The sequence below is a fragment of the Rahnella sp. CG8 genome (assembly GCF_023701875.1).
Taxonomy (GTDB): Bacteria; Pseudomonadota; Gammaproteobacteria; order Enterobacterales; family Enterobacteriaceae; genus Rahnella; species Rahnella aceris.
Genome location: NZ_JABAED010000004.1, coordinates 1 through 57,671, shown reverse-complemented (window position 1 = coordinate 57,671; position 57,671 = coordinate 1). Strand labels below are relative to the sequence as shown.

The following is a 57,671-nucleotide window of genomic DNA, read 5'->3' as shown; positions in this document are numbered from 1 at the left end:
CTTGTCGTTTACGCGAAACACCACTTCATGCCTGCCGTTGCTTAACGTTTGCACTTCACGTTCGAGCATGCCGAGCATCACCGGAATATCGACTTTCTCGTGCAAATCAATATTCGCTGAGGCTTCGATTTTCGACAGCGTCAGCAGCTGCTTCACCAGCCCGTCCATCCGCCGCGTCTGTTCCTGCATGGTATCCAGCGCTTTAGTGCGGAAAGGCTCTTCCAGCTTGGCGTCTTCCATCATTTCCAGATACCCCTGCAATACCGTCAATGGGGTTCTCAGTTCATGACTGACGTTAGCGAAGAAGTTACGCCGTGCGCCTTCAAGCTGACGCATCTGGGTCACGTCGCGTGCCACCATCAGCAGTTGTCCTTCGGAATAAGGCATGACGCGAAACTCGACATAATGCTCATTATTGAGTTGTAAATTCAGCGCCCGGCTGAAATCGCGGGTCTGGATCCACAGCCGGAATTCCGGATAACGCAGCAGGTTGAAGATATGTTGCCCGTTATCTTCCGGCCAGCGGAAACCGAGCAAATCCTGCGCCAGTCCGTTACACCAGAAAATATTGCCATCTTCAGTCGTCAGCACCACGGCATCCGGCAGCGATTCGGCACCGCTGCGAAAACGTTTGATGAGCTGACCTAATTCCCGACGGCGACGCCGGTTGCGTATCTGCATCTGGTTCAGCCCGTAAAACAGCGGCTCCCAGCTCCAGCGCCCATTCGGTGGCGTAATGCTGCGGTCGAGCCACAGCCAGTGAGAGAGTTTAAGCTGGTTGTAATAATTCCAGCCCAGTGCCGCCATCAGCGACACCAGGAGGAGCCAGCCGAAATGGCCGACGAAGATACCGAGAATTAACGCTGGCAGGCAAAAGAGAAACAATTCACCCGCCAGTCGTTTCCATGACAAACGTTCTAGCACACAGATTCTCCGCTGTGAGGGCTCAATAACGCGTTGAAAAACGGTATCCGGTACCACGAACAGTCTGGATCATTCTGTCATGTCCACTGGTTTCCAGCGCCTTACGTAAACGACGAATATGCACGTCAACCGTGCGATCTTCCACATAAACGTTAGTGCCCCAGACGTTATTGAGCAACTGTTCGCGGCTGTATACACGTTCGGAATGGGTCATAAAGAAGTGTAATAACTTAAATTCGGTCGGCCCCATATCGAGCGCCTGCTCGTTGGCCATCACCCGGTGAGACGACGGATCCAGGCTTAAACCCTGCATGTCGATCACTTCTTCCACCGCCATTGGCGAGATGCGACGCATCACGGCTTTAATGCGGGCAACCAGTTCTTTCGGAGAAAACGGTTTAGTGATGTAATCATCGGCACCCACTTCAAGGCCGCGCACCCGATCTTCTTCTTCACCGCGTGCGGTCAGCATCATCACCGGAATTTCGCGGGTCAGTGCCTCACGTTTAAGATGCTTAATAAACTGAATACCGGAACCGCCAGGTAACATCCAGTCAAGCAGGATCAGTTCAGGGTAAGGTTCAACAAGCTGCCCAATCGCTGAATCAAAATCCTCAGCTTCTACGGCCTGATAGCCATTTTGTTCCAGTACAAAACACACCATTTCACGGATTGGAGCTTCGTCTTCAACCACCAATATACGTCTAGCCATCGTAGGTCCTGCCAATAGGTTAGCGATCTTTTATTTGATTGCGGGCGCCATTATGCGTCAGTTTTGTGACAGATTTATGAATGAAAAGAATGGTTCATTACAGTCAACTATGACAGATAATTTTCGGCCATCTTGCTGAAATTGGTCTGATTTATCGGGGACAGCTTCCCCTGCCGACGTTTATACTTTACCCCATTGTCGTCATCCAGGGTTCATACGGGAGTCTCATGCGCCTGATCCACACGTCAGACTGGCACCTAGGCCAGTACTTTTTCACTAAAAGCCGTGCAGCCGAACATCAGGCATTTTTGCGCTGGCTGACCGGTCAGGTGCAACAACATCAGGTCGACGCCGTGATTGTCGCGGGCGATATTTTCGACACGGGTTCCCCACCCAGTTATGCCCGCGAATTGTATAACCGCTTCGTGGTGGAATTACAGCAAACCGGCTGCCAGCTGGTGGTGCTGGCTGGTAACCACGATTCTGTCGCCACGCTCAATGAATCGCGCGAGCTCCTTTCCTGCCTGAATACGCGGGTGATTGCCACCGTCGGTGAAAACCTTTCTGAACAGATTTTAGTGCTCAGTCAGCGTGACGGGAAACCCGGCGCGATACTGTGCGCTATCCCGTTTTTACGCCCGCGTGATCTGCTCGCCAGCCAGGCGGGACAGTCCGGCAGCGACAAGCAACTGGCATTGCAGGAAGCCATCGCCGCGCATTATGACGCGCTCTGGCAGGCTGCGCAGGCCAGACGTGACGAACTGGGCATGCCGCTGCCTATTATTGCGACCGGCCATCTGACGACTGTCGGTGTCAGTACCTCTGATTCCGTGCGCGACATCTATATAGGTACGCTCGATGCGTTTCCGGCGCAGGCCTTTCCGCCGGTCGATTATGTGGCACTGGGTCATATTCACCGTGCACAATGCGTCGCCAAAACCGAACATATCCGTTACAGCGGCTCGCCGATTGCCCTGAGTTTTGACGAACTGAGCAAAGCTAAAAGTGTGTACTTACTTGATTTTGATGGTGCGACGCTCAACGCCATCGACACACTGGAAATCCCGGTTTTCCAGCCGATGCAGATAATCAAAGGCTCGCTGGTGGAGATTGAACACCAACTGGCACAGTTCGAAGGCGGTGATCCGGCCAAACCGGTGTGGCTCGATATTGAAGTCTCCACCCAGGATTATCTCAGCGACATCCAGCGACGCATTCAGGCGCTGACGGAAGATCTGCCGGTAGAAGTCGTGCTGTTACGCCGCAGCAAAGAACAGCGCATCAACAGTATTGAGCAGCAGGAAAAAGAAACCCTCAGCGAACTGAGCGTCAGCGACGTGTTTGAACGACGACTGGCGCTGGAACCGGCCCCTGACGAGCCGCGTCAGGCTCGGATGCGCACGTTGTTTGCGCAGGTGGTTGAACAGGTTACCAACGGTCAGAACGCGGAGGACAGCGCACAATGAAAATTCTCAGCCTGCGTTTAAAAAACCTGAACTCGCTGGAAGGCGAATGGAAAATTGATTTCACCGCCGAGCCGTTTGCCAGCAACGGATTATTCGCCATCACCGGCCCGACCGGCGCGGGGAAAACCACCCTGCTCGATGCCATTTGTCTGGCGCTTTATCATCAGACGCCACGGCTGAACATTACACCAAGCCAGAATGAACTGATGACCCGCCACACCGCAGAATCGCTGGCCGAAGTGGAGTTTGAAGTCAAAGGTGTGGGTTACCGCGCTTTCTGGAGCCAGCGCCGCGCCAAAAATTCCCCTGACGGAAATCTGCAGGCACCGAAAGTCGAGCTGGCGTTACTGGCCGACGGCAAAATTCTGGCGGATAAAGTGCGCGATAAACTCGATGCCATCGCCACACTGACCGGGCTGGATTTCGGTCGTTTCACCAAATCCATGATGCTGTCTCAGGGGCAATTTGCCGCATTCCTGAATGCCGATGCCAATGACCGCGCCGAACTGCTGGAAGAACTGACCGGCACCGAAATTTACGGTCTGCTTTCTCAACGCGTGTTTGAGCAACATAAAGAAGCGCGTATTGCGCTGGACGGTCTGCATCAGCGTATGGCCGGAATCGAACTGCTCAGCGAAGAACAGCGCCAGACGCTCGAAGCACAACGTGCTGAACTGAACGCGCAGGAAATCAGCCTCAGTCAGCAGGCGCAGCAGCGCCAGCAGGATCTGAACTGGCTGCAACAGTGGCAGCAGGTGCAGCAAAAACAGCAGCAGTCTCAGCAACAACTGACCGCCGCAGAGCAGGAAAATCTGGCCGCCGCGCCGCAGTTACAGCAACTGGCGCGCAGCGAACCGGCAGAAAAACTGCGTCCGTTACTCAATGATCGCCAGCGCTGTCAGGATGACGCGCAGCGCCTTCAGCAATTACTGATACAACTGACGCAGCAGCAGGAGCAGCAGATTGCACAGATGACGCCGCTGAGTCTGGCGGTGGAACAGGCGCACACTGCGCGGCAGAAACAGGCGGAAGAACAGCGCCAGATGCAAACGCTGATCGAAGAAAAAATCCTGCCACTGGATAGCGAAATCGCGCAATGGCGCAAATCGCTGGTGGAAACACAACAGGCGGTCAGCGAGTCGCAGAAACAGGCTGGTGAACATAGCGCGACGCTGCAGCAAATCACGGCGGAACGTCAGAAACTGGATGAGGAAAGCCGCCAGCATCACACCCGTCAGGCCGCGCTGACTGAAGCCCTTAACGTTGCACAACAACGTCAGGCTGAACTGGAAAAACAGTACCCGCAGGTAGTGTTACAAAAACGTCAAACCGAACTCATGCAGCTCCGGCCGGTGCGGCAGCAGCTGTTTTCACTCTCGCAAATCTTCCCGCAACTGAACCAGCGCGTGCAGCAACAGCATAAAGATTTTGCGCAGTACCAGACGGTGCTGGCCGAAGAAGAACTGCGTCTGGGCGCGATCCGTCTGCAATGTCAGAAACAACTGGAACATCTGAACGACGTCAAGGCGCTGCATAAACAGGAAATGCTGATCGTCAGCCTTGAAGCCGAACGCGCGAATTTGCAAAGCGGCAAAGCCTGTCCGCTGTGCGGCTCAACATCACATCCGGCGATTGAACATTATCAGGAGGTTAAACCTTCTGAAACCGCGCAGCGCGTCGAGAAAATGCAACTGGAATTCGATGCAGCAAAAGCCAGCGGTATCGAACTGGCGGCGAAAATTAAAGGCCTGAAAGAGCAACAAACACGGCTGCAAACTCAGCTTGAGCAGGATCAGCAACAACTGAATGCACATACCCTGAACTGGCAACAACTCAGTGCGCCGCTGAATCTGACGTTTACGCTGCATGATACCGCCGACATCACGCAATGGCTGACCGCCCGCGATGAGGAAGAGCAGCAGTCGCAGGCGCGACTGAGCCAGCACGAACAGCTGGCGCGGGCCCTGCAACAGGCCAAAGATGCCCTGAACGACGCACTGAATGCACAGCAGAAAGTGCAGCAGCAAAGCGCCTTGCTGACAGAGCGCGTTACCCGGCTGGAAGAGATGCAGGCAAAATCTCAGCAAGACCTCGTGCGGTTGCAAAAGCAACTGGCGGAAGGTGAAAAATCCCTTTCTGAGCTGAATGCCCGACGCCTCGAACTGTTCGGAGAGCGTCAGGTTGCTCAGGTTCGCGAGCACTTACATCAGCAACAACAGGCGACAGAACAAGCGCTGAGTGATGTCCAGACCGCGCTGCATAAGGCGCAGGAACTGCGCGACCAGTTGGCCGGTCAGTTGGCCAGTACGCAGCAGCAACAGTTACAGACCGCCGCACAACTGACGCTGGTGGAACAGGCGTGGCAGCAGGCATTGAGCGCCAGCGGATTTGCGGATGAAGCCGCAGTGAAACTGGCGCTGCTCGACGACGCGTTGCGCCAGCAGCTTCAGCAACGCAAAGAACATCTGCAACAACAACTGGCACAGGCGCAGGCATTACTGGCGGATGCCCGTCAGCAGCTCGAAAAACATCAGCTTGCCCGTCCTGCACATCTGAGTGAAACCGACAGTGATCTTAACGCCCTGACGGTGCAACAGGCGGAGCTGGCACAACAACTGAAAGTCCTGCAACAACGTCTGGGCGAAGTAAAGAATCAACTGGAAAGCGACAAGCAACGCCACCATGGTCAGCAGACGCTGATTGCACAGATTGCGCAGGCGCAGCGAACCTGTGATGACTGGGGTTATCTCAACCAGATGATTGGTTCCAGCGACGGCGCGAAATTCCGTAAATTCGCGCAGGGTCTGACGCTCGATCATCTGGTGTATCTGGCCAACCGCCAGCTGGAAAAATTGCACGGACGTTATCTGTTGCAGCGCAAAACCAGCGATGCGCTGGAACTGCAAGTGGTCGATACCTGGCAGGCCGATGCCGTGCGCGATACCCGCACGCTATCCGGCGGCGAAAGCTTCCTGGTCAGCCTGGCACTGGCCCTGGCGCTGTCCGATCTGGTCAGCGATAAAACCCGTATCGACTCGCTGTTCCTCGACGAAGGTTTCGGTACGCTCGATGCCGACACGCTGGATACCGCGCTGGATGCGCTCGACAGCCTGAATGCCTCGGGTAAAACCATCGGCGTGATCAGCCATGTCGAAGCAATGAAAGACCGCATTCCGGTACAAATCAAAGTCACCAAAGTGAACGGTCTGGGCGTCAGCCGCCTGAGCAGTGAATTTAAAGTCTGATCCCTCGCCACCGCCGGGCAGGTTGCTAGATAAATTGCTAGCCACATGCCCTGCGGTGGATCCTTTTTGTGAAAGCGTGCACAAAAATCGCACCAGTTCAGTGCGCGCTTTTTCCTCAACCTGCTGAATTTACGTTTATTCCCGCTGCCGGAACGAACTGGCACGCCCTGTGCTTAACGTTATGTATACAAGTTGCAGTACAAGTTGCAACGTCCTCATAACCGCTAAGGGAACCGCCAATGAAAAACATCAAACCTGAAGTTGATAAAAAACGTCGCCAGCTGATGAAATGGCTCGCCATTACCGGCGGAGTGTCCACCCTTGGCGGAATGATCCCGACGTCAGTTTTTGCAGCCGACGACGATGAAATTCGTATTGGTTACTGGCCGATTGTCGGTGGTTTGCCGCTGTATGTGGCACTGGAACAGGGCTTTTTTAAACAAGCCGGGCTGAATGTGAAAGGCGTTAAATTCGCCAGTGCCCAGCAAATTGTCGAAGGGATGATCACCGGCAGGATCCACGGCTGCGCCAACGGCACGGCAACCGGCGCGCTGGGACTCGGGGCGATCACCTCACCGGGTCTGTTCAAAATTATCTGTTCTAACCCGTCAAACCATACGCTGGTGTTAGATGAATTTCTGGTGCCGCTCAACAGCCCGGCAAAAGCTATCAGTGACCTGAAAGGCAAGAAAATCGCCTGCGGTCCGGGGATCCAGAACGTCACGATGGCAAAAATTATTCTGGAGAAAAATGGCTTCACTAATCCGTCAGTCATTGAACTGCCGGTCGGACAACACGCGCCTGCTCTGGCCGCCGGGCAAATTGACGGCGTATATACGCTCGAACCGACCGGCACTGTCGGACGCATGAAAAACCTTTCGCGCACACTCGAAACCGGCGTTATTTCTAAATACGTGCTCGGCAACGCCGACGCCCCGTGGTTCGGCGGCGCAGCGGCACTGAACGCCAGTTTTATCGCCAGCAAGCCGGAAGAAACCAAAAAGTTTATTGCCGCTTATCAGAAAGCGGTGGAATTCATTGCGGCTCACCCTGATAAAGCGCGCGAAAACGTCGCCGGTTACACCAGCATTGAACCGGCGCTGGTCAAAGAAGTGCCGCTGCCCGGCTTCGTGATGTATCCCGATTTGAAAGGCGACAACCTGCAATGGTTCCAGAAGTTTTATGACGTCTTTACGGAAAGAAAAATCTTCAGCAAGCCGGTGGATGTCGCTTCGCTGATCTATCAGGGATAAGGAGAAACAGGATGACTTCACGCTGGTCTTCAAGGTTACTGCCGCTGGTCGGCCCGGTACTGCTGTTTTTATTCTGGCAACTGGCCGTCAGCGCAAAATGGCTGAATCCCGTGCTTCTGCCCTCGCCGGTCGAGACAATCGGCTACATGTTCCAGTCATTTTCCGACGCGTCCATGCGCACCGACATCGGCGCAACCCTTTACCGCACGCTGGTGTCTTTTGCCTTTGCCGCCGTAATTGGCGTGCCGCTGGGCGTAATTTTGGGCAGCAATGAAAAGGTTTACCGCAGCCTGGAATTTCTGATCGACTTCTTCCGCTCCACGCCGTCGTCAGCGCTGATCCCGCTGTTTATGCTGATTTTCGGGATTACTGACGCCAACAAAATCGCCATTGCTGCCTTTGCCGCCGTGCTGGTCATCCTGTTCAACAGCGCATACGGCGTGATGAATGCCAAAAAAACGCGCCTGATGGCCGCCAAAGTAATGGGAATTTCCCGCTGGCATATTTTCAAAGACATCATGCTGATGGAAAGCCTGGCACAAACCTTTGTCGGCCTGCGCACCGGCGTGTCGATCGCGCTGGTGATCGTGATCGTCGCCGAAATGTTTATCGGATCAGAAACCGGACTCGGCCACCGGATCATCGATGCCCAGCAGGTGTTTAACATCAAAGATATGTACGCCTCGATCCTGATCACCGGCGCGCTGGGTTATCTGCTCAATCTGGCTTTTTTGCTGATCGAGAAAAAAACCGTCCACTGGAGTAGCAAAGCATGACGCACCCTCTCTCGCTGAACCCTGATTATAAAGGCCCGCAGTTGCCGCAATATGCCACGCGCCCGGACACCCATGTGACGATCCGCGGACTGAGCAAGGCGTTTGCCGGACAGCCGCTGTATACCGACCTGAATCTCGACTTACCGCGTGGAAAAATCGTGTCGATCTTCGGGCCGAACGGCTGCGGTAAATCGACCTTAATGAACATGATCGCCGGTCTGATCCCGGTAGATAAAGGCGACATTCTGTTCGACGGCAAAACGCTGGCGCAAACCACCATCGGCTATGTGTTTCAGAACTACCGCGACGCGCTGTTTCCATGGATGAGCGCCCGCGCCAACATCGCCTATCCGCTGATACGCCACGGCATGAGCAAAGCGGATGTGAATGCGCGGGTCGAAGAACTGACGCAGATGTTTGATATCCGTTTCGACCTGAAACGCTATCCGTATGAGCTTTCCGGCGGACAACAGCAAACCGTGTGCATCATGCGGGCGCTGGCGACGCGTCCGGAAGTGATGTTCCTCGATGAGCCTTTCTCGGCGCTGGATTTCGAGATGACGCTGTTTATCCGCGATAAATTACAGGAAGTGCAACTGGCGACCGGCGTCACTATGCTGATTGTTTCGCATGACCTGGAAGATGCGGTATTTCTGGCGGATGAGATTTTACTGCTGACGAGGCGGCCGACGCAGATTGCGGAAATCGTGCCGTTCGACCTGCCGCGCCCGCGAGGGTCGGAAATCATGAGCCACCCGGAATTTATCCGCGTGAAGGCGCACACGCTGGAAGTCTTTAAACGGGAGATGGCGCTTTAGCTGGCGGCAGTCTGCCGCCACTGACGCGGGCTGACGCCAAACCAGCGGCGGAAAGCCCGCGAAAAGGCACTGACTTCGGAATACCCTAGCAGCAACGCCATTTCGGAAATCGGCAGTTGTTGCTGTTGCAGATAATGCGTCGCCAGTTCGCAACGGACGTTATCCACCAGTTGGGTAAACGTCAGGTTCTGTTCGCGCAGGCGGCGTTGCAGCGAACTCGGCGACATACCCATTTTTTCGGCCACTTCATCAAGCACCGGCTCGCCGCGTAATAACGCCTGACGTACCCGCGATCGCACGTTGTCGGTGACCGACTGCTGCGACGGCGCATCCGCATTCAGACGGCGGATCGCATCCTGCATGACCAGCAACAGCGTCTGATCCCGTTCCGGCATCGCCCGCTGTAAATCGCGTTTGACGATCAGCAGGGAATTGTACGGCTGATCGAAATACACCGGCGCATCAAATACTTTGCAGTGTTCATGCCATTGCTGCGGACGCGGATGCTCAAAATGCACCTCACGCGGCGCCCAGTTTTTCCCCAGCCCGTGACGCAATAAATTGAGGATCATCCCCAGCGTCAGTTCCGCATCCTGCCGTCTGCACAGAATGCTGCCATGCCGCACCTGATAATCGAACCGGTAATGATCCCCCTTATCCACCAGCCGCGTCAGCGTATTGTGCTGATGAAAGGGAAAGGCATTCACTACGTTTTGCAGCGCGGTTTCTGCCGAAGAAGAACATAAACCGATGTAGCCAATCAGCCCTAATGACTGCGGTTTGAACTGTTTCCCGTAATGCAAACCGAAGTTATCACAACCTGACTGCGCCGCCGCTTCTTCCAGAACCTGACAGTAGTTGGTCAGCCCGAGACTCAGCGTAGGTTGTTGCAGCAATTCAGGATTGATGTGGCAGATGCCTAGCACACGATCAACATCTGCCCCTTTGGCCTGAATAAAATCGCTCAGGCCGCTGGCGGCTGCGGCCAGCACCCCCCGGTGGCTGTCATTGCTGCGCGTCAGCGCGTTCAGCGCATTGCTGAAACCGGCTCCGGAAGCCGTTGAAGAAAGGCCTGTCTGCATCGTCTTTTACTCCCTTTATGTCGGCAATAAAAAGTGTCGGTGATAAAAGAGAATTGCAAGTTCCGTACCAGCACCTTGCTTCACATCTCCGGGTGATAAACCAATGCAATACAATGAGATAAATTTTCGGCAGTTTTGCCAGCCGCGCCTGCGCCCTGCTACGGCGCCCGCTTTTCGTGCAGTTTCATCCGATCACAAAGGGATGATGTGCCTTCGCCAGATACTCACGGCACAGGCGCAGGCTCTCTTGTTCCCATTCATTGCCAAGGCTTTGCGCCATTTCCGTGGTGGCATGCGATCCGCGCCAGGCCAGCAACTGAATCCGCCGCTGAATAATCAGTGTCGGGATCACCGCCAGATCGGCATCGCTCACGTGACAAATACGTGCGTAACCTTCCAGCCAGTGGCGGACCCACGCCTGCGCCCGCGGATGATGTTCAACAAAACTGATCGCCGCCGCCGCATCATGCAGATACCAGCCCATACCGCAGTCATCAAAATCGATCACCCGGGTTTCACCTTTGTGCAACAGTAAATTCGTCAGGCGCAGATCGGCGTGGATCAGCCCGTAGCGCTGTGCACTCTTGCCGTAACTTTTCAGCACGCTGCCGGTGTGCGCCAGCGTCTCTTCAATCAGCGGGATCCCGGCCGCCGTCATGCCCGGCGCATCCTGCCAGCGGCCCCAGTGACCGTGCGGGCCGACCATGGTATCGCTGTCCCAGATAATACGGCGAAACCCGGCCGGATGCGGCCACTGACGGCTGTGCTGATGCAGGCGCGCAGTCACTTCCCCCAACTGAGCAAACGCCCGCGGATCCACATCCGTGGTTGGCATTTCGCCCTCAATCCAGCGAAAAATCACCACATTGCGGTTTTCAGTTTCGCTCACCGCGACAGTTTGCACAGCGGTACCATCCCTCCCTTTTACTGCCTCAGGCACCTGAATCTCGCTTTCACGCAGCGCATCCAGCCACGCCAGTTCACTCTCTATTTCATCCCGCTGGTGATAGCCACCCCGGTGAACACGCAGTGCATAACGTTCGCCGTCGGGGCAGCGCAGTAAAAAAGTGGCATTTTCCGACCGGCAGATCAGCGAAAGATGCCCTTGCAGATCAGGGGAATAGCGGCGCAATGCTTCTGTTGCCAGCAGATTCAGGCTGGTGTCATCGAGCATGTCAGATTGTTTTGCAGTCATCAGGTTCCACTCCGTACCGGTTAAATCAAATCGATATTGCGGATAGCCAGAATGGAAGGGGCGCGTTTTCGTCGCTTGACTCAGGAACAGCAAATGTTGACCGCAAAACACGCGTGACGCGCTGACGGCGAAAAGTTGACTGCAACGCACAGCAGTCAGCGCGCTGAGGTCAAGTTTTACCGCTTTCCCCGGCGCATTATCAAATCACCTTCCGCCGTCATGGCATTTTTTTGCACACCGGCAGTGACGTTGAAACCGCCTGTCAGGAGATGACTCTCATGTTGAAAACCAATGCGTTTGATGCCGCCAGCAGCGGCAATATTTCAGCCGACAATCTGGCGATGATAGAACGCCGCCGTCGTTTGCTGGGCCCGGCTTACCAGTTGTTCTACAAGAATCCAGTGCATCTGGTGCGCGGCGAAGGCGTGTGGGTGTATGACGCTGATGGCCGCCGTTATCTCGACGTCTACAACAACGTGCCTTCCGTTGGCCATTGCCATCCTCATGTGCTGGAAGCGCTGGTGCGTCAGGCATCCACGCTGAACACGCACACCCGTTATCTGCATGAAAATGTCCTGAACTTCGCCGAAAAACTGGTGGGCACCATGCCCGCTGAGCTGAGCCAGGTAATGTTCACCTGCACGGGCAGCGAATCTAACGATCTGGCGTTGCGTATCGCCGAAGATTTTACCGGCGGCACCGGCGTTATCGTCACCGAATTCAGTTATCACGGCATGACCAAAGCGATTGCCGGGCTATCGGCCTCGATGGGGCCATACGTTAAAGTGAACGGTGATGCGCGGGTGATTCCGGCACCGGTTCACCATCCGGCTAACCCGGCTGAAGTTGGCAAGCGCTTTGCCAACGACATCCGTGCCGCACTGGCGGATATGGATCGCCATGGCATCAAACCGGCGGCCCTGATGATCGACACCTTCTTCACCAGCGACGGCGGTTTCTTCGATCCGGCCGGTTTTCTGAAAGAAGCCATCGACGTTATTCACGAAGCCGGGGCGTTGTATATCGCCGACGAAGTCCAGCCGGGCTATGGCCGTTCCGGCGAACATATGTGGGGCTTCCAGCGCCACGGCGTGTTGCCAGATATCGTGACGCTCGGCAAACCGATGGGTAACGGACACCCGATGGCGGGCATCACTATTCAGCCGCACATCCTGGAACGCTTCGGCAGTGAATCTAGCTATTTCAATACCTTCGGTGGCAATACCGTGTCTTCTGCGGTCGGGCTGGCGGTGCTGGAAGTTATCGAGCAGGAAAACCTGATTGCCAGTGTCGGGCTGGCGGGTAAAGCCATTCTTGACGGCATCACCGCACTCTCTCAACGCTTCCCGGCGATTGGCAGCGTACGTGGCGCAGGGCTGTTCGTCAGCGTCGATTTCGTCAACGAAAACGGCGGGCCGGATTCCGCTACCGCGCTGGCGGTGGTCAACGCACTGCGCGAAGAAGGCGTGCTGATTGGCGCCTCCGGCCCGCATGCCAACATTTTGAAGATCCGCCCGCCGCTGGTCTTTACCGCAGAACACAGCCAGATCCTGGTCAATGCGCTGGAAAACGTTCTGAGCAAGATGTTCTGACTGAAGCGGGTTACAAACGGAAAGGGCGCAAAATCTGCGCCCTTGAAGTTGATAAACGGATAATGGCTTACAACGCGAAACGTGATTGCGGCCAAAGCCAGGCAGCGCCGCGTACGCCGCTCGAATCACCGTGTACGGCTTTGAGGATCGGCGTTTCACATTCCCCGCCAAACACCCATTGTTTAATCAGCAGCGGCACCGTCTGATACAAACGATCCACGTTACTCATGCCGCCCCCAAAAACAATCACGTCCGGGTCGAGGATATTCACCACGTTCGCCAGCGCCTTGGCCAGACGACGCTCATAACGCCCGAGCGCCTGTTCTGCAGTTTCATCGCCCTGCTCCACCAGCGCAATAATCTCTGCGCCTTTGAGCCGCTGACCGGACAAACGAAAATAGTCTTCTGCAAAACCGGTGCCGGAAACAAAGGTCTCGACGCAGCCTGATTTCCCGCAGTAACACGGGACTTCACGGGCAAACTGCATTTCTTCTTCATCCTGCCACGGCAGCGGGTTATGCCCCCATTCCCCCGCATTGCCGTTGCCGCCCGCATGCGCCGCACCGTGAAGCGCCACACCGGAACCGCAACCGGTACCGATTATCACGGCAAATACGGTGTGACGGCCCGCGCCCGCGCCGTCAGTGGCTTCTGACACCGCCAGGCAATTGGCATCGTTGGCAATATGTACTTCGCGTTTTAACAGCAGCGCCAGATCCTCATCCAGCTGTTGTCCGTTCAGCCAGACCGAGTTGGAATTTTTCACCTTACCGGTAAATGGCGACAAGGTGCCGGGGATCCCCAGCCCCACGCTGCCACGTTGACCTGTGGCTTTTTCGGCGTCCAGCACCAGCCCTTCAATCGCTTTGAGCGTACGTTCGTAGTCATTTCTCGGCGTATCGACCCGTTTGCGAAACAGCTCTTTACCTTCATCAGATAACGCAATGACTTCTATTTTTGTGCCGCCTAAATCAATGCCAATTCGCACGTGTTGCTCTCCTTTTACACTTTGCAGGGTCAGTTTTTTTGAGTTTATTCAGTTTAGAAGCCAGACGCGACTGTCACCAGAATAAGCTGTTATGCAATGTTACAGGGTGCGGCGATTTCTTAACGACGGCTGACGCTCAATTGGTTATCATGCCGCCCTGCATTCATTTATTCAGCGTACCACGAGTGCGCCGGGACAGGGATAACGCCATGTTATGGTTTAAAAATTTGTTAGTTTACCGTTTGAGCCGTGAAGTTTCGTTATCTGCTGACGAAATGGAAAAACAGCTCAGTGCTTTCACCTTTACCCCGTGCGGCAGCCAGGACATGTCGAAAACCGGCTGGGTCTCACCGATGGGTTCCCACGGCGGCGACGCGCTGACGCATGTCAACGGTGGTCAGATCCTGATCTGCGCCCGTAAAGAAGAAAAAATCCTGCCTTCTCCGGTGATTAAACAGGAGTTACAGGCCAAAATTGAGCAGCTCGAAGGTGAACAACACCGCAAGCTGAAAAAGACTGAAAAAGATTCCCTGAAAGATGAAGTGTTGCACAGCCTGATGCCGCGCGCCTTCAGCCGGTTCAGCCAGACATTCATGTGGATTGATACCGTTAACGGCCTGATCATGGTTGACGCCGCCAGCGCCAAGAAAGCCGAAGACATGCTGGCGCTGCTGCGTAAAAGCCTCGGTTCGCTGCCAGTGGTGCCACTGACCATGGAAAGCCCGATCGAACTGACGCTGACCGAATGGGTGCGTTCCGGCGATACCCCTGCCGGTTTTACGCTGCAGGACGAAGCCGAGCTGAAAGCGATTCTGGAGGAAGGCGGCGTGATCCGCTGTAAGAAACAGGTGCTGGTCAGCGATGAAATCGCCACGCATATCGAGAACGGCAAACTGGTGACTAAGCTGGCGGTTGACTGGCAGGAACGTATCGCCGTGGTGCTGGCGGACGACGGCAGCATTAAGCGCCTGAAATTCAGCGACGTCATTCGTGATCAAAACGAAGATATCGACCGCGAAGACTTCGCTGGGCGTTTCGATGCAGATTTCGTGCTGATGACCGGTGAACTGGCAGCGCTGATCCAGAACCTGATCGAGGCATTAGGCGGCGAAGCGCAACGCTAAGACCGGATGCAAAACGTAAAAAAGGCGCTCATGAGCGCCTTTTCTGTGCCTGAAGAACTTATTTAGTCAGATACTTACAGAGGTATGAGGTGGTTTCGCCGACCTGTAAGTTGAATTCACTTTTACCCGGAATGTAGAACGTCTCGCCTGGCTTAAATACCTGCCAGTCCGGCGATCCCGGGATCAACACTTTCAGTGAACCGCTGATCACCGTCATTTCTTCCGGCTTTGCGGTGCCGAAAGTATATTCACCGACGGCCATCACGCCAACACTGGCTGAACCCGTGCTTTCGCTGTCAAAACCAATCGACTTTACTTTCCCGTCAAAATACTCATTATTTTTCAACATAGATTGGCCCTTTGCGATAAATTTCAGAGCCTTCATATTAGGGGCAGAAAGCGCCTTCTGTCACTGATTATTACCGCTTTATCCGCACGAGACGACACCGCCCGCAAAGCGGTAGCGCTGATTTGATTTTACGGCCGCACAGTGCCATTGTGGGTAGCTGTTCGCCCCTCAGTCATACCTCAAACCACCAGTTCCGCCGCCAGTTTTGCCATCAGTACATTCGGTAACAGCACCGGAATATTCAGATATTTTTTCAGCACATCGAGGTGATGGCGGTTAAAGCCGATGCAATCAAGCACCACGACTTCCGCACCCTGTTCAGCCAGATGCATCGCCGCGTCCGTCAGCGCCTGATCGTCAGAAAGATAAGGGCTGGCAACAGCAAAACAGGGCGCTTTGGCTAATTTTCGCCATTTGTTCGCCTGCTCAACCACCTGTGATTCAACCGGCACCACAATCCCCGCACGGTGCTGACCGACTATTGAAGCGATCAACGGTGGAATAATGCGGTCAGGCTCCAGCAGCAGCGCATTGTTAGCATGCAGATGATGAAATTCGCCGGTGCAAAGCAGCAGAATGGTCAGGCAACCCAGGGCTTCCAGTACGTCGATTTTTTCCTGTAATCCGCTTTCCACGCGGTGCGCAGCCATCGTAACCTGCGAACCATCCAGCAGGCGGGTGACCAGTACAGCGTCGCCCTCAGCCGCCGCATAACGCTGCTCTATTTGCTCCCTGCTTAACCCGTCGAGTAAGCCCACATGGGTGACTGACCCGGCCGGCAGATGTTCCATCAGCAGCGGCATAATGTCGCTGCGTGGTGCCTGTCCGATTGTTAACGTCGCAAGGGATGTCATCATCGTGTTACTTCCGGTTTTGCAGGTGACGCAAGCTTCCGTACAGCGACAACAGGAGTTGATATTCATCGGCATCAAAGAACTGACAAGTGCCGCGGCCAAACTCTTTCGCCACTTCAACAGCAAATTTTGCCGCCAGTGCGATATCCACTTCATGACTTGCCCCGGTGCCACAGCCCGGCACAACAGATTCCGCCGTAATAGCCACACCGACCACCGGCACGGTCGTCGCCGTTGACGGTTGCAGAATACTGTTCAGATGATGCACACCGTTGCCGTAAGGCGTGATGTCCTGCGTGGTAATCGGAAAAGTGACCGCCGGTTTGCCGCTGGTCATTTCCATGATGCGCAGCAAATCTTCAGAAACACGCAGGATGTAACCCTCTTTCACCGTCGGTGAAATGGCGTAACCCTTGTGATTGATGATGCGGTTGCCTTTGGTGGTGTCGATAGACAGGATCGCGTCCACGCCGTCCACCACTTCGTTGTCGTTCATGGTCACGTCATCAATCGGCGAATCCATAAAATCGACCGGATCATGCGGACGGGTCGGTGCGTTCGGGCAAATGTGGGTAGTGATAATCACATCACCGTCGAGCACATCGCCCTTGCGCTGCATATCAGCCAGTTTAAGTGCGCTGGTGACAGCGGCAATCGCACCATCGCCATCAGAGACCAGACCGATACGCGTCGGACGCGCGCCAATCCCGCCCAGACGACCGATAATCCCAAGCGTGGGTGCCGTGCCGCCACTGCTTTTGCCCTGACTGCCCGGCACAGTGATACGCACAAAATCGGTGCCACCTTTCGGGCCGTCAGCGCGGTGTGTGCTGGCGGTAATACCCGGATAACGGGCGAACAAGTCCACAATGTCCTGACCGCTGACGTGGGCGCTGTCAATCAGTTCGAATACCGTTAATGTCTGTTGCAAACTCATCACTCAGTCCTCTTAAAACATCGCGACCGGCGTATTTCACGCAGTAGCCAAAACGGTCGCGGGTGCTGTTCATCGTGGAACAGTCAGGTGTTTAATGCTGGCTGAACATCAGCCCTGGTGTTGGTGCGGTACTCACTACTTTTTGGCACTGAAGATCGACGTGAAGAAACTGTAAAGCGCGTCACCGGCAATAAAACCTGCCGCCAGCACTTCCATTGGCGTACGCCCTTTTTCACCCCAGATCCGGATAATGATAATGCGCAGCACGATGCCGCAGACCACGGCCCATCCGGCCATCACGCTGTTGATCAGCAAACCGGTCGCCAGCAGTACGCCAAGCTGGCGTTTCGGTCCGCCAATCAGCTGAATCAATGCGCCCGGAATCGCCCAGATCAGCAGGCTGTGTGCAATGCCCGGCTGAGCACCGGCCTGAATGGTTTTGGCATAAACCCGCGCCACCGGCGGCACTAAATCCTGGGCGAAGTAACCGTAATGGGCGTACCACACCACCGGAATGGCGATGACAAATGCCAGCAATGCGGCGAATAACTGGATGCGCCGGCCGTAAAGTTCAGCCTGCAAATCTTTGCCATAACCGCGCAAAATAAATCCGGCTTTCAGATCAAAACCCATATCAGCAAATGCCGGACCGGTAGCGGCGGTAAAGCCCGTCAGGACGCATAACGCCAGCGGTGGGAAACCAATCAGAATACCGATAATTAAGGTAATCAGCGCCACGGCAAAGGCAGGGAACCAGCCGGAGTGCATCGCGGCAATCCCGACAATCAGCTCGTGAAAGAAGGCGGCAAAGGCGGCGTAAATCACGAACGCAATCAGCATGCTGACTGACATTTCACTGTACAGGCCGCCCGCCAGCGCCAACAGTGCCGCGATGGCGATATAACCGAATGCGCCCAGCCCGAGTGCTTTACGCACCTCTTTCGCCGGTTGGGTAAAGGTCGTTTTGGCGTCGGCATGTTTAGCACGCACCACCTGAATCACCTGCAGCAGCGACACCAGCCCCGCGCCGACCATCATGCCGTGAGGAATATACAGCGCGTTGAGGTCCAGCCCGGCGACCGGCTGCGCATAAGCGCGGATCAGCAAGCCAATACCAAACATGCTGAGCGCCCAGATATTGCCGATAAACGCCGTGCCGAAAGCCGCCATCGGGATTTTCAGCATCGCTCCAGCCACACCAACAACCACGCCCGCGACCAGCAGCCAGGCCTGACGCCCGCCGTTATCACCGGCTTTAATCGCTTCAGCCGCCGCAACACCGGGTGGCCACGCATTACTGGCCGGGAACACTTTGGTGTCGAACAGGCGATAAAGCAGGTAGGCATCGAGCAACATCGCTGCGGCCACACCGGTAAACATCGGCATGATCAGTTGCGGCTGGCCCATGACATAAGGAATAGCGATCGGCATCAGCAAACTGTTTGCCGCACCAAAGGTCGCAGATGAAATGACGGTTTGCGCCAGATTCTGCGTATGAACAGAACGGTAGCGGTAAAAAGCCTGCATCGGAATGCGTGCCAGTAACATGGCAAACAGCGCGCCTATAATCGAGGTATTCGGCGTAACGCCTAAAGTAGTAATCAGCTGGACACCGATGATTGCGCCTAAAACAGACAACAGAATCATCACGATGAGAGTGCCAATATCCTTTAGCGGATTCTCCTTATTATTCTTTGCAGGTTGATCTGACATAAGGCCCCTGGTGTTGAGCAAGTATTTCACATAGCAAATAATCCGGGTCCGTTATTCGTCATTATCCTGACGGCTGCTACATGGCCGTTTTAGATAAATGCCAATACTCATCACCCAATTTTTCGGCAATTTGCCGGGTTACGACAATCAGCCCTTCTTTTATTCCTTCCGGAATTTCTTTCCCCTGCGCCGGCGAAGGGAAAGATAAACATAATCCAACGGTTTCATTACGGTGCTTATTAAAAATACTGGTGGCTAAGGTACTTATTCCCAGCAACGTTTCGTTGTTGGCAAATGACACCCCCGTCAGGCGGACATCGGCCAGCCTGGCTAACAAAACCTCCTTGCTCTCAGGCGAATTAGCAGAATTCGCCTGATATTTTCCGCTAAACCGCGCCAGAACCTGATCATCGGTATAGCGCGAAAGGATCGCGCGCCCGATAGCCGTTTCGTGCGCGGGCAAAAGGCTTCCGGCCGGAGTAACCACTTGCAGATACGTTCTGCCGGGAAACATGCGCATCACCATAATGTCGCGCCCTTCCAGCATCGAGATATAACCCGTGCATTGCGTCAGCTGACTGAGTTGCGTCATATACGGCGACGCTAAATCCACCAGCGGGGCCGACAAATAATGGCTGGAGACGGCCAGTAATAATTTTCCGATGCGGTACAGACGGCTGTCCGGATCACGTTCCAGCAGCCCTTGCGTTTCCATCGTCATCAGCAGACGGGACACCGTACTTTTCGGTAATTTTAAATTTTCGACCACATCACTGAATGACAAACCGGGATGCCCCTGACTAATCCCCTGTTTTGAAAATAATTTCAGTACCGCAGCCGCATTTTCTAATGTGGTCATAAAGGAGTGAGTTCCGGTATATGGAACAAGGTTCCTGTTAAGTTAAATAAAAACTAAAGCTGATACGTGTCAGCGTCAAGTCGTTTATTTTTCACGCACAACACGTCAGGCAAATGAATATGCTTAAAGGAATTCTTAAATAGATGAAATTAAGAGTCAGGCAAGTTAAATGCCGAGTATTAATGAGGTGACGGACGTAAAACTCAGCAGATTATCGTGATTAAATATTGCGCAAAATATAAAGGGCGATGGAGGCTTCAATGAGGATGATGGTGATCGACAGGAGGGCAGGCATCACCTTGGCATGCTGATTAAAAAACGACATCAGGGACTTCATCATGGGTTCCATTGTTAGAGGTTAAAGTAATCACCTGAGTTATTATGTTACGCCCACATATACATCAGTACAATACTTAAGCATACGTGATCCCCCTCACATGACATGGCCCGTTTTGTTTACACCGGTTCCTGATTCAAGCTTGAGTCACAACGTGCTGACATAAAAAAACGAGCCACCCGGGCTCGTTTTGTCAGGAGATGAGCGGAATTCAGCGCGCCATCGGCAACGCCAGTGCATCCAAAATCAGATTCACGACAGTCTGCGGCTCCTGAGTTCCGTCGACCACATGATGGGCGGACTCCTGATAAAGCGCTTCGCGCTCATTCAGGACTTCTGTCATTTCTTCAGCGATCGGCTTGCCCGTCAGCGTCGGGCGCTGATCTTCCAGTGGTGCATCTTCCAGACGGTTTGCCAGGGTAGATGCAGGGGAACGCAGATAAATGACCGTACCATTTTCACCCATAAAATCGCGATTTTCCTGGGACAGCACCACGCCTCCCCCTGTGGCAACCACGGTCAGTGGCGAGGAAATGGCTTTTAGTGTCTCAGTTTCACGACGGCGGAAACCTTCCCAGCCTTCGCGCTCAACAATATCTGCCACGCTGAGACCAGAAGCGCACAGTAACGCCAGATCGGTATCGACAAATTTGTAGCCCAGAGCTTTCGCCAGAGCGCTGCCAACCGTCGTTTTACCTGCACCGCGTGCGCCGACCATGAAAATGGTTTGTGTCATTACCGCTATCCTTTATTCCCCGGGAGCCGTTAGCCCGCCTGATGAAAATCCATCATCAATATGAAGTGTGAGTGTCAGAAGTGGGTCATTGCACTGCCCTGCCGATGTACTCGCCAGATAGTACAACAAAAAAGCCTCACTGGCAGATTTTTGTCACCTGCCGGTGAAGCTTCTGTAGCGTTTTATTTACGCCGTTCAGGGCATCATACTGAAAAATCCTTGCTACGCAATGGCCTGCAATAAGCTTTGCGAGCTCTATCCCCTAAGTGGCTGTATCAGCGAGGTTTACAGATGTACACGAGTGCGGGCGGAAAATTCTTCACTACCCGGATTTTTTTCCAGGTGAAGTAACGTGATAACAATTTCTCTGACAGCTGGCTGTACTGGAATAAAACCAGCACGCCGTCTTTATCTTTCAGCTGTTGCCGTGTGGTCTGCAGAATCCTGATGCTGGTACGCAAAGGCATCGACAGCAGCGGCAGACAGGAAAACACGGCGTCATACTGCGTGCTCATATGCTCGGCAGAATGCGCCATCACCTGCAAACGACTATCTTTCATCTGATTAAGCTTACGCACAAACGCGGGCTGTATTTCAAAAGCCTCAAGCCTGGCATCTGCCCGCATACGGCTCAGGATGCGGCGGGTCAGAACACCGTCGGCCGCGCCCAGCTCGGCGATAGCCAGCGATGTTGTCCAGTCAATCTGGCTGAGCATCGCATGGCACAACCACGGTGACGAGGGCATCAGCGTCCCCATCGTGCGTGGTGAACTAATAAAATTCTGCAAATAAAAAAACTGATTCTGAATCGAAATCCCGGTGTTCTTAATCGTCATTCTTGCGGCATTTAACATTCAAACGTCCTCCTGGGGATATAGACCCTTATATCACCTTTAAATTCTTAAGAAATGATTAATAAGGGAATAAATCGCCTGAAAGGTTCATATAAAATAAATTACATGGGATGATTCTCAAAATAAATGTGATAAGAAGCGTGATACAGGGAATAGAAAAGGCCAATGTCAGGTGACATTGGCCTTCTCTACTTCATATAACGTCATTGAAACTAATAAGAATCAGACGAATTAAACGACTCGTTTAAAACACCAGATTTTTATTTATACAATTCAACGCTTGCCCGGGTCAGACTTGAATCCCCCGGTGTGTCTGCACCGATCACACGGTAGTGATTTGCACCTTTATCTGAAGCAATCTGGTTCAGCTGGTCATGCAAGCTGCCCGGAACCGTATTCGGCGCGCTCACAGACACAGTGCCCAATGACTGGTAATTACCACTTTGCGCCTGCATTTCTGTAATAGGCGTTGCAGCCAGGGCTGAGAATGAAGCAACAGTAATAGCAACAGCTGTAATTGCAGGTAACAGTTTCATATTACGCACCTTTCTTTCGTTAGTTTCGTTAATTAATGGGGCGGAAGCAATCCGTTGAATTAATTATCGGCGAATCAATGAAAGCGGACGTAATCGAATGTAAAGAAATTCAACCATTGTGGTAAAAATAAGGAGACAACGAAAGTAATCTTTTCAGTCACTCTAACTGCCGGAGAAATAGAGATATTTAATGGAGAAAGTATGGAGAGTTTTCAAAGTTATTTATAACCCGCACAACTTTTGCACAAATCGACGCCGGCATGCAATCACTGTTATGATTATTTTGTATGAATTTTCTGTTGCTGTGATCGCCTGCACTGTCAGGGCTACAGAGTTCGGTTTCCCGCGCGCGCGGAGAACCTTTGCATAATCATAATGATGAAAGGGAGTATTTATGGCGGGTGGTAGTCTTCTGGCCTTAATCGATGATATCGCATCGATTCTTGATGATGTGGCGGCAATGAGTAAAGTCGCTGCAAAAAAAACAGCCAGCGTGCTGGGTGATGATCTGGCGCTGAATGCACAACAGGTCACGGGAGTGAAAGCCGATCGCGAATTGCCGATCGTCTGGGCCGTTGCCAAAGGCTCGATGATCAACAAAGCCATTCTGGTTCCGCTGGCCTTACTGATCAGTGCGTTTATTCCCTGGGCCATCACCCCGTTGCTGATGATTGGCGGTGCCTATCTGTGCTACGAGGGTTTCGAAAAAATCGCCCATAAACTGATGCCGGGCGGGCATCATGAAGAAGAAAAACCGGCAGCCGCCGAAATAAAAAATGAAACAGAGGCTAAAACGCACGAAAAAGATAAGGTCAAAGGCGCGGTGCGCACCGACTTTATTCTTTCGGCTGAAATCATCGTAATCTCGCTGGGTATTGTTTCATCGGCGCCGTTCCTTAATCAGGTTACCGTGATGGTGCTGATTGCGGTGGCAATGACTATCGGGGTTTACGGGCTGGTCGGTGCGATAGTCAAAATTGACGACGCAGGTTTGTACCTGAGCAAGCTTGCCGGTGAAAGCAGCATCATGAAAGGTGTACGCGCCTTTGGCCGCGGCATCGTGAATCTCGCACCCTGGCTGATGAAAATGCTTTCTGTCGTCGGCACCATCGCCATGTTCCTGGTCGGCGGCAGTATCATCAGCCACGGTCTGCCATTTATGCACAGCCTGATTGAGCCTCTGACGCACGGGCACGAAAGCTGGGTGAATACACTGATTACCGGTGCCACTGATTTAGTGGTGGGTCTGATTGTCGGTGCCGCCGTGCTGGCGCTGGTGATGACTGGACAGAAGGTGTTCGGTAAAAAATCATAATGCAGAAACATTGCGCCCTTCCTTATGCCGGAGGGCGCAATTCACCGCTATTCCCTTCAGTTCTTCGACGCCACCAGCATCATGATATCGCTGGTGAATGTGCCGTCAGGCTGGATCTCAAAATGTTTTACCACGTCGTCAGACATCTTTTTTTGCAGCTCGCGGATAGCGACGGCGAAATGTTCAGGCGTGCGCATGCGGGCGATCCAACTGGTGAACTCCAGCGGCAAACGATCTGTCGTCACTTCACGCGCAACCAGCCCGGCTTCAGCCACCATGTTCAGCCATTCGCCTGGTGAATAGTTGCAAACATGCGAGGTGTCGCGCAGCACTTCCACGGTTTGCAGATAAATATTCAGCAACGGATGCCCCGGCGACACCACATCCATCATGATAAATTTCCCGCCCGGCTTCAGCACACGCGCCACTTCACGCAGCGCCTGCCCGACATCATGCCAGTGGTGCGCAGAATAGCGGCTGATAATCACATCCGCGCTGCGGTCGTCGAACGGCAGCGATTCCGCCACGCCCTGTTGCACGGTGATATTCGTCAGTTGCTTATCCCGCGCAGCCTGCGCAACCACGTCCAGCATCTGTGATGACAAATCGTAAGCAATCACATTTTTAACCACACCTGCTGCGACAAAGCTGGCGTGCCCTGCCCCACAACCCAGATCAATGACCCGCGCCTCGTTATAGGGTGCCAGCAACCCCGCCAGACGGTGTAAATCAGCGCCCTGCGAGTGAACCGCACTGGTCAGATAATCCTGAGCCTGTGAACCAAACTGCTTATCTACGGCCTGACTGTGAGTATTTTTTGTGTTCATCATTGCTCCTGTCTGTCTTGTTTTTGTAATAAGAATGCGGGTTTCAAATGACCTCAAAATCACTATAGGCATTGTTCTATACGGGTACAATATGAGCGTTTATACTGGTATCAATTACACCCTGTTTAAGTGAATATTATGATTGATAACGCAGAGTCGCTCAGCGGACCGAAAGCGCTGGGCATGTTTTTACGGACTCACCGCGAACGCGTGACGCCGGAAATGGTCGGGCTTCCCGGTTCACCGCGCCGCAGAACCAGCGGTTTGCGCCGCGAAGAACTGGCACAAATCAGCGGGATCAGCGCAACGTGGTATACGTGGATTGAACAGGGGCGCGATGTGTCCATTTCCGCTGCGACCCTTGACAGCCTGGCCAAAGCGCTGCGCATGGAACCTGCGGCACGAGAGTATTTATTCAGTCTGGCGTCGGTGAAAGATCCGCAGGTATTACCCTCTTCCGGCGCACCGGACGCCAGCCTGAAAGAGTGTGTCAGTCAGTTCGCCTGCCCCGGTTATCTGCTCGACAGTAGCTGGAATGTACTGGCGTGGAATCCGCAAGCGGAGGCGTTGTTCAGTGGCTGGCTGGGGGTTGATGAACACCCTAATTTGCTGGATTTTATGTTCCTGCATCCGCTGGCACGCCAGTTGGTCACAAACTGGCCGGAACGCGCCAAACGTGTAGTGGCGGAGTTTCGTGCCGAGACCAGCCATTACGCCCATTCTGAAACAGTCCGTCAGTCGGTAATCAGCCTGCGCGATCGCAGTCACGAGTTCAATCAGTGGTGGTCGCAGCAGGAAGTGCTGGCGCGTGAAGGCGGTGAACGCCGTTTTCATCATCCGCTTCAGGGCGAAATCTGTTACCGGCAACAGACATTTTTCCCTGCCGGATATGCAGAATGTAAGCTGGTGATTCTGGTGCCGGAAGCGTAAAAAACGAGGGTGGCCAGCTTGCTGTTTTTTCTCGTTTAACTGGCGTTTTCACCAATTGACATACAGATGCCGGATATGTGAGGCTGATTTTTTTGGTTTCCTAAAATAATTGGTTTCCTCCATGACAGGATAATGCCCATGATGACTCGCCAGATCTATCAGGATGAAGAATTCGAAATTCGTGTAGCGACCGAACTTGAGGCCGTCACGCATTTAGCGGCGGTTAAAGCCTCCGTGAAGGAAATTGGCGCATGGGAATCCTGGTGTACGGATAAATATTCGCTTGAAGACAGCCGGAAATATCTGGCCGACAGCGAGCAGAAACGCCATCGCGGCGCAGAATTCAATTTCTGTGTATTTGAGCGTTCAGGCGGTAATCTGATTGGCAGTGTGGGCATCAACCGCATCACGCCGGAGTATAAATTCGCCAATCTCGGTTACTGGATCCGCACCGGTTATACCGGCCGCGGACTGGCGACGCTGGCAGCCAGAACGGCGGCGCGCTTTGCGTTTACCGAGCTGGAGCTGACCCGTCTGGAAATCGTGGTAATGGAGGGCAATGACCACAGCCGACGGGTGGCGGAAAAAACGGGTGCGATATCAGAAGGTCTGCACCGCAACCGGCTTTATTATCACGGCCAGCCGCGTGACGCCTGGATGTATTCCCTGATCCCGGGCGATCTCTGAGACTGGTTTCACAAAAAAGATAAGGCAACAGAACATGACTTTTTCTACCCATACCGTATCTACCGACTGGCTGGCGAAGAATCTGAACTCACCGGACGTGGTCATTATCGATTGTCGTAAATCCAAACCGGGCATTACACCGCCCATAGATTTCCACGCAAAATATCTCGAAACGCATATTCCCAATGCGATTTATGTGGAAGTCGACAGCATCTCTGATTGCACGACCGGCCTGCCACACATGATGCCGACAGCGGAAGAATTCGCTGCGTCGATGAGCCGTTTAGGCGTGGCCGATACGCAAACCATCGTCCTTTATGACGAAGGCGATTTATTCTCCGCGCCACGCGTGTGGTGGATGCTGACCAGTTTCGGAGCCAAAAGCGTACGCGTGCTGGATGGCGGTCTGAACGCATGGATTGCCGAAGGTAAGCCGACGCAAAGTGGCGAGCACACCCGCGTGCCCACGACGTTCAACGCCAGACTGGTGCGTCCGGTGGTCGTGAGCGCAGAACAGGTCAAAGACGCCATCGGTAACGTGCAGATTATCGACGCCCGTTCACTGGCGCGTTTCAAAGCCGAGGCACCGGAACCACGTCCCGGGCTGCACGGCGGTCATATTCCCGGCAGCCTGAGTGTTCCCTTTACCGAATTGACGCAGGACGGGCACCTGAAATCGCCGCAGGATCTGAAGGCAACGTTTGAGCGTCTGGGTGTGGATCTGAATAAACCGGTGATCACCAGTTGCGGATCCGGCGTGACGGCCGCCGCACTGGCATTTGGGCTGGATTCTCTGGGTGTTAAAGACGTGCTGCTGTATGACGGTTCGTGGGCTGAATGGGGCGATATTAACGAAGATTTTCCGATCGAAACGCACTGATCCCATGATGCAGAAAAACGACAACCGGGCACCGTGCCCGGTTTTTTTATGTCGTTTTTTGCAATGCAGGCATCAGCTCACTGACGCCAAACGCCTGAGCTAATGCTTTCATCTGGCTGATGACGCGGTAAGCCTGCCGCGGCACTTCGGTAAATCCTTCAATAAGTAAGGGATGACTGATCGGTTCATCCACGATGTCATGTAACGCCTGCCGCAAAATTGCCAGATCCTCCGCAGAGGTCTCCGGAGAAGTAATCAACGGTAAACCCGGTACAGCAGCCGTTTGTCCGATCACCGCCAGCCCGCTGAGGGAGCGGGGTTCGCTACGGCGCAGGAGTTCCAGCGTCACGCAGTCAATTGCCGCGAGGTCGGCGAGATTCTGCTGAACGTAATGAAGCGATTCGCGGTGGCTGCCGGTCGCCGTCGCCCGCGAGAAGAATGTCCCGTCTTTGGCCAGCGGTGCGACCAGTGCACGCAGGCTGTTATAACCTGACTGGGAGTCGGTGCTGTTAAACGCCAGCCGCCGGTGACGGAAACCGGCCAGATGCAATCCGGCATCCTCCTCACGCGCCAGCAAAAAACTACGGTAACGGAAACCATCGCAACCGGGGGCGTGATAACTGAATGTGCCTACCAGCTGAACCTGCGGCAAGCTTTCCATCAGCGGGAAACCGCAGGTCTGGCTGAGCAGTAAATCCGGCGCCTGCCAGTGTGAGAATAAATCCTGCGGCCAGTTAAGCCTGTCCGGCGTGGAGGCGAGGCCAAGTTGCCTGAGTTTTTGGCGTAACACTCCGGCGAACGCTTCCACATCAGCGGGAGAAACCGCGTACATCGGCAAAGACATCAGCATCATCTGGCCACTCCGTCAGGGGGTATCCTGCTGATAATCATAGTCGCCTGGCACGGATTGCGCCGGAGATTTCCCGGCGGCAAAAGGATGAGCTTCGACGTCAACGGGTGTCTGCGTGTGGTCACGGAACCACTGGCGATAGCCGTGCACCACAAAACCCCCGCTGCGCTGAATATAGGCTTCGCGGTCAGAGACATAGATCTGGCGCAGCGCATACCATGGCACGCCGGGTAAATCGTGATGCACCAGATGATAATTCAGATTCAGAAACAGTAAACGCCACAAAAAACCGGCTTCATTCAGCGTTGATCTGGCCTGCGGCGCATGCTCTGCGCGATGCTCAAAGAAAGAACGAACTTTGGTCAGACTGAGTGCCGGATAACTTACTGCGAAAATAAAATACAGCGGCGACAGCCCGCGTTGCGCCATCCCGCTGAACACAACCACCAGCAATGCGCCATGTATCAGCCACATCCCCACTGTGCGCCACTCACCGCGTAACACGGCTATCAGCGCGCCGGTCAGCGTACTGACGATATCCAGTAACGGGCCAATGAGCATTCTTCCCGGCAAGGTATTGCGCAGACGGACAACGGCCTTCATGGCGGGCGACAGACTTTCCCAACTGGCGCGGCTGAAATAATAGGCTTCAGGATCATCGCCGGGCAGCGTCAGATGTTCATTGCGGTGATGTTGCAGATGCGTGTCGCGATACAGGCCATAGGGATACCAGACCGCCAGCGGCAGCGTGCCAATCAGCTGATTCAGCCAGGGTTTGCGGGTCGGATGCCCGTGGATGAGTTCATGTTGCAGCGACATATACCAGGTCGTGAACCAGATAAGCACAGGCGTTGCGAGCCATGGCCCGAGATTATTCCAGAAATACACTGCCGCAAACCAGCCGCTGTAAACCGAGACAATCAGTAGCCAGGTGGGGATTTCCCGCCGCCACCAGAAATGGTGCGAACGGAGGGTGATTTTGGCCCGCTGACGGGCGCTGAGGTAAAACGAAGAGGACGCCATAATGTGCCAGAGTCAGGGAACCTGACACATTATCGGGTAACGAATGGATGCCGCTAACTAACTTAAATCACTATCTATTGCCAGCTAGCGGCTAACAGACTCAGCCCTTCATATCTTTTTGCAGTGCCTGAGTAAATTGTTCCATCGGGCAGAAGCCCTGTTTGTCGGCGGTACATCCTTCAATGTGCAGCGTCACACGTTCCGGCGGATTTTTCAGACTCAGCGCCACATTGTTGCGGATCTGACGGGCGGTCGGATAAACGTATTCAATTTTCATCAGATCCTTATCCGCTTTCTTGTCATGCCAGCGCTGGAAGACCACCGTGCCGCTGATAGGCGTCCGCTCGTACTGCCCCGGCAACTGATAATCCTGCGTTTTCAGTGCGGCCAGCAAGGAAGCGATATTCGAATCGTGCCCGACCAGCACCGCCAGTTTTGCCTGTTGCGCGGCTTTCTGATCGGCGGTTGACGCCAGTTTCGGGTCCAGCGCACCGGCAATAAAGGTCAGCAATGGTTTAGCCGCGTTGGCAGCAATCGCCGGCGAGCCGAAAAGTGTTTCGTGATACAGATTTTTGATGGTTTCCAGCTTTGTCCATTGGTCTGGCGTATCAATTTTACCCCAGGCAACATCTTTCATCGGGAAACCTTCGTAGTACTGCAACATGAACGCATCGGTCGCCCCGGTGGCCATACGCAGCGGCCCGGTAATGCCCGGTTCTTTGCCCTGTGTCAGCACCACGTCTGACGGCTGCGAAGCCAGATCGCACTGCTGTTTCTCTTTACAGATTTTACTGTTTTTATAATCGAGGATGCTTTCCAGCAACTGATAGTTCGGCTTGAGACGCTGATTCAATCCCGTCAGACCGCCCTCACCCGCGTGCTGATTAATGGAATTCAGGGCGCTGGTTTTGAAGGTATCGTTCACTTCTGCGGTAATAATCGGGTTAAACACCGGATCCATCTTGCCGATTTCTACGCGGTTAAGCACCGCGACATCGCAGCCGGGAAAAGCGCCGGTGGTGAAGTGTTTCGCGGTATCAATGGTGCGCGGCAAACTGTTGGCGTAGGTAAAGACCTGCGCATTTTCAGGGCATCCGGCGGCAGGCAGCAGTTTGTCTTTCGCCAGCCAGGCACGGAAATAATGCCCCATATGTTCGGAAACCTGACCGCCTTTCGGTGTCAGCAAACCGCCTTCGGTTTTCCATACCGGCCAGGTGTGTGTTGTCGATTCGGCCAGCACATCGCCATAATTGACCAACGGGGCGCGGATACCGTGCCGGCTAAGCACCAGAACCTGTTGCAGTTCTAAATTATCGGACTGGGCGGCCTGAGCGACGGGCAACGTGAGAGGTAAAACGCAGGCAAGTGCAGACAATGCAAAATAACGGGATGCTTTTTTCACGAGTGATCCTCTTGATGAAGTGTTTTGTAGATTCCCTGAAAACAAAAAACACCGCAGAAGCCAACAGATTGATTCCTGCGGTGAATTTTTAGCATAGTGGAATATTCATCAGAAGTGGGGGATCAGGTTCACAACCTGTGGCCGGGCTTTGTACAGTCACAAAAAACGCATCAGAACTGATAACGCAGCCACGCAAAGAACACATTGCCGTTATTGTAGGTTCCCGGAATATACGTCGCCTGGAAGGTCAGTTTGTTATAGCCGACAGAAGCCAGCGGTAAAACAATCGGGATAGGAATATATTCATAATCGTCACGCGCCGTCACCGCCGCGGTATACCCCAGCCCTAAGCGAAAGTTTTTATCTTCTGCTGGCGTCCATATTTTTTCCCAGCCGTAACCGCCGATGGGTTCCCATTTATTGTGGGAATCTTTAAACGCCATAAAATAAATGCCATTCCAGTTACCCTTTTCATCATATCTGGAAATACCATAGCCTCCCCCCCACGGACGTTCGTTGTATTTATCGGTTTTCTCTTTATCGTAGGTCAGACGGTTATGCCAGGTGATTACCGGCAGATACAAATCCTGTGCATCAGAATCATTCCAGGTCGTTGATACTTTATCGGTGAAGTCTGACCACACGTTCGCAGCCAGCGATTTGTACTGAATGGTATCGGGATCGCTGACGGGATTAGTACCACTATTATTAGCTGATGCTGACGCACTCACACTGATGGCGCCAAAAAAAATGATTTCCCTGATAACGTTTCTAATATTAACGATGTGCATTTATTGTTTTAACTCCATGTTGAAGCTCTATCATAACTCCATCATGAATGAAGAATATAAACACGGATAAAACAAAAATACTGTAAATCGTTAATCATCTGAATTTTAAGAAAATGGTTTTCCAATTATCAGATTTTTCCTGAAACCAATACAACATTTCTTACACTCACAAACATTACTTTAAAGACTATTCCTATTAAATTTGCAAACGCAGCCAGCCAAAAAGTACATTCCCCTTAGAATTTGTACCGGGAATATAGGTAGCCTGGAAAGTCAGTCTCGAGTACCCGACAGACACCAGCGGCAGGACTAACGGGAAGGGGACGTAATCATAATTATCCCGCGCCGAAACAGCGGTTATATACCCTGCCCCCAGACGAAATTCTTTATCATCCAGTGGCTGCCATATTTTTTCATAAGCGTAACCGGCCACAGGCTCCCATTTATTAAAGGAGTCTTTAAAGGCCATTGCATAAATCCCGTGCCAGTTTCCTTTTTCATCATAACGTGAAATACCATAACCGCCGCCCCACGGATGTTCATTATACCCATCAATTTGTTTTTGACTGTGTGTATGCCGGTTATGACGCGTTAATACAGGCAGAAAGAGATCCTGCTGCTGAGGTGCCATCCATGTTTCAGCAACATTATTTTTATAGGAATCCCATAAGCCTTTATCATTTTCTTGCGAGGAAACATTCTGCTGCTGAGAATTAATAACATTATCTTGCGCCTTAACATTAATTGAAAGCAATAATGAAAAGGTTAAAAATGCAAAAGCGAATGCTGCGCGATAATTCACGGAATATAAATTTTTCATTGGCGTTAAAGCCCTGTTGAGTTGACCGGGGCAGTATATAACGACAAACACATATAAATAGTTAATCATTAATTAAGCAATGATAAACCACATGAATATAATAAAGTTATTTCATTATAAAACAATGCATTAGAAATTTATGGTCGCGTGTAAACTGAAATTTTCTTTTACACAGAGCCGCTTTGGCTGAAGTTTACTTCTTTGCCGGATACCCGGATACAAAAAATCCGCAGGCTTTCGCACTGCGGATTTTTATTACTGAGGCTTATTAAGCATCAACCAAGCTGTTTACGCGCATTACGGAACATGCGCATCCACGGGCTGTCTTCGCCCCACTCTTCCGGATGCCAGGAGTTGCTGACCGTGCGGAAAACACGCTCCGGGTGCGGCATCATTACAGTGACGCGGCCTGACAGGTTAGTGACCGCGGTTATCCCGTTCGGGGAGCCGTTAGGGTTCGCCGGATAGTTTTCGGTCGCATGACCGTTATTATCCACAAAGCGCAGCGCCACCAGATTGCTGTGCTCGATTTGCGCCAAATGCGCGGCGTCACGGACTTCCACGTGTCCTTCGCCGTGGGAAACCGCGATTGGCATACGTGAACCGGCCATGCCCTGCATAAACATCGACGGGCTGGCCGTCACTTCCACCAGGCTGAAACGCGCTTCGAAGCGGTCAGACAGGTTACGCACGAAGCGTGGCCAATGCTCTGCGCCCGGGATCAGCTCTTTGAGGTTAGACATCATCTGACAACCGTTACACACGCCCAGGGCCAGCGTCTGCGGACGGTGGAAGAATTCTTCAAACTCTTCGCGCACGCGGTCGTTGAACAGGACGGATTTCGCCCAGCCTTCACCCGCACCCAGCACGTCACCGTAAGAGAATCCACCGCACGCTACCAGCGTGTGGAAATCCTGTAAATCACGGCGACCGGCCAGCAGGTCGCTCATGTGCACGTCAACCGCATCGAAACCGGCACGGTGGAAAGCAGCAGCCATTTCAACGTGTGAGTTCACACCCTGCTCACGCAGAACGGCGACTTTCGGACGTGCACCTTTGGCGATGTATGGCGCGGCTACGTCTTCATCCGGAGCGAAAGTCAGTTTGACGTTCAGACCCGGATCGAGATCGTTGGTTTTCGCCTGATGTTCCTGATCGGCACATTCAGGGTTATCGCGCAGGCGCTGCATCTGCCAGGTGGTTTCTGCCCACCAGGTGCGCAGCGTGGTACGGCTTTCGCTGTACACCGGCTTACTGCCGGAAGTGATGATGAAGCGATCGCCGGTTTCCACGGTACCGAGGTAATGTGTGCAATCCGCCAGACCAAAATCAGCCAGGGTTTTTTCCACCGCTTCACGGTCTGATGCACAAACCTGGATCACGGCGCCCAGTTCTTCGTTGAACAATGCAGCCAGCACATCGTTGCCCAGCGCAGCAATATCTGCAGTCAGGCCGCAATGTCCGGCAAAGGCCATTTCAGCCAGCGTCACCACCAAACCACCGTCGGAACGGTCATGGTAGGCCAGCAATTTCTGTTCAGACACCAGCGCCTGCATGGCGTTGAAGAAACCACCCAGTTGCTCTGCGCTGCGAACGTCAGCAGGCGTGTTACCGAGCTGACGGTAAACCTGTGCCAGCGCTGTCGCGCCCAGTGCGTTATGACCTGCCCCCAGATCCACCAACAGCAATGCGGTGTCACCCTGGTCGGTGCGCAGTTGCGGCGTCACGGTATGGCGGACGTCTTCGACACGGGCAAACGCGGTGATTACCAGCGACAGCGGAGACGTCATCTCGCGTTGTTCGTTACCTTCCTGCCAGCGGGTTTTCATCGACATGGAGTCTTTGCCCACCGGAATAGTAATACCCAGCGCCGGACACAGTTCTTCGCCCACCGCTTTTACAGCCGCGTATAAACCGGCATCTTCGCCCGGGTGACCGGCCGCAGACATCCAGTTAGCAGAAAGCTTAACGCGTTTCAGGCTGCCGATTTCCACCGCAGCAATATTCGTGAGCGCTTCACCAACGGCCATGCGACCAGAGGCAGCGAAGTCCAGCAAGGCAACCGGAGCGCGTTCGCCCAGTGACATCGCTTCGCCGTGGTAGCTGTCGAGGCTGGCGGTGGTGACTGCGCAGTCGGCTACCGGGATCTGCCACGGGCCGACCATCTGGTCGCGCGCGACCATGCCGGTGACGGTGCGGTCGCCGATGGTGATCAGGAAGGTTTTCTCAGCAACAGCTGGCAAATGCAGAACGCGATTTACCGCTTCCGCAATCTGGATGTTTTCCGCATTTAGATCGTCACCTTTCGCTTTCAATGTGGTGACGTCGCGGGTCATTTTTGGCGTTTTACCCAGCAGGACATCCAGCGGCATATCAATTGGCTGGTTGTCGAAATGGCTGTCTTTCAGAGAAAGATGCATTTCTTCGGTGGCTTCACCGATGACCGCGTAAGGTGCTCGTTCACGCTGGCAAATCGCATCGAACTGTTCAAGCTGCGCCGGAGACACCGCCAGCACATAACGTTCCTGTGATTCGTTACACCAGACCTCCAGCGGGCTCATGCCCGGTTCGTCGTTCAGGATGTCACGAAGCTGGAAACGCCCGCCACGGTTGCCATCGCTGACCAGTTCCGGCATGGCGTTGGATAAACCGCCGGCACCGACATCATGGATAAATAAAATCGGGTTGGCTTCGCCCAGTTGCCAGCAGCGGTCGATCACTTCCTGACAACGGCGTTCCATTTCCGGGTTGTCGCGCTGTACGGAAGCAAAATCCAGATCGGCATCAGACTGACCGGAAGCCATAGAAGACGCCGCGCCGCCACCCAGACCGATATTCATCGCCGGGCCGCCAAGTACAATCAGTTTCGCGCCAACCGTGATTTCACCTTTCTGCACGTGATCGGCACGGATGTTGCCGATACCGCCCGCCAGCATGATCGGTTTGTGATAACCGCGCAGTTCAGGGCCGTTGTGACTATTGACGTTTTCTTCGTAAGTACGGAAGTAGCCCAGCAACGCCGGACGACCGAATTCGTTGTTAAATGCTGCGCCGCCCAGCGGGCCATCGGTCATGATATCCAGCGCGGTAACGATACGATCCGGCTTACCAAAATCTTCTTCCCACGGCTGTTCAAAACCAGGAATACGCAGGTTTGACACGGAGAAACCGACCAGACCGGCTTTCGGTTTCGCGCCGCGACCGGTTGCACCTTCGTCACGGATTTCACCGCCGGAACCTGTGGCCGCACCTGGCCACGGAGAGATCGCCGTCGGGTGGTTATGGGTTTCGACCTTCATCAGGATATGCGCCTGCTCCTGATGGAAATCGTACAGACCGTCTTTCGCATCGGCGTAGAAGCGACCGACCTGCGAACCTTCCATCACGGCGGCGTTATCTTTATACGCGGACAGCACGTGATCGGGAGTGTGTTCGAACGTGTTCTTGATCATCTTAAACAGGGATTTCGGCTGCGTTTCGCCGTCGATAATCCAGTCTGCGTTGAAGATTTTATGACGGCAGTGTTCCGAGTTGGCCTGTGCGAACATATAGAGTTCGATGTCAGTCGGGTTGCGCCCCAACGACGTAAAGGCTTCCATCAGGTAATCAATTTCGTCCTGCGCCAGCGCCAGACCTAATTTGATGTTGGCGGCTTCCAGTGCGCCACGGCCAACGCCCAGGATATCCACATGCTGCACCGGCGCAGGCTGATGCTGCGAGAACAGCGCGCTGGCATCTTCAGGCTGAGTGAAGACGGTTTCCATCATGCGGTCATGCAGCAACGCGCCCAGTTCGTTCCACTGTGCTTCCGTCAGTTGCGGTGCCTGTACATAAAAGGCCAGACCGCGCTCAAGACGCAGAACCTGCGACAAACCGCAGTTGTGCGCGATGTCGGTGGCTTTGGAAGACCAGGGAGAAATGGTGCCGGGGCGCGGAGTGACCAGCAGTAAACGACCAGAAGGAGCGTGTTCAGCGAGAGAAGGACCGTATTTCAGGAGGCGTTGTAACTTGGTTTGTTCGTCCGAATTCAGCGGCGCGCTGACATCGGCAAAGTGTACATATTCGGCGTAGATATCGCTGACCGGAAGGCGGGCTTCCTGACAACGTGACAATAATTTGTTAATGCGAAAAGCCGACAAAGCGGGCGAACCACGCAGTATTTCCATAATCACAGATCTCTCGTCTTCGAAGACACTGACCACAGTGCTTCATTGGGCGCAACAGGGGGAAAACGCGGGCTATTATAAAGAAAGCCGGCGTCCGACGAAACCGTTTGCGTAGTGAAACTTGATATTCATTTATAGGCCCACATATCTTACGGGTATCATGAATAAAGTTGCAGACTGCCGTTTTGTTGAGCAAAATGCGTCAGCACTGGGGATATAACCATACAAACTGCACAGCATAGCGTAAAAAAACAAGAGCGCCGCAGCGAGATAACTATTTGACGCGACTAAAAATTAATTATGTTCTGATGGGGATCGCCGCCCTGTTGCTGGCACTGGCCTTATGGCCAGCCATCCCGTGGCACAGAGGTGAAGGCGACCTGCTGGATCAAATAAAATCCCGTGGAGAATTGCGCGTCAGCACGCTCAATTCTCCACTGACTTTTATGGACTCCCCGGAAGGCAATCTCGGCTTCGATTACGAACTGGCTAAACGCTTCGCAGATTATCTGGGCGTGCAGCTGGTCGTCACGCAGCACACCACGGTTGACGCCATGTTTGACAGTCTCGATCACAATAAAGCCGATTTACTGGCGTCGGGTCTGGTCTACAACAATGAGCGGCTGAAAAACTACCGTGCCGGGCCTGAATATTATTCCATCTCTCAGCAACTGGTTTACCGGCAGGGTGCCCCGCGTCCGAAGAGTTTCGCGGATGTGAAAGGCTCGCTGATGGTCTCTGCGGGTACGGCACACATCCCGACACTGGAAGCGGCCAAAAGCAAATACCCGGATCTGACCTGGACGACCACCGACAAAATGTCACCGCGTGACCTGCTGCAACAGGTGGAAACCGGCAAGCTGGATTACACACTGGGTGACTCGGTGACCATCGCGCTGATGCAGCGCGTTTATCCGCGTCTGGCTGTCGCTTTTGATGCGACGGAAGACGAGCCGGTCACCTGGTATTACCGCAAGGTGCCGGATGACGACAGCCTGTCTGCCGCCATGCTCGACTTCTTCAGCCAGATTTCAGAAGACGGTACGCTGGAAAAACTCGAGGAGAAATACCTCGGTCACGTCGGTGATTTTGATTACGTCGATACGCGGACATTCCTCAAAGCCATCGACAGTACGCTGCCGGACCTGCAACCGCTGTTTGAGAAGTATGCGCAGGACATCGACTGGCGTCTGCTGGCGGCCATCGCCTATCAGGAATCTCACTGGGATCCGCAGGCCAAATCGCCGACCGGCGTGCGCGGGATCATGATGCTGACCCGGGCAACGGCGGGAGGGCTTGATGTGGATGACCGCACCGATGCCGAGCAGAGTATCCGCGGGGGCGCACAATATCTGTCGCATCTGATGGCGAAAATGCCGGAGACGATTCCGCAGGATGAACGGATCTGGTTTGCGCTGGCGGCCTATAACATGGGGTACGGACATATGCTCGATGCCCGTAAACTGACGGCACAGCAAAAAGCCAATCCGGACAGCTGGGCCGATGTGAAACAGCGCCTGCCGATGCTGAACCAGAAACGCTTCTTCAGCCGCACGACGTACGGGTATGCGCGCGGTACACAGGCATATAACTATGTGGAGAATATCCGTCGTTATCAACTGAGTCTGGTGGGATATCTGATGGAAAAGGAAAAACAGCAGGCACAGAAAGCGGCCTTGCAGGCTCAGTTAGGTCAGGGATATCCGGTGGTGAATGCGCAGGAAGCGCTGGCACCGTAAGACTGGCAGGCCTGTTTCTCAGGCCTGATCATCTGCCGCATCACCGGCCTGCGCGGCACGCTCTGCCAGTCGCAGCGCTTTTTTCTGGCTGCGGCGAAAACGAAAAAATGCACTCAGTTGTTCCGAACACGCTTCTGCCAGCACACCCGCCGTAATCTCCACCTGATGATTCATGCCCGGATGGCGCAATACATCGAGCAAAGAGCCCGCTGCGCCGGTTTTGGCATCAGCGGCACCATACACCACGCGACGGATCCGGCTGTGGATCATCGCCCCCGCGCACATAACACAAGGTTCCAGGGTAACGTACAATGTGGCATTGAGCAGACGATAATTTTGCACGGCGTTGCCGCCCTGACGTAATGCCATGATTTCGGCATGCGCTGTCGGATCATGATGGCCGATAGACCGGTTCCAGCCTTCACCAATCACCTGATTGTCTAAAACCAGTACCGCCCCCACAGGCACTTCACCCTCATCCTGCGCTTTCAGCGCCAGATTCATAGCATGTCGCATCCAGTGTTCATCATCATTTATTACTGCCAACTCTGCGTCTGCCACTTCAACCTCAATCATTTTTTACCGGCAGACATTTTATCTGAATTTTGCGCTGGCGGTTATTCCAGTTGCTGTAACTCGCCCTGTTTACTGACGCGAAAACGATGCTCACAAAAGAACAACAACGGATTGTCCTGTTTGCTGTCGCTGTATCCGCTGTAAAGTTTAAGCGGTGAGCCAATGCGGCTTTCGAGTTGCACGACTTTCTCTTCACCCAGACAACGCAAGGGCAGCACCCATCCGCCTTTGCCACGGGCGATCCGGCTGCCGACCAGACGAACCTGCGGCAAAAACAGGGACGTATTATAGACCTGCTGCACCAGATTTTCCGGCGACCCGGTGATCAGCCAGACTTCGGTATCCTCGCTGTCGAGATATTCACGCAGCCTGCGCTGCACCACCGGAAACTCCACCACTTTCTCGCGAAACGCAGCGACAAATTGCAGCTCCAGTGCTTTCAGACGCGCTTCACCGTGGCCGAAAGTAATCGACCACAGCAACAGGCTCATGGGCCAGCGCGCGGCGCGCCCGTGAATAAACAGTCCGATTCCCACCAGCGGCAGAACCGGCACGACTAAAATCAGATTCTGCGGCATCCGCCTGAGCAAAAACCGCAGAAAGCTACCGAACATATCCTGCTGGTGCAGGGTGCCATCAAGATCAAAAAAGACCACCCGCCGATCAGGCTTCGTACTCAATCCGCTACTCCTCGGGATCGTTGAACCCCATCAACCAGGTAAAAATAAAACCAGCCAATACCGTAATGACTAAACCCGTCAGATACAACATCACTTTGCCGGAAATAATGGTCAGCGCCAGTGGCAGCCCGGAAATACCAAACGTGATAACTGTCGCGACTTTCCAGTAACAGATTAGCGCACCACCGACGGCTCCGCCCAGACACGCACCAATAAAAGGGCGGCCGAGCGGCAGCGTAACACCGAATATCAGCGGTTCACCGATGCCGAGAATGCCCACCGGTAGCGCCCCTTTAATCACTTTTTTCAGCCGCGGGTTTCGGGTTTTAATATACACTGCGATTGCCGCTCCCACCTGCCCCACACCGGCCATGGCTAAAATCGGCAGCAGCGGATTAGAACCATGTGCCTGGATCAGCTCAACGTGGATCGGCACCAGCCCCTGATGCAGACCGGATAACACCAGCGGCAGAAATGTCCCTGCCAGCACCGCGCCCACCAGTAATCCGCCTTTATCAATAGCGATATTAACGCCATGTGCGATGCCGTCAGAGATATAGCCACCGATCGGCTGAAGGATGACAATCGCCAGTGTCGCAGTGATAAGTGTAGTAATCAGTGGATTGAGGATCAGTTCGACCGACTCCGGCAGCCACTGACGCAACCTTTTCTCCAGCCAGCACATCAGCGCAACGACCAGCAATACTGCGATCACACCGCCGCGACCGGGCTGTCAAGCTTCACCAAACAGGGTAATTTGCGCCAGTGCAGGGCTGGAGAGAATCCCCGCCATTACGCCGCCCATGGCCTGAGAACCGCCGAAAACGCGCGCCGCATTCACGCCAACTAAAATATTCATGATGGCAAACACAGCGCCACCAAAAATCGCCAGCAAGCCAAGCACATTAGGATAATCAAGGGCAATGGAACCGGCGATATCCGGCCGCTTGAGCAGATTGATAATGCCCATAATCAACCCCGAGGCGATAAATGCCGGGATCAGCGGGATAAATACATCAGCCAGTTTGCGCAGCGCCCCACTCATCGGCGCAGAGTATTTTGTTTTGGCGCTGGCTTTATTGCGGGCAATCTCGCTTTCATCACCTGGCGAACTCACCGTCCCGGCAGGATTAAGCAACAGACGCATCGCATCCACCACTTTTGCCGCCGCGCCAGGGCCGACAATGAACTGATGCTGGTCACCCTGCTTCAGGTAACCTTTGATACCTTCAAGCGTTTTCAGGCTGGTCAGATCCAGCCGATTATCGTCGTGCACTTCCACACGCACGCGGGTCATGCAGTTTTCCAGTTTGCTGATATTCCGTTCGCCGCCGACACCCTGCAGAATCTGGGAAGCCAGCCGCTGCGTTTTATCCATTGCCATCGCCATGCTCAACTCCTTGAGGTTAATCAGCCAGTGCGGCGCGCAGGAATCCGTTATGTTGCACCAGTCGTGCTTTCGCCTGTGATGCATCAATACCAGCCAGTAGCATGAGAATAGCCGGTTTAACGTCAAAATCAGTCTGAGACAGCGCCAGCTCAGCATCATGGCGTGCCGCGCCCGTGGCCTCGACAACGATCCGGCAGGCACGATCGACCAGTTTGACGTTGGTCGCTTTCACGTCGACCATCAGGTTCTGATAAACCTTGCCACTTTTGACCATCGCCCCGGTTGAAATCATATTCAGCACCAGCTTCTGCGCCGTGCCAGATTTCAAGCGCGTTGAACCGGTCAGCGCTTCCGGCCCTACAACCGGAGAAATCGCGATGCTGGCTTCGCGCGCAATCGGAGAATCCGGGTTACAGGAAATCGCTACTGTGGCGCAGCCCATTTCTGTGGCATAGCGCAAAGCGCCAATGACATAAGGCGTACGTCCGCTCGCAGCTAATCCGACAACGGTGTCCTGAGCCTTCAGGTTCAGATTCTTTAAATCTTCAACACCCAGCGCTTCGCTGTCTTCCGCCCCTTCCACCGCTTTAAGCAGCGCGCCCGGCCCACCGGCAATTAACCCGACAACCATACCGTGCGGAACGCCAAACGTCGGCGGGCATTCAGACGCATCAAGAACGCCGAGGCGGCCACTGGTACCGGCACCGAGATAAATCAGACGCCCGCCAGCCTGAAATGACGCAGCGGCTTTATCGATAGCCAAGGCAATCTGCGGCAGAACCTTATTGATGGCTTCCGGCACTTTGCGGTCTTCCTGATTAAAACAGGCCACCAGTTCCAGCGTAGACATCTCATCTAAATTCATCGTATCCGGATTTCGGCTTTCTGAAACCAGTGCCCCTAAATTAAGATCTGTGTTCATGCTTCTCTCCTGAATTTTTAATTCAAATTTATTACTCAATATTTGAATATATTATTCATCAATGCGAGGAATATTTGCTATTTTAGATAACATAATCCGTAAAATGTGATGCAAGTATTCAGAGACGCCGGGATAAATCCTCAATGAGTTGTATGATCCGTATCCGCCAGCTTTATCCGACGCTGGCGCAAAATGACCGAAAACTGGCTGATTTTCTACTGGCTCAGCCGGAGAAAGCGCGTCATATGAGTTCGCAGAAACTGGCTGAAATAGCGGGTGTCAGCCAGTCTGGCGTGGTGAAATTTGCCCAAAAACTTGGCTATAAAGGCTTCCCCGCGCTGAAACTCGCAATGAGTGAATCCCTGGCATCACCGGAAAACAGTGAGCCGGTGACGGTGCATAATCAGATTTTAAGCACCGACAGCCTGCATGTTGTGGGGGAGAAATTACTGGCAGAGAAACAGTCGGCGCTTCGCGCAACACTGGATATTAACAGCGAACCGCGTCTGCAAATTGCGTTGTCGATGCTCACCGGTGCCCGAAAAATTGTGCTGAGCGGTATTGGCGCATCCGGATTAGTGGCGAAGGATCTGGCGTATAAGTTGCTGAAAATCGGGGTCACGGCCATTGCCGAATCCGATACTCATGTCCTGGTTGCTACCGTGCAGGCGCTGTCGAAAGAAGATTTATTGCTGGCGATTTCCTTCAGCGGTGAACGGAACGAAATCAATCTCGCGGCAAAAGTCGCCCGCGAGAGTGGTGCAAAGGTCCTGGCCATTACCGGTTTTTCACCCAATACCCTGCAACAACAGGCAGACCATTGTTTGTATACAGTGGCAGAATTACCTGCGACCCGCGGCGCGGCGCTCTCGGCCACCACGGCGCAATATTCCCTGACTGATTTGCTGTTTGTCGCGCTGGTTCAACAGGATACAGCGCACGCGCCGGAGCGGATCCGCCACAGCGAAGAACTGGTGAAAAAGCTGATTTGATCAGGATCATTGGGGGCGTGGAAAGGCATGAATGCAGAACCTACACCAGCGCAATTCTGCTATACTGTGCGCCCTGATTATTGACCTGTTTATTGAACATAAGAGAAAACGTCATGGCCCTGCTGATCACACACAAATGCATTAATTGCGATATGTGCGAACCGGAGTGCCCGAATCAGGCGATCTCGATGGGCAATGAGATTTACGAAATTGACAGCGATCGGTGTACGGAATGCGTCGGACATTATGATAAACCAACCTGTCAGAGCGTCTGCCCGATCGACAATACCATCATCATCAATCCGCAACACACCGAAACCAACGAACAGCTTTGGGATAAATTTGTGGCATTGCATCACACGCTGTAATCACGCCGTGATGCAATGCCAAAAATAAGTAGTATTAGTTTTCTATGATTACAGTGGCACAGGCATAACGCCTTTCATCCGCCAGGGTAACATGAACCGATTTCACACCCATCTCGGCCGCCATTTCCGCCGCGCGGGCATGGAAAACCAGACCTGGTTTCCCCAGCACATCATTGACGACTTCAAATTGCTCAAACGCCAGACCGTTGCGGATACCGGTTCCCAGCGCTTTAGCCGCGGCTTCCTTGACAGCAAACCGCTTCGCCAGAAATCGGACCGGTTGCTGATGTTGCTCATAAACCGCCCATTCATTCGCGCACAAAATACGCTTCGCCAGACGGTCGCCACTGCGTTCAATCACCGCTTCGATACGGGAAATTTCAACGATATCCGTACCTAAACCTAAAATACTCATTACCGGCGCGCTTCCCGCATCAGGTTTTTCATTTCACGTACTGCACAAGATAATCCGTCGATAACAGCCTGACCGATAATCGCATGGCCGATATTCAGCTCATGCATTTCAGGCAATGCGGCGATCGGCTGCACGTTGTGGTATGTCAGACCGTGGCCGGCATTCACTTTCAGACCTTTACCGGCTGCATATGCCGCGCCCTGTTTAATGCGCTCCAGCTCGGCCTGACGTTCAAGGTCAGTTTTCGCTTCAGCATAAGCACCGGTATGAATTTCGATATAAGGCGCCCCCACAGCAACAGCAGCATCAATCTGGCGCATATCCGGGTCGATAAACAGGGAAACCAGTATGCCCGCTTCGCTGAGACGGCTGACTGCAACGGTCATTTTATCCAACTGACCAGCCACATCCAGCCCCCCTTCGGTCGTCACTTCTTCGCGTTTTTCCGGCACCAGACAGCAGAAATGCGGTAAAACTTCACAGGCAATACCGACCATTTCATCGGTGACAGCCATTTCGAGGTTCATGCGGGTTTGGATAGTCTGACGCAGGAGGCGTACGTCGCGATCGGTGATATGACGGCGATCTTCACGCAGGTGGACGGTGATCCCATCAGCACCAGCCTGCTCAGCGATAAATGCCGCCTGAACCGGATCAGGGTAAGCCGTACCGCGTGCATTACGCAGTGTCGCAATGTGATCAATATTAACGCCCAACAGCAACTCAGCCATAACAGCTCCAGATTTAAGAATGAATTGATTTATGAATGGAACAAAAAGCTAATTTCTGCAGTTTACACCCTTGAGAGTGGCGGCGTGTAGCCCGGAGTCCGAATTAGCTGGAAGAATTGTCAGAAGGTGAGACAGGTTTTTTGACCTGAAACTGGCGGAAGAGCTCGCGGCTTTTCAGGGGTTTGCCGCCAAGATAGGGTTTCAGCGCCATACGGGTAAAACGCTTGGCAGCCCGCAGCGTTGAGACATCCGGGAATTCACGGCTGGCCAGTGCTTTCAAATCTCTGCCGGTGAAACTGGAATTATCAATCACCAGACTGGCGATAAAACCTTTTTCTTCACGGTAACGGTACGTCATGGTGTCACTGACTTCTTCACCGCTGCCTGCGCAATGCAGGAAATCCACGCCGTAACCCAGATGATGTAAAAGAGAGAGTTCGAACTGACGCAACGCATACTCAGGAGAACCGCTGGCACTGGCGAGATTTTGCAGACAATTGAGATAATCGAAGAACAACGAAGAGTAATTAGCTTCCTGCTCAAGCACCCGAGAAACGAGTTCATTGACGTACAGACCGCTGTAAAGCATCAGACCAGAAAGGGGAAGTGCCAGGGAGACCGGTTCAGCATTACGCAAGGTTTTCACTTCGCCCCGCCCGCTCCAGCGAACCAGTAAAGGCGTAAAAGGCTGCAGGCAGCCTTTTAAATTGGACCGGCGACCACGCGCACCTTTAGCCAGTATGCGAACCCGCCCTTGTCCCTCAGTGAACAGATCCAGCATTAAGCTGGTTTCACTGTAAGGTCGCCCATGCAAAACAAATGCGCGTTGCCAGCCTTCCATAGGCGCGGACCTTATAAGTCGTCTACATAACCCAGACTGCGCAACGCACGTTCGTCGTCTGCCCAGCCGGATTTGACCTTAACCCACAACTCAAGATGGACTTTCGCTTCAAACATGTTTTCCATGTCATGGCGGGCTTCAATGCCAATCGTCTTGATTTTAGAGCCTTTATTGCCGATAACCATTTTCTTCTGGCCTTCACGTTCTACCAGAATCAGGCCATTGATGTCGTACCCACCCCGTTCATTGCTGACAAAGCGTTCGATTTCAACGGTCACAGAATACGGCAGCTCTTCGCCCAGGAAACGCATCAGTTTTTCACGGATGATTTCAGAAGCCATAAAGCGCTGTGAACGGTCAGTAATGTAATCTTCCGGGAAGTGATGAACCGCTTCCGGCAGACGTTTACGCACCAGAGCCGCGATAGTATCAACATTCGTTCCTTTCTCTGCAGAGATAGGCACGATATCGACGAAGTTCATCTGCTCACTAAGGAATTGCAAATGTGGCAACAACTTAGATTTGTCGGTGACGTTATCAATCTTGTTGATCGCCAGCAGAACCGGTGATTTCAAATCACGCAGTTTGTTAACCACCATTTCGTCATCCGGAGTCCAGTGAGTGCCTTCAACAACGAAGATCACCAGTTCAACATCACCGATTGAGCTGCTTGCAGCACGGTTCATCAGACGGTTGATGGCCCGTTTTTCTTCAATATGCAGCCCCGGGGTATCCACGTAAATGGCCTGATAGGGTCCTTCGGTATGGATACCCATGATACGGTGACGCGTGGTTTGCGGTTTGCGGGAAGTAATGGAGATTTTTTGCCCCAATAATTCATTCAGCAAGGTAGATTTGCCGACGTTAGGACGGCCTACGATTGCAACAAAACCACAGTAATTCTTTTCTTCGCTCATTCAAGCTCCAGCTGTATCAGCGCTTGTTCCGCTGCCGCCTGCTCGGCTTTACGGCGACTTGAACCGGTTCCTACAACCGGCTGGCTCAAGCCACTGACCTGGCAGTGGATGGTAAACTCCTGATCGTGCGCTTCACCGCGAACCTGCACAACCAGATAAGAAGGCAACGGCAGATGGCGACCTTGCAAAAACTCCTGTAAACGGGTTTTTGGGTCTTTCTGCTTATCACCGGGACTGATTTCGTCTAAACGACTACGGTACCAATCGAGAATCAGCTTTTCGACGGTCTGGATATCACTGTCCAGAAACACGCCGCCAATGAGTGCCTCCACCGTATCCGCAAGAATCGACTCGCGGCGGAAACCACCACTTTTCAATTCGCCCGGCCCTAAGCGTAAGCATTCGCCGAGATCGAATTCACGCGCCATTTCCGCCAGCGTATTTCCACGTACTAACGTGGCACGCATGCGACTCATATCGCCCTCGTCTACGCGAGGAAAACGATGATACAGCGCGTTAGCAATGACATAACTAAGAATTGAGTCACCCAGGAACTCTAAACGCTCATTGTGTTTACTGCTTGCGCTGCGGTGAGTCAGTGCCTGCAATAAAAGCTCCTGCTGTTGAAAAGTGTAGCCCAGCTTCCGCTGAAGCCTGTTTATTACGATGGGATTCATGAGTTACCAATAGACTAAGAATGCGTCAAAAACTTCAGCATACGGAACAGGCCTGCTTCGCCCTAAGCCAATCCAAAGCTGTTTCGTTTGCAGTGGCTCCCTCTGTTCGTCTTAAATTAAAATTTAAAATCAGGGGAGCCAACTTTTATCGCCCGAAAGGATATTCTACAACGAGTGGAAATATAATGCTGCGCTAATAGGCATCATTAAATTAATGAATTCCACCAATACGGCTTAAACGAACACCGGTAGGCCATTCACCTTCCTGTTTTTTAAAGCTCATCCAAATTGCAGAAGCTCTACCCACTAAATTCTGTTCCGGCACAAAACCCCAATAACGGCTGTCAGCGCTATTATCACGGTTATCACCCATCATGAAATAATGGCCAGCCGGCACCACCCATGTCCCCAGTGGCTGACCCGGTTGCTGATAATAAGCCCCCAGTTGGTCACGTGCACCTGGCACGGTCAGAATACGATGCGTCACATTGCCCAGCGTTTCATTGCGCTGTACAAGACGGATACCGTCTTGCGGCACGTTAGCGGACGGCGGCGTTTCAAAGAAACCACTGCTCGCTTCGCCGCCCGAAGACTGACCAAAAGTCTGCACGAAATCACTGGCAACACCGGAATCATATGTCACAGCCAGCGCGGTGCTGCAATTTTTGCCCGTTTCGCAAGCAGGCTGCACGGTCACCTGCTTGCTGAACGGATCGTAAGTCACCCGGTCACCGGGCAAGCCTACCAGGCGTTTAATATAGTCCACGCTCGGGTTTTGCGGATATTTAAATACCACCACATCACCACGTTTCGGTTCACCGGTTGAGATCAGCTTGGTTTGAGTAATGGGATCTTTCAGGCCGTAGGCATATTTCTCAACCACGATGAAATCACCAATAAGCAGCGTCGGCATCATCGAGCCAGACGGGATCTGGAAAGGTTCATAAATAAATGAACGCACCACAAACACAACTAACAAGACAGGGAATACCGAAGCACAGGTTTCCACCCAGCCCGGTTGCTTCGCCACTTTGTTCAGCGTTGAATCGTCAACAGCACCACCCGTTTCAGCCTTAATTTTAGCAACTTTAGCCCGGCGTGCGGGTGCCAGCTTGAAACGATCAAGGCACCAGATAATCCCTGACACCAGCGTTGCAACCGCCAGAATCAGGGCAAACATGTTAGCCATGCATACTCCCTACGACTCAATAAAGGATTTACTTGCTGTCTTTGCCCACGTGAAGAATGGCCAGGAACGCTTCTTGTGGTAACTCAACATTACCCACTTGTTTCATGCGTTTCTTACCATCTTTCTGTTTCTGCAAGAGTTTCTTCTTACGGCTGACGTCGCCGCCATAACATTTGGCGAGAACGTTTTTACGTAATTGCTTCACGGTTGAACGGGCAATGATGTGAGCACCAATCGCCGCCTGGATAGCAATATCGAACTGCTGACGCGGGATCAGTTCCTGCATCTTCTCAACCAGCTGGCGTCCACGGAACTGGGAATTACCACGGTGAGTGATCAGCGCCAGTGCATCCACACGGTCGCCGTTGATTAGAACATCAACACGTACCATGTCAGAAGTCTGAAAACGTTTGAAATTGTAATCAAGCGACGCATAACCGCGTGACGTTGACTTCAGACGGTCGAAGAAATCGAGTACCACTTCCGCCATCGGGATTTCATAAGTCAGTGCGACCTGATTACCGTGGTAAACCATGTTGGTCTGGACACCACGTTTCTCAATACACAAAGTAATCACGCTACCCAGATATTCCTGTGGCATCAGCATGTGACACTCAGCGATAGGCTCACGCAGTTCCAGAATGTTATTCAGGGCAGGCAGTTTAGACGGACTGTCTACATAGACAGTTTCATTGCCGGTCGTCAGAACTTCATAAACTACTGTCGGCGCTGTGGTGATCAGATCCAGATCGTATTCACGTTCCAGACGTTCCTGAATGATTTCCATGTGCAGCAGCCCCAGGAAGCCACAACGGAAACCGAAGCCCAGCGCGGTAGAACTTTCTGGTTCGTAGAACAGGGATGCATCGTTAAGGCTAAGCTTGCCTAACGCATCACGGAAGTTTTCATAATCATCGGAGCTGACCGGGAACAGGCCAGCGTAAACCTGAGGTTTCACTTTCTTGAAACCCGGCAGCGCTTTGTCAGCAGGCTGACGAGCCAGAGTCAGGGTGTCCCCCACTGGTGCGCCGAGGATATCTTTAATCGCGCATACCAGCCAGCCGACCTCACCGCAGTTCAGAATGTCTTTATCGACACGCTTAGGCGTGAAAATACCCAGGCGATCGGCGTTATAAACCTGCCCGGTACTCATCACTTTAATTTTGTCGCCCTTTCTCATGGTGCCATTTTTGATACGCACCAGAGAAACAACGCCGAGATAGTTATCGAACCATGAATCGATGATCAACGCCTGAAGTGGCGCCTCAGGATCACCTTCCGGCGGTGGTACATCACGCACCAGACGCTCCAGCACTTCTGGCACACCGACACCGGTTTTCGCGGAACAACGAACAGCATCCGTGGCATCGATACCCACGATGTCTTCGATTTCCTGCGCTGCACGATCAGGATCGGCGGCCGGTAAGTCGATTTTGTTCAGAACCGGCACGACCTCCAGATCCATTTCCATCGCGGTATAGCAGTTTGCCAGCGTCTGGGCTTCAACACCCTGACCAGCATCCACCACTAATAATGCGCCTTCGCAGGCAGCGAGAGAGCGGGATACTTCATAGGAAAAGTCAACGTGCCCCGGCGTGTCGATAAAGTTCAGGTGATAAACCTGACCATCTTTTGCTTTGTAGTCGAGCGTCACGCTTTGCGCTTTGATGGTGATGCCGCGTTCACGCTCAAGATCCATTGAGTCGAGGACCTGCGCTTCCATTTCACGGTCGGCTAAGCCACCGCAAATTTGAATAATACGGTCTGACAGCGTCGACTTACCGTGGTCAATGTGGGCAATAATGGAGAAATTTCGTATATGCTTCATTATAAAAGTTTTTCTACCTTGGTATTTCTGAATCATTCGCCATGAACATACAGCGACGGTTTGTAGGTTGGCTGTCTTTCGCCTAAGTCGCAGCATTCTACATGCCAGCACCATGAAAACCTAGTCTCCGCACACCCTAACTCCAGATTATGCGAGCTTTCTCAGGATGAAATCCCCACATTTTCATTTGTTTTCATTACCGGAGCGTCTGTGTGCTTCCTAGGTTTGTCTCAGTCCGGTATTCCATGTATGGGCTTCCTGCCTTTTGGTTTTAGGAAAATCCCCATATACAGAAACGCGTATTGAAACTTAATATATTGTTATAAAAGAAATTACATAATTTCTAACTCATAAAGTTCTCATTCAACTTCTTCCACAAATATCTTTTTTATTTTTAATTCAATCCGGTCACAAGGTTATCAATATGATCAATGAAGGGCGGCTGCTCAGTCAGCATGGCTTTGCCAAAGCCAACTCTTGGATCACTCTGGTCCTGTCTGTGTTGTTGTTGATCGGCGGCGCAGTGCAAATTGCATTTTTGCTGGCCTTTGGCCACACCGCTGAGGGGCTGCATACCGTAATTTTGTCCGCTCTGCTCAGTATTGCCCTGGGGGTGGTGCTCATTCTGCTGCGACGTCTGATACGACCCAATCAATTCTATCAGCTTCATGAAAATGGAATTTTAGTTATAAGCCAAACGGATAAAAAAAATCGTTTTATTCCTTTTGACCGCATCATGGATATATATCGATTCAGAACCGGAAAATACACCCGTCGTATTTTAAATACGATGATCTTCCGTGAGGGAAATAGCAAAACCTGGCATCGTATTACGCCAAACATTGCCAATTCTGAAAGATTAATTGAAGTCATTAAAAACGAACACCTGATGTATCGCGGCCCATGGGCCCTAAACAGGCTGGCTCAGGGGGGAGATATTCTTTTTACATATCTGGTGAATCCACATTGCGGGTGGAAAAGATTTATCGGCGCTAACCTTCTGGCGCTGAACGAAAAAAAGATACATCTGAGCGCGTTGATGTTAACCACCGACGAAGGGAAAATAGTGCCTGTTGAGGATATTCAGTTTATCAGTGGCGGCAGCAACAGCCCGTTAATACGTCTGCTCGATAAACACGGCCGCATCCTTTTCTCTGTAGAGTATACATCGCTTTCTAGCGCAGATCTTTTCATCGCATTGATCGAGCATATGATCCAAAACCGTATACCGGTCAGAAACTAAAAAAATGCCACAGGGTTAGCGAACACTGTGGCATTTTTAAGCACTGTAGGATGCAGAAAGTTAAGAAGGGAGTTTGCTGTCAACCGAATAACGGAAAGCATCAGGAGGCAAACCCACCTGCAAGATGACTGGCTGGTAACCTGCTTTTCCATCGACTTTCGCAGCCAGTGCTTTAGCAATCAGGAAACCTAATCCACCACCCAACACCGCACCAATAACCGCGTATACATCTGCTTTCAGCAAGGCCTGCAACGCACCACCACCCGCAATCACACCAAAGAGCGGCGTCATATAAACCAGCAACGCCGAGCGCAACAGGCTTCCTTCCGGTATCCCCAGTTCAACTTTCTGACCAGGTGCAAGAGGCTCGTTAACGCTGACCTGAAGATTATGTTCAGTCTGCGGCCCTAACTCATTCAATACGCGAGCGCCACACCCTGAACGTGAATGGCAACTACTGCAACCCGCCTGTGTTTCACAACGCAACGTCGCAATACCGTCTTTCCACGACACCACCGTGGCCCATTCTTTCATCATGTAATCACCCTGTATTTCTATTGCGAAGGCAGTTTTTCTGATTAAAAGCTACTTTTCTGAGAAAACGATGCTATCGGCAACACGTTTGGCAGTCGAAGGAGGAAGCTCACCGACGACCGTAATTTCATTGCCATTGCGTATTTCAGTCTGCACAGTTCTGCGCCCTTGCCTGATCAACTGCTCAGAAGGGCCATTAGTTGTTGCACTGACATTGACAGAGAAACTGAACAATCCGTCAGTGTACAGCCGCGATTCTATCGATACGGGCATATTGGGCAAGTTTCGGCGGCTACTTGCCACCTCTGTCACGCCAGCCGGCAGCCATTTTATTTGCCAGTCAAACTTCACCTGCTCAGACGCAGGTAAAGACAGCACAGGCGGTAAACTGGCTTTTTCGAGATCAGAAAGCGTTCCAACAACTTGTTCTCCCTCATCAAAACTGATCACACGGAACTGCTCAAGCGTTTCACCGTCACGATCCAGTAAATCGACACGCATCGGCAATTTCGTCTGCTCATCGATCCATATGACATAACTGAATCGGGTACCATCGCGGGATACAACTCTGATCACCTGACTCAGGCGATCCGCTGTGCGTGCGCGGCCTACGGCGATAAAATCGTAGTATTTGGTCAGAAGAGAAAAATCGCTGAACACGATGGAAGGCAGGGAATCAACGATATGATCGCCATCCAACGTAAAGGGCTGTAAACCGGTCTCAAAGTAGCTGACGTCTTTTCCACGCTGGACAATTTCACGGCGCGGACCATCCATCAGAACCAGTTGAGCGAGGGAAGTTTGATGAGAGACAGCATGACGATAGCGAAAGGAATCAATCCCTTGCTTCGTAATGTTGATAAAACCCATTTCATAATTCAGCGTCTGGGAAGCTTTGCCCATCTCTTGCAGTAACGCCTCGGAAGAAGAATCTGCCGAGGCGATACTTGGAGTAAGCAGGCTGCCCGCAGCTAAACAAACGGCAAACCAAATTTGCTTCATTACTGCGTTTGCGTTCCTAAAGACTGAGTTCCTGGGACCTGAACAGCGGCTTGCTGAGGAGTAACTGGTTCGAGTTGAAGCTGCTCTGAATGCAAGCGACGCTGCAATTCGTAATCCTGCAACATCGCATTAATGCGCTTACGTTGCTCCTGAACATTCTGTTGCCCGCTGGTGGTATTGCCTTCATTTGGCACGCCGAAGCTCACCGGGGAGGCTTTACCCATCATAGGCAACGTATTGAACGCTGGGGTTTCCGGAGAAGCACCCGATGCGTCAGGCTGGTTATAATGCTGAACGCCAACAATCACAGCAAGTGATACACAAGCAGCCACGCCGACCTGAGTCAACTGACTCGCCCAAGGGCGCACCTTCTGCCAGAATGGCATTTTTTGCCAGGTATGAGGCTGAGGTTGTGATTCGGTTGCTGAACCCGGCACCAGTTTTACCGGCTCATTAGCCAGCGCTGCGGCCACACGGTCTGCGATATCCAGATGCACAACGTTCCCAATATCACCACGTAAGGTATCGCGGATCAAATGATAACTCTGCCAGTCTTGCTGAAGCCTGGTATCTATTGATAACGAACTTAACAGTTCGGTATCAATGGCTTCACCATCCATCAGAGCGGAAAGCTTTTCTTTCTGCATGCCTAAGTATCCTTCCTGTGTCCGTCATCTCTAACGCTGGATGAGCGGTTGAACTTTGTTATCAATTGCTTCCCGGGCACGGAATATACGGGATCTCACCGTACCCACCGGACAATCCATGATGGCGGCTATTTCTTCGTAGCTCAATCCATCCAACTCCCTCAAGGTAATCGCCATACGAAGATCTTCAGGAAGTGCTTCAATAGTACGGAAAACAATCTTCCGTAACTCTTCAGACAACATCAAGTTCTCAGGGTTCGAAATTTCTTTCAGTGCACCGCCACTTTCGAAATTTTCGGCTTCATTCGCGTCGACATCACTGGATGGCGGGCGTCGCCCCTGAGCAACTAAATAGTTTTTCGCTGTGTTGACTGCAATACGATACAGCCAGGTATAAAAAGCACTGTCGCCGCGGAAAGATTCCAGCGCACGATATGCTTTGATAAAAGATTCCTGAACCACATCAGGCACATCACCTTGTGGCACATAGCGGGATACAAGGCTCGCTACCTTATGCTGGTAACGAATAACCAGTAAATTGAACGATTTTTGATCACCCTTCTGGACCCGCTCAACCAGAACCTGATCGGCTAACTGCTCGCTCATCCGAGGTAAAATCTCCCCAAAATCTTCTCCGCGCTTAAAGTCGTACTGCCAGCTTTCATCATTATATTCCTGAGCAAGTACTGCTTGGAGTTCACATGAAACATTAAGTTCCACATCGCCGTTGTTTTTTCTATTGAAGTCTCAAGCCCGTGGCTTTTGCACGGGAGTTTAGGCTAACATGAATTTCCCTCTTCTTCTGCAAACATCATACGTTATGCAACCTTCATCTGAATTTGTTAGCGATGTATTGATAATCGGAAGTGGCGCTGCAGGCCTTTCTTTGGCTTTGCGACTTGCAGACCACTGTCATGTCACTGTTCTCAGTAAAGGCCCGCTCAACGAAGGCTCAACATTTTACGCCCAGGGCGGGATTGCCGCCGTTTTCGACGAAGCAGACAGCATTGCCTCACATGTTGATGACACATTAATTGCCGGTGCGGGCTTATGCGATAAAGAAGCTGTTGAATTTATCGCGAGCAACGCACGTCATTGTGTCCAGTGGTTGATCGACCAGGGCGTACTGTTTGATACCGAAACCAACACAAGCTCAGAAGAACGTTATCATCTGACACGTGAAGGCGGCCACAGCCACCGTAGGATCCTGCATGCTGCTGATGCTACAGGTAAAGAAGTAGAGACTACGCTGGTTGGGAAAGCAAGGGCACACGCCAATATTTGCGTGAAAGAACGCTATAATGCCGTTGATTTAATTACCTCAAGCAAGCTTGGATTGCCGGGGACACAACGCGTCGTTGGCGCGTATGTCTGGAACCGCGATAAAGAGCACGTTGAAACGCTCCGTGCCAAGGCCGTTGTACTGGCCACGGGGGGCGCAGCCAAGGTCTATCAGTACACGACCAATCCGGATATCTCTTCCGGCGATGGCGTCGCCATGGCGTGGCGTGCAGGCTGCCGTGTTGCCAATCTTGAATTCAACCAGTTTCACCCGACGTGCCTCTATCACCCTCAGGCACGTAACTTTCTGCTGACGGAAGCACTGCGCGGCGAAGGTGCCTTGCTCAAACGCCCGGATGGCACCCGTTTTATGCCGGATTTCGATGAACGAGGAGAACTGGCACCGCGCGATGTGGTGGCACGGGCCATCGACCATGAAATGAAGCGTCTTGGCGCCGACTGCATGTATCTCGATATCAGCCATCGCCCGCCGGAATTCATTAAGCATCATTTCCCGATGATTGATGAAAAGCTGCAATCACTGGGTATTGATCTGACCAAAGAGGCGATCCCGATTGTTCCGGCTGCGCATTACACCTGCGGTGGCGTAATGGTTGATCAGCACGGGCGCACCGATCTCGATGGTTTGTATGCGATTGGCGAAGTCAGTTATACCGGCCTGCATGGCGCTAACCGTCTGGCCTCTAACTCACTGCTGGAATGCGTGGTTTATGGCTGGTCGGCAGCAGAAGATATAATTAAACGTCTGCCGCATGCAAAACTGGCGACAAATATTCCGCAATGGGATGAAAGCCGGGTGGATAATTCCGATGAGCAGGTGGTCATTCAGCATAACTGGCATGAATTGCGGCTGTTTATGTGGGATTACGTAGGGATTGTACGCACGACAAAACGTCTTGAGCGTGCGTTGCGCCGCATCATGACGCTGCAACAGGAAATTGACGAGTATTATGCCAACTTCCGTATTTCCAATAATTTGCTGGAATTGAGAAATCTGGTGCTGGTTGCCGAGTTGATCGTCCGCAGTGCCCTGGAACGCAAAGAGAGTCGAGGACTGCATTTCACGCTGGACTATCCTGATCTACAGGAAAATCCGCAGCCGACCATTTTGCAGCCGTAATATTTGCAGCAATGGTATCGGGAAAGTGCGAAGGAACGCACTTTTTGAAAGCCCAGCCATCCGCTAATAATTCAGATAAAAATCAGTAATCAGCGCACAGAATGCTTCGCTGTAAACGCCTTCCGATTTCCGCAGTGCCAGTTCCTCGTCAACCCTTTCAACTGATTGCCTTGATAAGGTCAGCACTAGCCGGTTAAGCGGTTTTCCCGGTCGGTCGCGTACGGCCATCCGCCGTGCACTGAACCAGCCTTTTCGATGAGCCAGAGTTTCAAACGCCAGCCCGATGTCGTACGGCAAAACAACACTAAACAATCCCTCTGGCGTAAGCAGCTTATTTGCGCATTCAAGCAATGCATCGTGCGTCAGAGTTTCGGTGTAACGGGCGGCATTTCGGGCTTCATCGCGACAGGCAACAGCCGATTCAAAGTAAGGCGGATTACTCACAATCAGATCGTATTCAGCCTGATGTTCGCCGGCATAAACATTAATGTCCTGCGCATACACCGCCAGCCTTTGCGCCCAAACTGAGTTGCGGAAATTCTCCTCAGCCTGCGCCGCTGCGGAAGGTTCGAGTTCGACGGCATCAATAACAGTTTGAGCATTACTGCGTTGCGCCAGCATCATGGCAATCAGGCCGCTGCCGCAGCCAATATCAAGAACACGTCGTGCATGGCTAACCGGCGCCGTGGCACCGAGCAGGACACCATCGGTACCGACTTTCATCGCGCATCGGTCATGTGCAACGAAAAACTGCTTAAAGGTAAATCCATTACGCCGTAAAGGGTTTGCAGAACTGACTACTTTTGTCACTAATTTCACCGTAATTACGCCAGCCAACAGGCCTGTAAACGAAAACTGTCGTAGCATAGGGCAAAGAGAAGCAGAGTAAAAGCCACGCAAACCGCTTAAATAGGTGAAGATCGCGTCTAACACGTCTATAATCGGCGCCCCAAGTAGAGGTAGACCATGACTGTAACCACTTTTTCCGAACTCGAACTCGATGAACGCCTGATTGAAGCCCTTGGCGACAAAGGCTATAGCCGTCCTACTGTCATTCAGGCAGAGGCCATTCCGCCAGCAATGGACGGACGCGATGTGTTGGGTTCGGCTCCTACCGGCACCGGCAAAACAGCGGCATTCCTGCTGCCTGCATTGCAGCATTTGCTGGATTTCCCGCGTAAGAAATCTGGTCCGCCACGAATTCTGATCCTCACGCCAACCCGTGAACTTGCTATGCAGGTTGCTGAGCAGGCGCGTGAGTTAGCCAAACATACCGAACTGGATATCGCCACCATCACCGGCGGTGTGGCTTATATGAACCACGCCGAAGTGTTCAGCGAAAACCAGGACATCGTTGTTGCGACCACCGGTCGTTTGCTGCAATACATTAAAGAAGAAAACTTTGACTGCCGCGCAATCGAAACGCTGATCCTCGACGAAGCCGACCGCATGCTGGACATGGGTTTTGCTCAGGACATCGAAACGATTTCCGCCGAAGCACGCTGGCGCAAACAGACGTTGCTGTTCTCCGCAACGCTGGAAGGGGAAGCCATCCGTGAATTCGCAGAACGCATCCTGACTGAGCCGGTGGAAATCGAAGCTGACCCGTCACGCCGCGAACGCAAAAAAATCCTGCAATGGTATTATCGTGCCGACGATCTGGCGCATAAAACCCGGATGCTCATCCATTTGCTGAAACAGGAAGATGTCACTAAATCCGTGATCTTTGTGCGTAAACGCGAGCGTGTGCATGAGCTGGTTGCGTGGTTGCGCGAAGCAGGGATTAACTCCTGTTATCTTGAAGGCGAAATGGTGCAGGTGAAACGTACCGAAGCCGTCAAACGTATGGTTGAAGACCGCGTTAACGTCCTCGTTGCGACCGACATTGCTGCCCGTGGCCTGGATATCAACGACATCAGCCATGTCTTCAACTTTGACCTGCCGCTGACCGCTGATATTTATCTGCACCGTATCGGCCGTACCGGTCGTGCTGGTCGTAAAGGGACCGCGATTTCTTTCGTGGAAGCGCATGACCATCTGCTGCTCGGCAAGATCGGCCGTTACCTTAACGAGCCGTTGAAAGCACGCGTACTGGACGAGTTCCGTCCAAAAACGAAAGCACCGAGCGAGAAAGTCACCGGTAAGCCGTCGAAAAAAGTGCTGGCGAAACGTAAAGAGAAGCAGAAAGCGGCGCAGGAAAAATCGAAGGTGAAAGTTAAAGTTCGCCATCGTGACAGCAAAAACGTCGGCAAACGCCGTGTTAAACCTGACGCTGTAAAAGACGCTGCTAAATAAACATCAGCCTGATTTGATGCAAAGAAAAACCGCCCTGAAGGCTAATGCCGGTCACTTAAGGTGACCGGCATTGTTTTTTAAGGGATATTTCGACCTTTTTTCTCTCACTTCCCTCGCATATTCACGCTCACGTCTCGAGGGCAGTTTTAGCATCGCTGCGTTGCTGTAAAAATGCTTCAGATGACCCGGGATGGCTCCCGCTGATGCCCACGGCAGCCCGAT

52 protein-coding genes and 2 pseudogenes (1 of these 54 running past the window's edge) are annotated in these 57,671 nt (G+C 52.7%); 17 read left to right on the top strand and 37 right to left on the bottom strand.

Annotated elements, in window-relative coordinates; translation table 11 throughout:
- Together phoR and phoB are read right to left on the bottom strand one after the other, a co-directional pair.
- Positions 1 to 924, bottom strand: the 5' portion of a protein-coding gene (gene phoR / locus HGO41_RS05175) for a phosphate regulon sensor histidine kinase PhoR (RefSeq protein WP_112151727.1). 396 nt of this gene lie to the left of the window's left edge; only the first 924 of its 1,320 coding nucleotides appear in the window; the start codon lies at positions 922 to 924; its stop codon lies off the left edge, out of view.
- Between the two features lie 22 nt (positions 925 to 946).
- Entirely contained in the window at positions 947 to 1,636 is a 690-nt protein-coding gene (gene phoB, locus HGO41_RS05170; protein ID WP_013576682.1) for a phosphate response regulator transcription factor PhoB, read from the bottom strand.
- A 227-nt stretch (positions 1,637 to 1,863) separates the two neighbouring features.
- On the opposite strand from phoB, the gene sbcD reads away from it, so the two are divergent.
- From sbcD to HGO41_RS05145, 5 genes are all read left to right on the top strand, one after another.
- Positions 1,864 to 3,102, top strand: a complete 1,239-nt coding sequence (sbcD, locus tag HGO41_RS05165) for an exonuclease subunit SbcD (protein ID WP_250980840.1) — start codon at positions 1,864 to 1,866, stop codon at positions 3,100 to 3,102.
- Positions 3,099 to 6,347, top strand: a complete 3,249-nt coding sequence (gene sbcC, locus HGO41_RS05160) for an exonuclease subunit SbcC (RefSeq protein ID WP_250980839.1) — start codon at positions 3,099 to 3,101, stop codon at positions 6,345 to 6,347. The genes sbcD and sbcC overlap by 4 nt, the downstream gene beginning before the upstream one ends.
- A gap of 239 nt (positions 6,348 to 6,586) precedes the next feature.
- Positions 6,587 to 7,600: an ABC transporter substrate-binding protein gene (locus HGO41_RS05155; RefSeq protein ID WP_037036793.1), complete on the top strand. Its 1,014-nt coding sequence runs from the start codon at positions 6,587 to 6,589 to the stop codon at positions 7,598 to 7,600.
- A gap of 11 nt (positions 7,601 to 7,611) precedes the next feature.
- Positions 7,612 to 8,376, top strand: coding sequence for an ABC transporter permease (locus HGO41_RS05150; RefSeq protein ID WP_037036792.1), 765 nt, complete (start codon positions 7,612 to 7,614; stop codon positions 8,374 to 8,376).
- The gene (locus tag HGO41_RS05145; RefSeq protein WP_037036791.1) at positions 8,373 to 9,194 is read left to right on the top strand and encodes an ABC transporter ATP-binding protein; all 822 of its coding nucleotides are present in this window, start codon (positions 8,373 to 8,375) and stop codon (positions 9,192 to 9,194) included. The genes HGO41_RS05150 and HGO41_RS05145 overlap by 4 nt, the downstream gene beginning before the upstream one ends.
- Here HGO41_RS05145 and qhpR read toward each other — a convergent pair.
- Together qhpR and HGO41_RS05135 are read right to left on the bottom strand one after the other, a co-directional pair.
- Positions 9,191 to 10,276, bottom strand: coding sequence for an AraC-like transcriptional regulator QhpR (gene qhpR, locus HGO41_RS05140; protein ID WP_225444899.1), 1,086 nt, complete (start codon positions 10,274 to 10,276; stop codon positions 9,191 to 9,193). The two genes, HGO41_RS05145 and qhpR, sit on opposite strands and share 4 nt — an antisense overlap.
- Positions 10,277 to 10,460: 184 nt before the next feature.
- Positions 10,461 to 11,471, bottom strand: coding sequence for a phosphotransferase enzyme family protein (locus tag HGO41_RS05135; RefSeq protein ID WP_112198706.1), 1,011 nt, complete (start codon positions 11,469 to 11,471; stop codon positions 10,461 to 10,463).
- A 278-nt stretch (positions 11,472 to 11,749) separates the two neighbouring features.
- Here HGO41_RS05135 and HGO41_RS05130 point away from each other — a divergent pair, with 278 nt between their 5' ends.
- Positions 11,750 to 13,063, top strand: a complete 1,314-nt coding sequence (locus HGO41_RS05130; RefSeq protein WP_250980838.1) for an aspartate aminotransferase family protein — start codon at positions 11,750 to 11,752, stop codon at positions 13,061 to 13,063.
- Positions 13,064 to 13,130: 67 nt separating this feature from the next.
- Here HGO41_RS05130 and mak read toward each other — a convergent pair whose 3' ends face one another.
- Positions 13,131 to 14,051 (bottom strand): fructokinase, encoded by a 921-nt coding sequence (gene mak / locus HGO41_RS05125; protein WP_013576686.1) that lies wholly within the window; start codon positions 14,049 to 14,051, stop codon positions 13,131 to 13,133.
- A 209-nt stretch (positions 14,052 to 14,260) separates the two neighbouring features.
- Here mak and rdgC point away from each other — a divergent pair, with 209 nt between their 5' ends.
- Positions 14,261 to 15,175 (top strand): recombination-associated protein RdgC, encoded by a 915-nt coding sequence (gene rdgC / locus HGO41_RS05120; protein WP_112151734.1) that lies wholly within the window; start codon positions 14,261 to 14,263, stop codon positions 15,173 to 15,175.
- A gap of 58 nt (positions 15,176 to 15,233) precedes the next feature.
- Here rdgC and ppnP read toward each other — a convergent pair whose 3' ends face one another.
- The 8 genes from ppnP to HGO41_RS05080 all read right to left on the bottom strand — a co-directional run bounded on the left by ppnP (position 15,234) and on the right by HGO41_RS05080 (position 22,350).
- Complete coding sequence (gene ppnP / locus HGO41_RS05115; protein WP_013576688.1) at positions 15,234 to 15,524, bottom strand: pyrimidine/purine nucleoside phosphorylase; 291 nt, start codon at positions 15,522 to 15,524, stop codon at positions 15,234 to 15,236.
- Between the two features lie 179 nt (positions 15,525 to 15,703).
- Entirely contained in the window at positions 15,704 to 16,381 is a 678-nt protein-coding gene (locus tag HGO41_RS05110) for an AroM family protein (RefSeq protein WP_013576689.1), read from the bottom strand.
- A gap of 4 nt (positions 16,382 to 16,385) precedes the next feature.
- Positions 16,386 to 17,315, bottom strand: a complete 930-nt coding sequence (locus HGO41_RS05105; RefSeq protein ID WP_112151735.1) for a DUF1177 domain-containing protein — start codon at positions 17,313 to 17,315, stop codon at positions 16,386 to 16,388.
- A gap of 135 nt (positions 17,316 to 17,450) precedes the next feature.
- Positions 17,451 to 19,028 carry an OPT/YSL family transporter gene (locus HGO41_RS05100; protein ID WP_037036782.1) on the bottom strand — a complete coding sequence of 526 codons (1,578 nt, stop codon included), beginning with the start codon at positions 19,026 to 19,028 and terminating at the stop codon, positions 17,451 to 17,453.
- A 76-nt stretch (positions 19,029 to 19,104) separates the two neighbouring features.
- Positions 19,105 to 19,887, bottom strand: coding sequence for an IclR family transcriptional regulator (locus HGO41_RS05095; protein WP_013576692.1), 783 nt, complete (start codon positions 19,885 to 19,887; stop codon positions 19,105 to 19,107).
- A 548-nt stretch (positions 19,888 to 20,435) separates the two neighbouring features.
- Positions 20,436 to 20,960 carry a shikimate kinase AroL gene (gene aroL / locus HGO41_RS05090; RefSeq protein ID WP_013576694.1) on the bottom strand — a complete coding sequence of 175 codons (525 nt, stop codon included), beginning with the start codon at positions 20,958 to 20,960 and terminating at the stop codon, positions 20,436 to 20,438.
- 275 nt (positions 20,961 to 21,235) lie between these two features.
- Positions 21,236 to 21,814, bottom strand: coding sequence for a class I SAM-dependent methyltransferase (locus tag HGO41_RS05085; protein ID WP_013576695.1), 579 nt, complete (start codon positions 21,812 to 21,814; stop codon positions 21,236 to 21,238).
- A 260-nt stretch (positions 21,815 to 22,074) separates the two neighbouring features.
- Positions 22,075 to 22,350 carry a YdgH/BhsA/McbA family protein gene (locus HGO41_RS05080; protein WP_013576696.1) on the bottom strand — a complete coding sequence of 92 codons (276 nt, stop codon included), beginning with the start codon at positions 22,348 to 22,350 and terminating at the stop codon, positions 22,075 to 22,077.
- A gap of 394 nt (positions 22,351 to 22,744) precedes the next feature.
- Here HGO41_RS05080 and HGO41_RS05075 point away from each other — a divergent pair, with 394 nt between their 5' ends.
- Positions 22,745 to 23,665, top strand: a complete 921-nt coding sequence (locus HGO41_RS05075; protein ID WP_013576697.1) for a DUF808 domain-containing protein — start codon at positions 22,745 to 22,747, stop codon at positions 23,663 to 23,665.
- A gap of 56 nt (positions 23,666 to 23,721) precedes the next feature.
- Here the strand turns inward: HGO41_RS05075 and HGO41_RS05070 are convergent, their stop codons facing one another.
- The gene (locus HGO41_RS05070; protein WP_013576698.1) at positions 23,722 to 24,492 is read right to left on the bottom strand and encodes a class I SAM-dependent methyltransferase; all 771 of its coding nucleotides are present in this window, start codon (positions 24,490 to 24,492) and stop codon (positions 23,722 to 23,724) included.
- Positions 24,493 to 24,630: 138 nt separating this feature from the next.
- On the opposite strand from HGO41_RS05070, the gene HGO41_RS05065 reads away from it, so the two are divergent.
- From HGO41_RS05065 to sseA, 3 genes are all read left to right on the top strand, one after another.
- Positions 24,631 to 25,422, top strand: coding sequence for a helix-turn-helix transcriptional regulator (locus HGO41_RS05065; RefSeq protein WP_126125085.1), 792 nt, complete (start codon positions 24,631 to 24,633; stop codon positions 25,420 to 25,422).
- A 138-nt stretch (positions 25,423 to 25,560) separates the two neighbouring features.
- On the top strand, positions 25,561 to 26,109 hold the full coding sequence (locus HGO41_RS05060) for a GNAT family N-acetyltransferase (RefSeq protein WP_013576700.1): 549 nt from the start codon (positions 25,561 to 25,563) through the stop codon (positions 26,107 to 26,109).
- A gap of 34 nt (positions 26,110 to 26,143) precedes the next feature.
- Positions 26,144 to 26,989, top strand: a complete 846-nt coding sequence (gene sseA / locus HGO41_RS05055) for a 3-mercaptopyruvate sulfurtransferase (protein WP_153374556.1) — start codon at positions 26,144 to 26,146, stop codon at positions 26,987 to 26,989.
- Between the two features lie 46 nt (positions 26,990 to 27,035).
- On the opposite strand, the gene HGO41_RS05050 is transcribed toward sseA, so the two are convergent.
- The 6 genes from HGO41_RS05050 to purL form a co-directional block, all read right to left on the bottom strand.
- Positions 27,036 to 27,842, bottom strand: a complete 807-nt coding sequence (locus HGO41_RS05050; protein ID WP_013576702.1) for a phosphate/phosphite/phosphonate ABC transporter substrate-binding protein — start codon at positions 27,840 to 27,842, stop codon at positions 27,036 to 27,038.
- 12 nt (positions 27,843 to 27,854) lie between these two features.
- Positions 27,855 to 28,862, bottom strand: coding sequence for a fatty acid desaturase (locus HGO41_RS05045; RefSeq protein ID WP_223510301.1), 1,008 nt, complete (start codon positions 28,860 to 28,862; stop codon positions 27,855 to 27,857).
- A gap of 100 nt (positions 28,863 to 28,962) precedes the next feature.
- Positions 28,963 to 30,264, bottom strand: a complete 1,302-nt coding sequence (gene agp, locus HGO41_RS05040) for a bifunctional glucose-1-phosphatase/inositol phosphatase (RefSeq protein ID WP_015690317.1) — start codon at positions 30,262 to 30,264, stop codon at positions 28,963 to 28,965.
- A gap of 170 nt (positions 30,265 to 30,434) precedes the next feature.
- Positions 30,435 to 31,055 (bottom strand): lipid IV(A) palmitoyltransferase PagP, encoded by a 621-nt coding sequence (gene pagP, locus HGO41_RS05035; RefSeq protein WP_013576705.1) that lies wholly within the window; start codon positions 31,053 to 31,055, stop codon positions 30,435 to 30,437.
- A 196-nt stretch (positions 31,056 to 31,251) separates the two neighbouring features.
- Positions 31,252 to 31,875 carry a lipid IV(A) palmitoyltransferase PagP gene (pagP, locus tag HGO41_RS05030; RefSeq protein WP_037036764.1) on the bottom strand — a complete coding sequence of 208 codons (624 nt, stop codon included), beginning with the start codon at positions 31,873 to 31,875 and terminating at the stop codon, positions 31,252 to 31,254.
- 275 nt (positions 31,876 to 32,150) lie between these two features.
- The gene (gene purL / locus HGO41_RS05025; RefSeq protein WP_250980860.1) at positions 32,151 to 36,044 is read right to left on the bottom strand and encodes a phosphoribosylformylglycinamidine synthase; all 3,894 of its coding nucleotides are present in this window, start codon (positions 36,042 to 36,044) and stop codon (positions 32,151 to 32,153) included.
- Between the two features lie 275 nt (positions 36,045 to 36,319).
- Between purL and mltF the strand changes: the two genes are divergently transcribed.
- Positions 36,320 to 37,780 carry a membrane-bound lytic murein transglycosylase MltF gene (mltF, locus tag HGO41_RS05020; protein ID WP_250980837.1) on the top strand — a complete coding sequence of 487 codons (1,461 nt, stop codon included), beginning with the start codon at positions 36,320 to 36,322 and terminating at the stop codon, positions 37,778 to 37,780.
- A gap of 18 nt (positions 37,781 to 37,798) precedes the next feature.
- On the opposite strand, the gene tadA is transcribed toward mltF, so the two are convergent.
- From tadA to murQ, 4 genes and pseudogenes are all read right to left on the bottom strand, one after another.
- A complete protein-coding gene (tadA, locus tag HGO41_RS05015; RefSeq protein WP_112197066.1) occupies positions 37,799 to 38,356 on the bottom strand; it encodes a tRNA adenosine(34) deaminase TadA in 558 nt (185 codons plus the stop codon).
- A gap of 41 nt (positions 38,357 to 38,397) precedes the next feature.
- Complete coding sequence (gene yfhb / locus HGO41_RS05010) at positions 38,398 to 39,036, bottom strand: phosphatidylglycerophosphatase C (protein ID WP_013576710.1); 639 nt, start codon at positions 39,034 to 39,036, stop codon at positions 38,398 to 38,400.
- Positions 39,037 to 39,040: 4 nt separating this feature from the next.
- Positions 39,041 to 40,414: pseudogene (locus HGO41_RS05005) on the bottom strand (PTS transporter subunit EIIC).
- Positions 40,415 to 40,442: 28 nt separating this feature from the next.
- Positions 40,443 to 41,348, bottom strand: a complete 906-nt coding sequence (murQ, locus tag HGO41_RS05000) for an N-acetylmuramic acid 6-phosphate etherase (protein ID WP_013576712.1) — start codon at positions 41,346 to 41,348, stop codon at positions 40,443 to 40,445.
- Positions 41,349 to 41,491: 143 nt separating this feature from the next.
- On the opposite strand from murQ, the gene HGO41_RS04995 reads away from it, so the two are divergent.
- Both HGO41_RS04995 and HGO41_RS04990 read left to right on the top strand, forming a co-directional pair.
- Positions 41,492 to 42,340: a MurR/RpiR family transcriptional regulator gene (locus tag HGO41_RS04995; protein ID WP_037036757.1), complete on the top strand. Its 849-nt coding sequence runs from the start codon at positions 41,492 to 41,494 to the stop codon at positions 42,338 to 42,340.
- A gap of 113 nt (positions 42,341 to 42,453) precedes the next feature.
- A complete protein-coding gene (locus HGO41_RS04990; RefSeq protein ID WP_013576714.1) occupies positions 42,454 to 42,708 on the top strand; it encodes a YfhL family 4Fe-4S dicluster ferredoxin in 255 nt (84 codons plus the stop codon).
- Positions 42,709 to 42,742: 34 nt separating this feature from the next.
- Here the strand turns inward: HGO41_RS04990 and acpS are convergent, their stop codons facing one another.
- The 7 genes from acpS to lepA all read right to left on the bottom strand — a co-directional run bounded on the left by acpS (position 42,743) and on the right by lepA (position 49,306).
- Positions 42,743 to 43,123, bottom strand: a complete 381-nt coding sequence (acpS, locus tag HGO41_RS04985) for a holo-ACP synthase (protein ID WP_013576715.1) — start codon at positions 43,121 to 43,123, stop codon at positions 42,743 to 42,745.
- Entirely contained in the window at positions 43,123 to 43,854 is a 732-nt protein-coding gene (pdxJ, locus tag HGO41_RS04980) for a pyridoxine 5'-phosphate synthase (RefSeq protein ID WP_013576716.1), read from the bottom strand. Before pdxJ ends, acpS begins: the two co-directional genes overlap by 1 nt.
- A gap of 103 nt (positions 43,855 to 43,957) precedes the next feature.
- The gene (gene recO, locus HGO41_RS04975; protein ID WP_013576717.1) at positions 43,958 to 44,695 is read right to left on the bottom strand and encodes a DNA repair protein RecO; all 738 of its coding nucleotides are present in this window, start codon (positions 44,693 to 44,695) and stop codon (positions 43,958 to 43,960) included.
- Between the two features lie 11 nt (positions 44,696 to 44,706).
- Positions 44,707 to 45,612 carry a GTPase Era gene (era, locus tag HGO41_RS04970; protein ID WP_013576718.1) on the bottom strand — a complete coding sequence of 302 codons (906 nt, stop codon included), beginning with the start codon at positions 45,610 to 45,612 and terminating at the stop codon, positions 44,707 to 44,709.
- Positions 45,609 to 46,289, bottom strand: a complete 681-nt coding sequence (gene rnc, locus HGO41_RS04965) for a ribonuclease III (RefSeq protein ID WP_015698392.1) — start codon at positions 46,287 to 46,289, stop codon at positions 45,609 to 45,611. The genes era and rnc overlap by 4 nt, the downstream gene beginning before the upstream one ends.
- Before the next feature lie 211 nt (positions 46,290 to 46,500).
- Positions 46,501 to 47,478, bottom strand: a complete 978-nt coding sequence (gene lepB, locus HGO41_RS04960; protein ID WP_013576720.1) for a signal peptidase I — start codon at positions 47,476 to 47,478, stop codon at positions 46,501 to 46,503.
- Between the two features lie 28 nt (positions 47,479 to 47,506).
- Positions 47,507 to 49,306: a translation elongation factor 4 gene (gene lepA / locus HGO41_RS04955; protein ID WP_037036754.1), complete on the bottom strand. Its 1,800-nt coding sequence runs from the start codon at positions 49,304 to 49,306 to the stop codon at positions 47,507 to 47,509.
- Between the two features lie 424 nt (positions 49,307 to 49,730).
- On the opposite strand from lepA, the gene HGO41_RS04950 reads away from it, so the two are divergent.
- Positions 49,731 to 50,549 (top strand): hypothetical protein, encoded by an 819-nt coding sequence (locus tag HGO41_RS04950; RefSeq protein WP_112151743.1) that lies wholly within the window; start codon positions 49,731 to 49,733, stop codon positions 50,547 to 50,549.
- A gap of 60 nt (positions 50,550 to 50,609) precedes the next feature.
- On the opposite strand, the gene rseC is transcribed toward HGO41_RS04950, so the two are convergent.
- Genes rseC through rpoE form a run of 4 tightly spaced genes read right to left on the bottom strand, consistent with a single transcriptional unit; the run spans position 50,610 to position 53,338 of the window.
- Positions 50,610 to 51,086: a SoxR-reducing system protein RseC gene (gene rseC / locus HGO41_RS04945; protein WP_013576723.1), complete on the bottom strand. Its 477-nt coding sequence runs from the start codon at positions 51,084 to 51,086 to the stop codon at positions 50,610 to 50,612.
- A 48-nt stretch (positions 51,087 to 51,134) separates the two neighbouring features.
- On the bottom strand, positions 51,135 to 52,085 hold the full coding sequence (gene rseB / locus HGO41_RS04940; RefSeq protein ID WP_013576724.1) for a sigma-E factor regulatory protein RseB: 951 nt from the start codon (positions 52,083 to 52,085) through the stop codon (positions 51,135 to 51,137).
- Positions 52,085 to 52,732 carry an anti-sigma-E factor RseA gene (gene rseA, locus HGO41_RS04935; protein ID WP_126125089.1) on the bottom strand — a complete coding sequence of 216 codons (648 nt, stop codon included), beginning with the start codon at positions 52,730 to 52,732 and terminating at the stop codon, positions 52,085 to 52,087. Before rseA ends, rseB begins: the two co-directional genes overlap by 1 nt.
- A gap of 30 nt (positions 52,733 to 52,762) precedes the next feature.
- Positions 52,763 to 53,338, bottom strand: a complete 576-nt coding sequence (gene rpoE, locus HGO41_RS04930) for an RNA polymerase sigma factor RpoE (RefSeq protein ID WP_013576726.1) — start codon at positions 53,336 to 53,338, stop codon at positions 52,763 to 52,765.
- A 214-nt stretch (positions 53,339 to 53,552) separates the two neighbouring features.
- Here rpoE and nadB point away from each other — a divergent pair, with 214 nt between their 5' ends.
- Complete coding sequence (gene nadB / locus HGO41_RS04925; protein ID WP_015690322.1) at positions 53,553 to 55,154, top strand: L-aspartate oxidase; 1,602 nt, start codon at positions 53,553 to 53,555, stop codon at positions 55,152 to 55,154.
- A gap of 63 nt (positions 55,155 to 55,217) precedes the next feature.
- Here the strand turns inward: nadB and trmN are convergent, their stop codons facing one another.
- A complete protein-coding gene (gene trmN / locus HGO41_RS04920) occupies positions 55,218 to 56,021 on the bottom strand; it encodes a tRNA(1)(Val) (adenine(37)-N(6))-methyltransferase TrmN (protein ID WP_411829829.1) in 804 nt (267 codons plus the stop codon).
- A gap of 99 nt (positions 56,022 to 56,120) precedes the next feature.
- Between trmN and srmB the strand changes: the two genes are divergently transcribed.
- Positions 56,121 to 57,449 carry an ATP-dependent RNA helicase SrmB gene (gene srmB / locus HGO41_RS04915; protein ID WP_013576729.1) on the top strand — a complete coding sequence of 443 codons (1,329 nt, stop codon included), beginning with the start codon at positions 56,121 to 56,123 and terminating at the stop codon, positions 57,447 to 57,449.
- 51 nt (positions 57,450 to 57,500) lie between these two features.
- Here srmB and HGO41_RS04910 read toward each other — a convergent pair.
- A pseudogene (locus HGO41_RS04910) lies at positions 57,501 to 57,671 on the bottom strand (IS4 family transposase); the annotation flags it as partial.

Bases quoted from the DNA above. Each gene is read 5' to 3' on its own strand.
- phoB (WP_013576682.1), bottom strand. From the start codon at position 1,636: ATGGCTAGACGTATATTGGTGGTTGAAGACGAAGCTCCAATCCGTGAA.
- sbcD (WP_250980840.1), top strand. From the start codon at position 1,864: ATGCGCCTGATCCACACGTCAGACTGGCACCTAGGCCAGTACTTTTTC.
- sbcC (WP_250980839.1), top strand. From the start codon at position 3,099: ATGAAAATTCTCAGCCTGCGTTTAAAAAACCTGAACTCGCTGGAAGGC.
- HGO41_RS05155 (WP_037036793.1), top strand. From the start codon at position 6,587: ATGAAAAACATCAAACCTGAAGTTGATAAAAAACGTCGCCAGCTGATG.
- HGO41_RS05150 (WP_037036792.1), top strand. From the start codon at position 7,612: ATGACTTCACGCTGGTCTTCAAGGTTACTGCCGCTGGTCGGCCCGGTA.
- HGO41_RS05145 (WP_037036791.1), top strand. From the start codon at position 8,373: ATGACGCACCCTCTCTCGCTGAACCCTGATTATAAAGGCCCGCAGTTG.
- qhpR (WP_225444899.1), bottom strand. From the start codon at position 10,276: ATGCAGACAGGCCTTTCTTCAACGGCTTCCGGAGCCGGTTTCAGCAAT.
- HGO41_RS05135 (WP_112198706.1), bottom strand. From the start codon at position 11,471: ATGACTGCAAAACAATCTGACATGCTCGATGACACCAGCCTGAATCTG.
- HGO41_RS05130 (WP_250980838.1), top strand. From the start codon at position 11,750: ATGTTGAAAACCAATGCGTTTGATGCCGCCAGCAGCGGCAATATTTCA.
- rdgC (WP_112151734.1), top strand. From the start codon at position 14,261: ATGTTATGGTTTAAAAATTTGTTAGTTTACCGTTTGAGCCGTGAAGTT.
- ppnP (WP_013576688.1), bottom strand. From the start codon at position 15,524: ATGTTGAAAAATAATGAGTATTTTGACGGGAAAGTAAAGTCGATTGGT.
- HGO41_RS05110 (WP_013576689.1), bottom strand. From the start codon at position 16,381: ATGATGACATCCCTTGCGACGTTAACAATCGGACAGGCACCACGCAGC.
- HGO41_RS05105 (WP_112151735.1), bottom strand. From the start codon at position 17,315: ATGAGTTTGCAACAGACATTAACGGTATTCGAACTGATTGACAGCGCC.
- HGO41_RS05100 (WP_037036782.1), bottom strand. From the start codon at position 19,028: ATGTCAGATCAACCTGCAAAGAATAATAAGGAGAATCCGCTAAAGGAT.
- HGO41_RS05095 (WP_013576692.1), bottom strand. From the start codon at position 19,887: ATGACCACATTAGAAAATGCGGCTGCGGTACTGAAATTATTTTCAAAA.
- aroL (WP_013576694.1), bottom strand. From the start codon at position 20,960: ATGACACAAACCATTTTCATGGTCGGCGCACGCGGTGCAGGTAAAACG.
- HGO41_RS05085 (WP_013576695.1), bottom strand. From the start codon at position 21,814: ATGTTAAATGCCGCAAGAATGACGATTAAGAACACCGGGATTTCGATT.
- HGO41_RS05080 (WP_013576696.1), bottom strand. From the start codon at position 22,350: ATGAAACTGTTACCTGCAATTACAGCTGTTGCTATTACTGTTGCTTCA.
- HGO41_RS05075 (WP_013576697.1), top strand. From the start codon at position 22,745: ATGGCGGGTGGTAGTCTTCTGGCCTTAATCGATGATATCGCATCGATT.
- HGO41_RS05070 (WP_013576698.1), bottom strand. From the start codon at position 24,492: ATGAACACAAAAAATACTCACAGTCAGGCCGTAGATAAGCAGTTTGGT.
- HGO41_RS05065 (WP_126125085.1), top strand. From the start codon at position 24,631: ATGATTGATAACGCAGAGTCGCTCAGCGGACCGAAAGCGCTGGGCATG.
- HGO41_RS05060 (WP_013576700.1), top strand. From the start codon at position 25,561: ATGATGACTCGCCAGATCTATCAGGATGAAGAATTCGAAATTCGTGTA.
- sseA (WP_153374556.1), top strand. From the start codon at position 26,144: ATGACTTTTTCTACCCATACCGTATCTACCGACTGGCTGGCGAAGAAT.
- HGO41_RS05050 (WP_013576702.1), bottom strand. From the start codon at position 27,842: ATGATGCTGATGTCTTTGCCGATGTACGCGGTTTCTCCCGCTGATGTG.
- HGO41_RS05045 (WP_223510301.1), bottom strand. From the start codon at position 28,862: ATGGCGTCCTCTTCGTTTTACCTCAGCGCCCGTCAGCGGGCCAAAATC.
- pagP (WP_013576705.1), bottom strand. From the start codon at position 31,055: ATGCACATCGTTAATATTAGAAACGTTATCAGGGAAATCATTTTTTTT.
- pagP (WP_037036764.1), bottom strand. From the start codon at position 31,875: ATGAAAAATTTATATTCCGTGAATTATCGCGCAGCATTCGCTTTTGCA.
- tadA (WP_112197066.1), bottom strand. From the start codon at position 38,356: ATGATTGAGGTTGAAGTGGCAGACGCAGAGTTGGCAGTAATAAATGAT.
- murQ (WP_013576712.1), bottom strand. From the start codon at position 41,348: ATGAACACAGATCTTAATTTAGGGGCACTGGTTTCAGAAAGCCGAAAT.
- HGO41_RS04995 (WP_037036757.1), top strand. From the start codon at position 41,492: ATGAGTTGTATGATCCGTATCCGCCAGCTTTATCCGACGCTGGCGCAA.
- HGO41_RS04990 (WP_013576714.1), top strand. From the start codon at position 42,454: ATGGCCCTGCTGATCACACACAAATGCATTAATTGCGATATGTGCGAA.
- acpS (WP_013576715.1), bottom strand. From the start codon at position 43,123: ATGAGTATTTTAGGTTTAGGTACGGATATCGTTGAAATTTCCCGTATC.
- pdxJ (WP_013576716.1), bottom strand. From the start codon at position 43,854: ATGGCTGAGTTGCTGTTGGGCGTTAATATTGATCACATTGCGACACTG.
- recO (WP_013576717.1), bottom strand. From the start codon at position 44,695: ATGGAAGGCTGGCAACGCGCATTTGTTTTGCATGGGCGACCTTACAGT.
- era (WP_013576718.1), bottom strand. From the start codon at position 45,612: ATGAGCGAAGAAAAGAATTACTGTGGTTTTGTTGCAATCGTAGGCCGT.
- rnc (WP_015698392.1), bottom strand. From the start codon at position 46,289: ATGAATCCCATCGTAATAAACAGGCTTCAGCGGAAGCTGGGCTACACT.
- lepB (WP_013576720.1), bottom strand. From the start codon at position 47,478: ATGGCTAACATGTTTGCCCTGATTCTGGCGGTTGCAACGCTGGTGTCA.
- lepA (WP_037036754.1), bottom strand. From the start codon at position 49,306: ATGAAGCATATACGAAATTTCTCCATTATTGCCCACATTGACCACGGT.
- HGO41_RS04950 (WP_112151743.1), top strand. From the start codon at position 49,731: ATGATCAATGAAGGGCGGCTGCTCAGTCAGCATGGCTTTGCCAAAGCC.
- rseC (WP_013576723.1), bottom strand. From the start codon at position 51,086: ATGATGAAAGAATGGGCCACGGTGGTGTCGTGGAAAGACGGTATTGCG.
- rseB (WP_013576724.1), bottom strand. From the start codon at position 52,085: ATGAAGCAAATTTGGTTTGCCGTTTGTTTAGCTGCGGGCAGCCTGCTT.
- rseA (WP_126125089.1), bottom strand. From the start codon at position 52,732: ATGCAGAAAGAAAAGCTTTCCGCTCTGATGGATGGTGAAGCCATTGAT.
- rpoE (WP_013576726.1), bottom strand. From the start codon at position 53,338: ATGAGCGAGCAGTTAGCCGATCAGGTTCTGGTTGAGCGGGTCCAGAAG.
- nadB (WP_015690322.1), top strand. From the start codon at position 53,553: ATGCAACCTTCATCTGAATTTGTTAGCGATGTATTGATAATCGGAAGT.
- trmN (WP_411829829.1), bottom strand. From the start codon at position 56,021: ATGCTACGACAGTTTTCGTTTACAGGCCTGTTGGCTGGCGTAATTACG.
- srmB (WP_013576729.1), top strand. From the start codon at position 56,121: ATGACTGTAACCACTTTTTCCGAACTCGAACTCGATGAACGCCTGATT.